General features: G+C 65.5%; 36 protein-coding genes, 1 tRNA gene and 1 riboswitch. Of the genes, 20 read left to right on the top strand and 17 right to left on the bottom strand.

Annotation, left to right across the window (positions count from 1 at the left end; genetic code table 11):
• The first annotated feature begins 108 nt into the window (after positions 1 to 108).
• The 4 genes from SCH01S_RS02640 to SCH01S_RS02625 all read left to right on the top strand — a co-directional run bounded on the left by SCH01S_RS02640 (position 109) and on the right by SCH01S_RS02625 (position 3,383).
• On the top strand, positions 109 to 606 hold the full coding sequence (locus tag SCH01S_RS02640) for a uracil-DNA glycosylase family protein (RefSeq protein ID WP_052733733.1): 498 nt from the start codon (positions 109 to 111) through the stop codon (positions 604 to 606).
• 2 nt (positions 607 to 608) lie between these two features.
• Positions 609 to 2,405, top strand: coding sequence for a lytic transglycosylase domain-containing protein (locus SCH01S_RS02635; RefSeq protein WP_046347224.1), 1,797 nt, complete (start codon positions 609 to 611; stop codon positions 2,403 to 2,405).
• A complete protein-coding gene (gene moaB / locus SCH01S_RS02630) occupies positions 2,395 to 2,922 on the top strand; it encodes a molybdenum cofactor biosynthesis protein B (RefSeq protein WP_046347223.1) in 528 nt (175 codons plus the stop codon). Before SCH01S_RS02635 ends, moaB begins: the two co-directional genes overlap by 11 nt.
• A 104-nt stretch (positions 2,923 to 3,026) precedes the next feature.
• Positions 3,027 to 3,383: a response regulator gene (locus tag SCH01S_RS02625; RefSeq protein WP_281174939.1), complete on the top strand. Its 357-nt coding sequence runs from the start codon at positions 3,027 to 3,029 to the stop codon at positions 3,381 to 3,383.
• Positions 3,384 to 3,393: 10 nt separating this feature from the next.
• On the opposite strand, the gene SCH01S_RS02620 is transcribed toward SCH01S_RS02625, so the two are convergent.
• The 3 genes from SCH01S_RS02620 to SCH01S_RS02610 are packed head-to-tail and all read right to left on the bottom strand — an operon-like array spanning position 3,394 to position 15,728.
• Positions 3,394 to 6,435 carry a CHAT domain-containing protein gene (locus SCH01S_RS02620; RefSeq protein ID WP_052733732.1) on the bottom strand — a complete coding sequence of 1,014 codons (3,042 nt, stop codon included), beginning with the start codon at positions 6,433 to 6,435 and terminating at the stop codon, positions 3,394 to 3,396.
• Positions 6,432 to 13,976, bottom strand: a complete 7,545-nt coding sequence (locus SCH01S_RS02615) for a hypothetical protein (RefSeq protein WP_046347221.1) — start codon at positions 13,974 to 13,976, stop codon at positions 6,432 to 6,434. Before SCH01S_RS02615 ends, SCH01S_RS02620 begins: the two co-directional genes overlap by 4 nt.
• Positions 13,977 to 13,988: 12 nt before the next feature.
• Positions 13,989 to 15,728 carry a ShlB/FhaC/HecB family hemolysin secretion/activation protein gene (locus SCH01S_RS02610; RefSeq protein ID WP_169746346.1) on the bottom strand — a complete coding sequence of 580 codons (1,740 nt, stop codon included), beginning with the start codon at positions 15,726 to 15,728 and terminating at the stop codon, positions 13,989 to 13,991.
• 343 nt (positions 15,729 to 16,071) lie between these two features.
• On the opposite strand from SCH01S_RS02610, the gene SCH01S_RS02605 reads away from it, so the two are divergent.
• From SCH01S_RS02605 to SCH01S_RS02575, 5 genes are all read left to right on the top strand, one after another.
• The gene (locus SCH01S_RS02605; protein WP_169746345.1) at positions 16,072 to 17,238 is read left to right on the top strand and encodes a tyrosine-type recombinase/integrase; all 1,167 of its coding nucleotides are present in this window, start codon (positions 16,072 to 16,074) and stop codon (positions 17,236 to 17,238) included.
• A 1,135-nt stretch (positions 17,239 to 18,373) separates the two neighbouring features.
• Complete coding sequence (locus SCH01S_RS16295) at positions 18,374 to 19,168, top strand: hypothetical protein (RefSeq protein WP_157032775.1); 795 nt, start codon at positions 18,374 to 18,376, stop codon at positions 19,166 to 19,168.
• 172 nt (positions 19,169 to 19,340) lie between these two features.
• Positions 19,341 to 19,571 carry a hypothetical protein gene (locus tag SCH01S_RS02585; RefSeq protein WP_046347216.1) on the top strand — a complete coding sequence of 77 codons (231 nt, stop codon included), beginning with the start codon at positions 19,341 to 19,343 and terminating at the stop codon, positions 19,569 to 19,571.
• A gap of 19 nt (positions 19,572 to 19,590) precedes the next feature.
• On the top strand, positions 19,591 to 19,803 hold the full coding sequence (locus SCH01S_RS02580) for a hypothetical protein (RefSeq protein WP_157032774.1): 213 nt from the start codon (positions 19,591 to 19,593) through the stop codon (positions 19,801 to 19,803).
• A gap of 102 nt (positions 19,804 to 19,905) precedes the next feature.
• Entirely contained in the window at positions 19,906 to 20,304 is a 399-nt protein-coding gene (locus tag SCH01S_RS02575; protein WP_046347214.1) for a helix-turn-helix domain-containing protein, read from the top strand.
• Between the two features lie 223 nt (positions 20,305 to 20,527).
• Here SCH01S_RS02575 and SCH01S_RS02570 read toward each other — a convergent pair whose 3' ends face one another.
• The 6 genes from SCH01S_RS02570 to SCH01S_RS02545 form a co-directional block, all read right to left on the bottom strand.
• Positions 20,528 to 21,037, bottom strand: a complete 510-nt coding sequence (locus SCH01S_RS02570; RefSeq protein ID WP_046347213.1) for a hypothetical protein — start codon at positions 21,035 to 21,037, stop codon at positions 20,528 to 20,530.
• Between the two features lie 54 nt (positions 21,038 to 21,091).
• On the bottom strand, positions 21,092 to 21,397 hold the full coding sequence (locus SCH01S_RS15665; RefSeq protein WP_157032773.1) for a hypothetical protein: 306 nt from the start codon (positions 21,395 to 21,397) through the stop codon (positions 21,092 to 21,094).
• Between the two features lie 39 nt (positions 21,398 to 21,436).
• Positions 21,437 to 22,201 carry a hypothetical protein gene (locus SCH01S_RS02560; protein ID WP_046347212.1) on the bottom strand — a complete coding sequence of 255 codons (765 nt, stop codon included), beginning with the start codon at positions 22,199 to 22,201 and terminating at the stop codon, positions 21,437 to 21,439.
• A gap of 55 nt (positions 22,202 to 22,256) precedes the next feature.
• Positions 22,257 to 22,565: a hypothetical protein gene (locus SCH01S_RS02555; RefSeq protein ID WP_046347211.1), complete on the bottom strand. Its 309-nt coding sequence runs from the start codon at positions 22,563 to 22,565 to the stop codon at positions 22,257 to 22,259.
• A gap of 188 nt (positions 22,566 to 22,753) precedes the next feature.
• The gene (locus SCH01S_RS02550; protein WP_046347210.1) at positions 22,754 to 22,948 is read right to left on the bottom strand and encodes a hypothetical protein; all 195 of its coding nucleotides are present in this window, start codon (positions 22,946 to 22,948) and stop codon (positions 22,754 to 22,756) included.
• A gap of 304 nt (positions 22,949 to 23,252) precedes the next feature.
• Positions 23,253 to 23,789, bottom strand: coding sequence for a hypothetical protein (locus SCH01S_RS02545; protein WP_046347209.1), 537 nt, complete (start codon positions 23,787 to 23,789; stop codon positions 23,253 to 23,255).
• A gap of 434 nt (positions 23,790 to 24,223) precedes the next feature.
• On the opposite strand from SCH01S_RS02545, the gene SCH01S_RS02540 reads away from it, so the two are divergent.
• Positions 24,224 to 24,505, top strand: coding sequence for a hypothetical protein (locus SCH01S_RS02540; protein WP_046347208.1), 282 nt, complete (start codon positions 24,224 to 24,226; stop codon positions 24,503 to 24,505).
• A 2-nt stretch (positions 24,506 to 24,507) separates the two neighbouring features.
• Entirely contained in the window at positions 24,508 to 25,077 is a 570-nt protein-coding gene (locus SCH01S_RS02535; protein WP_046347207.1) for a DUF6680 family protein, read from the top strand.
• 167 nt (positions 25,078 to 25,244) lie between these two features.
• Here the strand turns inward: SCH01S_RS02535 and SCH01S_RS16720 are convergent, their stop codons facing one another.
• Entirely contained in the window at positions 25,245 to 25,418 is a 174-nt protein-coding gene (locus SCH01S_RS16720) for a hypothetical protein (protein ID WP_169746344.1), read from the bottom strand.
• Positions 25,419 to 25,536: 118 nt separating this feature from the next.
• On the opposite strand from SCH01S_RS16720, the gene SCH01S_RS15660 reads away from it, so the two are divergent.
• Positions 25,537 to 25,881 (top strand): RusA family crossover junction endodeoxyribonuclease, encoded by a 345-nt coding sequence (locus SCH01S_RS15660; protein WP_052733729.1) that lies wholly within the window; start codon positions 25,537 to 25,539, stop codon positions 25,879 to 25,881.
• Here the strand turns inward: SCH01S_RS15660 and SCH01S_RS02525 are convergent.
• The 3 genes from SCH01S_RS02525 to SCH01S_RS02515 all read right to left on the bottom strand — a co-directional run bounded on the left by SCH01S_RS02525 (position 25,873) and on the right by SCH01S_RS02515 (position 28,078).
• The gene (locus tag SCH01S_RS02525; protein ID WP_046347206.1) at positions 25,873 to 26,190 is read right to left on the bottom strand and encodes a hypothetical protein; all 318 of its coding nucleotides are present in this window, start codon (positions 26,188 to 26,190) and stop codon (positions 25,873 to 25,875) included. The two genes, SCH01S_RS15660 and SCH01S_RS02525, sit on opposite strands and share 9 nt — an antisense overlap.
• Positions 26,191 to 26,198: 8 nt before the next feature.
• Complete coding sequence (locus SCH01S_RS02520; protein WP_046347205.1) at positions 26,199 to 27,869, bottom strand: DNA methyltransferase; 1,671 nt, start codon at positions 27,867 to 27,869, stop codon at positions 26,199 to 26,201.
• 133 nt (positions 27,870 to 28,002) lie between these two features.
• Positions 28,003 to 28,078: transfer RNA gene (locus SCH01S_RS02515), tRNA-Lys, on the bottom strand.
• A gap of 144 nt (positions 28,079 to 28,222) precedes the next feature.
• Between SCH01S_RS02515 and SCH01S_RS02510 the strand changes: the two genes are divergently transcribed.
• The 3 genes from SCH01S_RS02510 to SCH01S_RS02505 all read left to right on the top strand — a co-directional run bounded on the left by SCH01S_RS02510 (position 28,223) and on the right by SCH01S_RS02505 (position 31,172).
• A complete protein-coding gene (locus tag SCH01S_RS02510; RefSeq protein ID WP_046347204.1) occupies positions 28,223 to 29,806 on the top strand; it encodes a long-chain fatty acid--CoA ligase in 1,584 nt (527 codons plus the stop codon).
• 326 nt (positions 29,807 to 30,132) lie between these two features.
• Positions 30,133 to 30,597, top strand: coding sequence for a HEAT repeat domain-containing protein (locus tag SCH01S_RS17395; protein WP_369385518.1), 465 nt, complete (start codon positions 30,133 to 30,135; stop codon positions 30,595 to 30,597).
• Between the two features lie 293 nt (positions 30,598 to 30,890).
• Positions 30,891 to 31,172: a type II toxin-antitoxin system RelE/ParE family toxin gene (locus tag SCH01S_RS02505; protein WP_046347203.1), complete on the top strand. Its 282-nt coding sequence runs from the start codon at positions 30,891 to 30,893 to the stop codon at positions 31,170 to 31,172.
• On the opposite strand, the gene SCH01S_RS02500 is transcribed toward SCH01S_RS02505, so the two are convergent.
• Together SCH01S_RS02500 and SCH01S_RS02495 are read right to left on the bottom strand one after the other, a co-directional pair.
• Positions 31,169 to 32,242 (bottom strand): PA0069 family radical SAM protein, encoded by a 1,074-nt coding sequence (locus SCH01S_RS02500; protein WP_046347202.1) that lies wholly within the window; start codon positions 32,240 to 32,242, stop codon positions 31,169 to 31,171. The genes SCH01S_RS02505 and SCH01S_RS02500 overlap by 4 nt on opposite strands.
• Positions 32,243 to 32,417: 175 nt before the next feature.
• Entirely contained in the window at positions 32,418 to 33,488 is a 1,071-nt protein-coding gene (locus SCH01S_RS02495; protein WP_046347201.1) for a CaiB/BaiF CoA transferase family protein, read from the bottom strand.
• A gap of 79 nt (positions 33,489 to 33,567) precedes the next feature.
• A riboswitch (cobalamin riboswitch) is annotated at positions 33,568 to 33,755 on the top strand.
• Between the two features lie 80 nt (positions 33,756 to 33,835).
• Between SCH01S_RS02495 and SCH01S_RS02490 the strand changes: the two genes are divergently transcribed.
• From SCH01S_RS02490 to SCH01S_RS02475, 4 genes are all read left to right on the top strand, one after another.
• Positions 33,836 to 35,686, top strand: a complete 1,851-nt coding sequence (locus SCH01S_RS02490) for a TonB-dependent receptor plug domain-containing protein (RefSeq protein ID WP_046347200.1) — start codon at positions 33,836 to 33,838, stop codon at positions 35,684 to 35,686.
• A gap of 114 nt (positions 35,687 to 35,800) precedes the next feature.
• Positions 35,801 to 36,631: an ABC transporter substrate-binding protein gene (locus SCH01S_RS02485; protein WP_046347199.1), complete on the top strand. Its 831-nt coding sequence runs from the start codon at positions 35,801 to 35,803 to the stop codon at positions 36,629 to 36,631.
• Positions 36,628 to 37,602, top strand: a complete 975-nt coding sequence (locus tag SCH01S_RS02480) for a FecCD family ABC transporter permease (RefSeq protein WP_046347226.1) — start codon at positions 36,628 to 36,630, stop codon at positions 37,600 to 37,602. Before SCH01S_RS02485 ends, SCH01S_RS02480 begins: the two co-directional genes overlap by 4 nt.
• Positions 37,593 to 38,375 (top strand): ABC transporter ATP-binding protein, encoded by a 783-nt coding sequence (locus SCH01S_RS02475; RefSeq protein ID WP_046347198.1) that lies wholly within the window; start codon positions 37,593 to 37,595, stop codon positions 38,373 to 38,375. Before SCH01S_RS02480 ends, SCH01S_RS02475 begins: the two co-directional genes overlap by 10 nt.
• Positions 38,376 to 38,469: 94 nt before the next feature.
• Here SCH01S_RS02475 and SCH01S_RS02470 read toward each other — a convergent pair whose 3' ends face one another.
• The gene (locus SCH01S_RS02470) at positions 38,470 to 39,192 is read right to left on the bottom strand and encodes a 3'(2'),5'-bisphosphate nucleotidase CysQ (RefSeq protein WP_046347197.1); all 723 of its coding nucleotides are present in this window, start codon (positions 39,190 to 39,192) and stop codon (positions 38,470 to 38,472) included.
• Positions 39,189 to 39,791 (bottom strand): NADPH-dependent FMN reductase, encoded by a 603-nt coding sequence (locus SCH01S_RS02465; RefSeq protein WP_046347196.1) that lies wholly within the window; start codon positions 39,789 to 39,791, stop codon positions 39,189 to 39,191. The genes SCH01S_RS02470 and SCH01S_RS02465 overlap by 4 nt, the downstream gene beginning before the upstream one ends.
• 25 nt (positions 39,792 to 39,816) lie before the next feature.
• Between SCH01S_RS02465 and SCH01S_RS02460 the strand changes: the two genes are divergently transcribed.
• Positions 39,817 to 40,663: HpcH/HpaI aldolase/citrate lyase family protein (locus SCH01S_RS02460; RefSeq protein ID WP_046347225.1), on the top strand; the 847-nt coding region annotated here is incomplete at its 3' end.

Here is a 40,663-nt window from a genome sequence, read left to right as displayed (position 1 = left end):
TCTGTCCATAACTCTGCCCCTCTCCCTGGCCGCTCCGCGGCCGTCCCTCTCCCCGGCGGGGAGAGGGTTGAAGAACTTCCCCCTACTCTTCCCGCACTACTCGACTGGATGCGCGACAGTGCCGATGTGCCGGAAGCGCGATGGGGAAAGACCCGCGTGCTCCCGGCCGGCGATCCGCGATCGGACCTGATGATCCTGATCGACGCACCGGAGGCCGGCGAGCTGATGGCTGGAGAGATCGGCGCCTTGTTCGATCGGATGCTGGCGGCGATCGGCCGCGATCGGGCCTCCATCTGGCTGGCGCCGTTCGCAACCGTGCGGCCGGTCGGCCGCGTGCCCCAGGACGTGCTTCGCCGGCTCACGGCTGTCGCGCGCCACCAGATCGGCCTGGTCGCGCCGAAGCGGCTGCTGATCATGGGCGACGCGCCGAGCCGTGCCTTGCTTGGGATGGAGGCGATCCCGGCGCGCGGGAAATTCCATTCGCTTAACCTTGGCGCGGCCACGGTGGAGACCGTTGCGACCGTTCACCCGCGCCTGCTGCAGGAGCGGCCGGCCTTCAAGGCGCAGGCCTGGAAAGACCTGCAGCTCGTGATGAAGGGGCTTTGAGTATGCGCCTGGCGCATTGTGCCGTGTGCCTGTTGGCCGCCGTGTCCGTCCCCGCCCTTGCCGAGGGCAATCGCGCGCGTGCCGATTCGGCGGCGACGCAGGGCATTGGCCAGTTGCCGGCGGTTCTGAACGATTCGGAAAAGGCGGCTTTTCTCGGCATCTTCGCCGACATGAAGGCCGGGCTCTGGTCCGAAGCAGCGACGAAGATCGACGCGCTGCCGGACGGACCGCTGAAGTCCTACGCCCGGGCGGAGCTGTTTACCGAAAAGGGTTCGCCCAAGGTCACCAACCCCGACGATCTGACCACGCTGGCGGCCGCCGCGCCGTGGCTGCCGCAGGCGCCGCAGCTCGTCGCGCTCGCCCGGACGCGGGGCGCGAAGCAGACGCCGGACCTTCCCGTTCAGCAGCGGCTGGTGTGGCTCGGCTCCGCCCCGGCACGCGAGCGCGCGGACACGATCAAGGACGATCCGGTCTCGGCCCAGCTCGCGCCGAAGATCCTGCCGCTGATCAAGATCGACGATCCCGCCGGCTGTGAAGCCATCCTGAGCGAGCAGGAGCCCAATCTCTCCGGACCGGCGCTGACCGAATGGCGGCAACGTGTCGCCTGGTCCTATTATCTGAACGGCGACGACACGAATGCGCGCCGGCTGGCCGCGCTCGCCCGCACCGGCGAAGGCGAATGGCGCGTCCAGGCGGACTGGACCGCCGGTCTCGCGGCGTGGCGCCAGCACGATTATCCGGCCGCGGCCGAAGCCTTTTCCGCCGTGGCGACGCATGGTGGCGATCCGGACATCCTGGCAGCCGGCCATTATTGGGCCGCGCGCGCGTTCATGGCCGGCGGTCATCCCGAGCAGGTGCAGTCGCGCCTGCGCGCGGCCGCCCATTATGGCGAGACCTTCTACGGCATTCTCGCGGCCGAGGCGCTGGGCCTTCAGCAATTGCCGCCGAGCGAGCGTGACGGCCTGACGCGCGAATGGTCGCGGCTGTCGGCCGTGCCGAACATCCGCGTCGCCAAGGCGCTGGCCGAAATCGGCGAGCGCGAGCGCGCCGGCGAGGTGCTGAAGTTCGAGGCGAAGCTCGGTCGGCCCGAGGATCACGCGCTGCTCGCGTCACTGGCGGCGCGACTGAACCTGCCGGAGACGCAGCTCTACCTCGCGCACAACGGCCCGGCCGGCGCGCAGCCGAGCGCATCGGCTCGCTACCCGACGCCCGACTGGCGCCCCGTCGGCGGTTGGCGGATCGACAAGAGCCTCGTCTATGCCCACGCCCTCCAGGAAAGCCGCTTCCGTCCTGATGCGGTAAGTCCGGCCGGCGCCTATGGCGTGATGCAGGTGCTGCCGGGCACTGCTCAGCTGATCGCCAAGCGCCGCGGCGAGTCCGCGCCGGACCGACGCCAGCTGCTCGACCCCGCGGTCAATCTCGATTTCGGTCAGGCGCGGCTGGAGCAGGTCCGCGATTACGGCGCCACCGGCGGTCTTCTGCCCAAGGTGGTCATGGCCTATAATGCGGGGCCCGGCATGCTCGACGTCTGGAACGCGCGCGTGAAGGGCGGCGAGGACCCGCTGTTGTTCATGGAATCGATCCCGTTCTGGGAAACCCGCGGCTATGCCGTGACGGTGATGCGCAATTACTGGATGTACGAGCGCAATTCCGGACAGGATTCGCCGAGCCTCAAGGCGATGGCGCAGGATCTGTGGCCCCGCTTCCCCGGGCTGCCGGGCGCCAAGGCGGTGCGGCTCGAGCGGCATGCGCCGGTCGAGATGGCCGCGGCGGGGACGGCCCTGGCCGATGCCCATTGACGATAGCCTGCCGTTCAAGCCGGTCCGCATCGCGGTCCTGACGGTTTCCGACACCCGCGGCCCGGCCCAGGACACGTCGGGCGACCTGCTGGTCGAGCGCCTCACCCACGCAGGACATGCGCTCGCCGCGCGCGCGATCGTTCGCGACGAGCTGGAGGAACTGGTCGCCCGGCTGCACAATTGGGTCGACGATCCGAACGTCGATTGCGTGATCTCGACGGGCGGCACCGGCGTGACCGGCCGCGACGTCACCCCCGAGGCGCTGCAGGCGCTGGGTGGCAAGGACATCCCCGGCTTCGGCGAACTGTTCCGCTGGCTCAGCTATCAGTCGATCGGCACCTCGACCGTGCAGTCCCGCGCCTGCGCCGTGGTCGTGCGCGGCACCTATGTCTTCGCCCTGCCGGGTTCGACCGGCGCGGTGAAGGATGGCTGGGACGGCATCCTCGGCCCACAGCTCGACAACCGTCACAGGCCCTGCAATTTCGTCGAGCTGATGCCTCGCCTGCAGGAACGTTAGGATTCCAGATACCTGCATGGCATTAGGCGTGCGGTTTCTACGATGTTGCGGACGCGGTTCGAAGCCTTAGCTCACGGACATCACCTTGAAGGATAAGATTGACAGTGGCCGGCCGCGTACTCTGCGTTGACGACGAACCGTTTATTCGAATGGTGCTCGCCGAATGTGTCGCGGGATTGGGCCTCGAGGCGGTGGAGGCCGCGAGCGGCGAGGAAGCGCTCGATGCCTTTTCGCCCAGCGCGATCGACCTGCTGATCACCGATATCCGGCTGGGCGGCATCAGCGGCTGGGAAGTCGCGGAACTCGCGCGCGCGTTGAAGCCGAACCTGCCGATCATCTATATCTCCGGCTTCCCGAGCGGGGGCGAGAAGCTGCCGGACACGATCTACCTGCCCAAGCCCTTCCGCCCGCACGAGCTGGAAGACGCCGTCCGCAAGAGCCTGGACTCGCTCGCGGCCTGATCCCTCCTCCTTATTTCTGCAGCAGCGGCCGTTCCGCGTCGCCGACGATCGCGAATGCAGCCCAGTAATAGGGGTGCGACGTATTGGCGTCGTCCATCAGCTTCACCTGGGCCTCGCGCAGAGCCTGCCCCGCCGGCGTTCCGGGCGGGGCACTGAACATGCCGGTGATCAGCCGCTTGGTCGCGTCGTAATCGTCCGGCACCGGCCAGTGGCTGGCGATCACGCCGCGCGCGCCGGCGCCGACGAACGCGCGGACCAGTCCGTCGAGCGCGTAATTGCCGCCGGTGGCGACGCCCGCTTCGCGCGTTTCCTTGATGGTCGCCATCCCGGCCGTGTCGCAGGCCGACAGGATCACATAATCGGCATCGAGCTTCAGATCGAACACCTCCTTGAAGCTCAACAACCCGTCCGAACCCTGACCGCCGAATGAGGTCAGCAGCGCCGGCCGTGCCGGGCATTGCGGGCGCGGCGCGGTGACCAGGCCGTGCGTCGCGAAGTGGAGCACCCGATAATCGCGCAGATCCGGTAGGTGCTCGACCGCGGTGTCGGAGAAGTCCTGGCCGGTCATGATGGTCGACTGCGTGCCGCCGATTGCGGTGCGCGCGAACTGGAGCTCGGCAGCAGAAATCGGATGGCTCCAGGTCTCGAGTGGCCAGTCGCATTCGCCCCGCGCCGGTCCGCCGGTCGACAGGAACGTCGCGGCCGTGAATGGCGGCGCATTGTCGCCGAGCCCCAGATACGCGCGCTTGCCCGTCGACGGGGCAATCTGACGGACATCGGTGAAGGACCGAGCGGACACCGCCGTCGTCACTTCGCGGTCGCGGCCCAGCCAGGCGACGCCGCGCATGTCGAACTTGTCGGCGCCGGGCTTGGCGATCCGCGTCTCGTACGCGTCAACGCCCGCCTGATCCGTCACCAACAAGGTCGGCGGCAACTGCAGCAACGGTCCGTCGGGTTCGACGATCAGATGGGTCACGCCTTTCAGCGGCGTGGGTCCGAGCGGATCGAACATCGTCCGGTAGAGCTGCCGCGCCCGAACGACGTCGAACGGAAGGGTGACGAACTGGCCATTGTCGACGGTGACGATCGTATCACGCAGCTTTGCGACCGTGTCGCCGAGCTGGGCGGCGGTCAGGTCGAGCTTGACGGCCTGGGCGCGATCCGGCGTCGCGAACACCGCATAGGCATCCTCACCGACGAGCCTCAGCTGGTAATAGGCCTCGCCGGGCTTCAGAATCTTCTGGAGATCGGCAAGCGTCAACGTCTGCGGCGATAGCACCCGGTAACGCGGATATTTGCTGAGGCGCGATTGCAGCGCGGTCTGCTCGCGCTCCAGCGTCGCCAGCTTGTCGCGCGCGGCGGCCAGCGTCTTGGCGGCGTCGCTACCCTCGGCCGGGTTCGCGGCTGCGAGCTGGGCGACGTCGCCGCTCTGGCGAACCACTTCACGCGACTGGTTCACGGCTTCGCGGAACAGCATTGCCGCTTCATCGTCCCCTTCGGACAATTCGCGGGCAAGAACCGCCTGTGTCTGGGCGACGCCCGGACGGACGAACACCTGGTTCGCCGCGAACATCGCGCCCGCGGCCGCGGGATCGGACGCCGATCTGGAAGCGAGGAGCGCGAAATAGGGCGCGAGCGCCTGCCGCACTGCCGCCGCGGCGCCGGGCACACGTTCACTGTCTGCAACGACCTCTTGATAGAGCTTCATCGCCTCGTCGGCCCGGTTCTGGCGTGCGTAGAATGCGGCCAGGCGGCTCTTTGCCTGCAGCAGTGCCGCCGATTGCGGATAGTTGGTCTCCAACAAAGCGATCGCGTTCTTCAGCGCGCTTTCGGCGGCGCCGGGATTGCCGGTCATTTCCCGCACCAGCCCCGCTTCGGCCATCGCGTCCGCGCGCATGAACGCCGTCGATATCACCCGCCCCTGACGGACAGCGGCGAAATCCCGATCCGCGCGTTCGAGAAGCTGGAGCGCTTCGGGATAGCGGCGCTGCATCCGAAGCGCGATCCCGCGCAATTGCTCGGCCTGCGCATCCAGGATCTGCGCGCGCTCGAACGGCGTCAGCCGCGTGTCGAGCCCGCCTGTGCGGTTGAGCGCCGCGTTGGTGCGGTTGATCTCCTGCGCAAGCTGCGGCGTGATCTCCGCGCCGCTGATCGCTTCCTGCGAATAGCGATCGACCGCAGCGACCTTGCGGTCGAGCTCCTGCAGCGCCTCGGCGGGGCGGCGCTGGTTCATCTGATGGATCGCGCGGTAATTGCGCAGCAGCCGCCCAGCGATCGGATCGTCCGCCGCGCCCCGCTGCTCGGCTTCCGCGAACGCCGCGTCGGCGGCGGGCACGTTGCCGAGGTTCGATTGCTGCAGGCCCTGGTTGGCCAGATATTCGGTCGCCCGAGGGGCGTCGTCGCTGCCCGCCGTGCGCTCGTACAGCGTCTGGAAGAACTCCGCGGCTTCCGCATAGCTGCCGGAATTGTTGCGGGCATAGGCTTCCGAAAGCGCCCCCTCGGGGTCGAGCGCGCCGGCCTGGACGCGCGCGAACGCGGCCGGATCGCCGGCGGCCGTGACCGCGACCTGCACCTCGCCATCGGCCGGGCGATCGGTGACGATGCTGGCCAGCCCGAGCTTCAGCGCGGAATCATAACCGGTTAGTCCCTGCGACGCGTAGAGCGTGCCGCCCCGGGTGACGCTGTAGGTGCGGTAATTGAGCTTGTCGGCGCCCTCGCAGTCCTGAGCCGAGACTTCGGCCAGGCCCGGCACCTCTGCGGCTTTCGGCGCATCGCAGCGCCTGTCCGCATCGGCGAGCCGGGCCTGGTCGCCCCCTTTTAACGCGTAAAGACTGCCCACCGGGGCCGCCGCATCGCGGCAGACGATCGCGTAGCCCCGGTCGAACATGCCCTGGAGCTTTGGATCGAGCGGGCGGAGTTGCGCGGTGCAGCGCACGCCCGAGGTGCCGATCCGGAAGCTTTCCTGGATGCTGAGCGGATCGGTAGGTGCCGCCGAAACCGGCTGGGCAAGGGCGGCGCCGGCCGCCGCGGCGAGAAGACAGGATCGGATCATTTGTCGCCTCCCTGGTCGGGCTTGGGCTTCGCTTCACTCTCCCGCCGGTCGTTCTGCTGGTCGGGAGTTTCCCACAGGCTTGGATTACCGCCGCCCGAAACCGGGTCGGAAATCACCGGATCGGTGCGGAGCTGGCCCGTGTCGATCGTGGTGATGAGCGTGACCGTCGGCAGCGCAGCGACCTTTTCAGGATCGGCCGCGCTGTCGAGATTGCCCTGGATCGCGTCCACCACGCTGGTCGAGATCGGGGCGATCGCGGCCGGTGGCGGCGTCGGCGGCGGAGGCGGCGGCGGGGGTGGCGGTGGCGGAGGTGGTGGCGGGGGTGGCGGGGGTGGCGGAGGTGGTGGCGGAGGCGGGGGCGCGGCTGCACAACCCGATCCGCCGACCACGCAGCTGTTCACCGCGGATGCCGTGGTGAAGCCGCCATTCCCTTCCCCGCTGTTGAACGTGATCGCACCCAGCGTGTCCTGGTTCATCTTGAACGCACCGCTGGGATCGGCGACCCGTCCAAAGGCGAACACGTCCAGCGGCGCATTGCTCGGCGCAAGGCTGGTCACCCGCATGCCGCCCGCGCCCGCGCTGAACCCCGCGGCCTGGTCCGCCGATCCGCTGTTCTGGATCGCGATCAGGTTGACTGCGCTCAGCTCCAGCCGATTGGCCTGGATGCTGCCCGCCGGATTGGCCGAACCGGTCGGCGCGGCCAGCGCCTGGTTGCGGCCGGAGAAGTTCGGGTCGGCTGCGATCTGATCGAGCAGGTTGCCGGTCGCAACGACGATGCTTCTGCCGATCAGGTCGAGCGTGCCGCCCAGTGTGCCCGATCCGGAGCCGGTCATCATGATCGCGCCGCCGCTGTCGGTCGCAACCCCGATCGTCCCGCCGGAGAGCAGGCCCAGCCGGTCATTGGGCCCGGCATTCGCGATCGTGAACGCGCCCGCGACACGGATGCGGCCATCGGTGGAGATTGACAGCCGGCTGCCGTCCCCGACCAGATTGGCGGCGCTGCCCGCGCCCGAACCGTTCAATGTCACGCTGCCGATCGTGACCGGCGCGGAGGTTGCGATGTCGATCTGCTGCGCCCGCAGCTGCTGCGCCTCGGCGGCGCTGATCGCATAGCCCTCGCCTCCGGTGCCGCCGAAGCTGAATTGGCTGACACCGGGTGCGTTCAGGCTCAGCAGCGTCGTTTCGGACGTGCCGAGCTGCGCCGACGGCGCCAGCCTCAGATCGGCGGAGGTCACGCTGATCTGCGAGCCGCCGACAGGCCCCGTGAAGCTGGCCAAGCTGCCGGCGGTGACGTTCACCGGCCCGCTTGCCGCGATCGCTGCCGCGGTGATGCTGTCCGTTGCGCTCAGGTCGACCGTCGTGGCCTGGACGTTGCCGACGCTAAGCGCGCCGCCGCTGGTCAGGCTCAGCGCCTGGGCGGTCGAAAGATCGCCCAGCGAAAGCGACGCGCCGCTGTCCAGCAGCAGCCGGTTTGCCGCCGTGATCGCCTGCGTGTCGAACCCGTTGTTCGCCGCTGCGGCGAACCCGCCGGTTATGGCCGGGCCGGTCAGGGTGACGAGGCCGTCCAGCCGTACCGGCGTCGCCGTGCTCAGGACGTTCGGGTTGAAATCGCCACTGAAGTCGCTGCCCACGCCAAGCCCGGCAAAATCGGGATCGCTCTCGATGATGCTGACATTCGATATGAAGATGTCGTTGTTCGGCCCCGTTCCGCCGGTGATCGCTCCGGTGGAGACATCGGTCTTGGCGAGCAGCAGCGCGCTCTTGCCCATCGAGATCGAGCCGGTCGAGACGCTGCCAGTCACCGATTCCAGCCCGACATAATCGAGGCTGGCGATGTTGCCGGTCTGGACATTGCCGCCCGCACCGACGCCGACGAGGAAATCCTCGCCGGTCGAAATGCCGCTGTAGAAATCCCCGGTCTGCAGATCGCCGGTCGTGACATTGCCGCCCCCGGCAACCTCGATCCGTTCCGCCTTGATCGCACCGGTGTGGACGTCGCCTGACGGCCCCATCAGGCCCTCATCCGGGGATATATTGACGGAAACGGCCTTGATGTTCCCCAGCGTGGTCGTCCCCGACGCGCCGATCTCGACCGTGCCGGACACGAGCGACTGGTCGCCCAGCGCGGCGGTCACGTCCTGGGTGCTGATGTTGCCGCCGGCGAAAGCGAAGACGCTGTCGCCCGACCGGATGCTTCCGGCAGAGATATCGCCGTCGGCGGAACGCAGCGTGACGCTGCCATAACCGCTTTCGGTATCGAGATCGCCGACCGACAGGCCGGCCTGACCATCGACGTTGATGCCCTGGCCCGCCACGATGTTTCCGGCGGTCACCCTACCGCCGGTGCTGGACAGGCTTGCACTGCCGCCGGAGCTCACGTCGCCGACCTGCAACTGGCCGCCGGCCTGGATTTCGAAGAAGCCGGCGGTGCTGAAGTTCGACGCGGTGACGAAATCGCCGCCGAAGGTCGCCGAGAAGCTGTTGGTGATGTCGACCGTACCGGGCGTGCCGCTCGCCGGCGGGAGCAGCGACCCGCTCGCGCTCAGGAGCAGGCTGTTCGCCTTCAGCGCGCCGCCATTGACGGCGCCGAAGCGCAGATCGCCGACGGTGCTGACCGAGACCTGGTTGTTGACCGTCAGCGTGCCGGCGTCGACCAGCAGCGCGGATTCCGCCCCCGCTGCCGTGCCGTCGAGACCGAAAGTGAACAGGTCCAGGCTGTCGAGCGTCACGTCGGCCTGCGTGACCTGCGCAGAGACCTGTCCTGCAGTCGTCGAGCCGCCGACGCTGCCGCCGCCGCCTTGCGCGAAGGCTGAAACCGACAAGGCGGTGCCGGTCACCCCGCCGCGCTCGGTCCGCTGGAAGCGATTGGTCGCAAGCAGGCCGATGTCGCCGCCGCTCGCGTTGCCGCCGACACCAGCCGTCGCGCCGGCACCGCCATTGCCGCCGATCGCCACGCCGATCAGGTTGACGGCCTGCGTCGTCACGGGCGCGCCGCGCGAGAGCAGCGTGGCCGTGCCGCCGATGCCTTCGCCGCCGGCGCCGCCATTACCGCCGGCGATCCCCTCGCCTCCGGCGCCGCCGGCACCGAGCACCGCGACCTGAACATTGCCGAGCGTCGCGTTGCCGGTGTTGCTGGCGGTGTCCGGGCCGCTCGCCGTGCCGAAATTCGTGAAGCCGCCGGTGCCGTTGCCGCCGCGCCCGCCATTGCCGCCGATACCGCCGGACGGTGCCGCGTCGCCGCCCTGCCCGCCGCTGCCGCCTTCGCCGGTAATCCCCATCGTGATGTCGCCGGTGACGAGCGTGCCGCTGCCGGCCTCGGCGATGGGCCGGATATCCCCGCCCGTGCCGTTTCCGCCGGCGCCGCCGGCGGCTCCAATGGCGCCGATGCCGCCGTCGCCGCCTTCGCCATCGGCGTTGATTACGATGCTCCCCAGCGTGACGGAACTCGGCGTGCCGACCGCAACGCCGTATTGTCCAGCGGAGCTGGCGAACATGCTAACGGCGCCGCCAAAGCCGTTGCCGCCGACCGCTCCCTGGCTGCCCAGGCCGAAACCGCCCTCGCCCGACGCATCGATCGAGAATGCGCCCGGCACGCCGATATCGCCGCCTGCAGCATAGACGCTGATGAAGCCGCCCTTGCCGTCGCCCGCTGCCTTACCGCCGCCACCGCCCCTGCCGGTGGACTCGAGGGCGACGCCCCCATTCAGCTGCGTGGTCCCGCCAAGGGCAGTGACATAGCTTCCCTTGTCGAAAGGTCCGACATCCGTGTTCGCCGGGAAACCGCCGAGGCCCAGGCCGCCGATGCCGTTGGTCGCGTCTCCAAAGCCACCGATGCCTGACGAATCCAAAGACGCGAAACCCGCCACCTTGGTGAGGGCAGTCGGGCTCGCGGGAGAATCGATAACGCCCGTGCCGATCAGCGCGATGCCGCCGGTGCCGCTTCCTCCATCGCCAACGGACGCCGATCCGCCCTCGCCCCGGGCGTTCAGGGTCACTGCATCCCGGAATGTAAGTGTGCCATTTCTGGCATAAGCATTGGCGAATCCGCCGAAACCATCGCCGGGTGTCGACGCGGTCGTGCCTGTCTGGGCGCCGCCCGACCCGTTGGCGGAGAGGATGGACTGACCGCCAATGTCGACCGCGCCGTTGGCCAGCGCGCCTGCCGTACCCGCACGGCCGCTGCCGGCCAGGAAATTGCTTGATCCGCCCGTCGCGTCGGCGGTCATGTATAGAGCTCCCGCGATCGTCAGAGTGCTTCCAGCATCCGATGACAGGCTGGCAAACCCACCTTTGCCGGCGCCCCCGCCGGATCGGCCGCTTCCCCCGAAACCCTCTGCTGCAGCATTCACGGTGCCACCGACTGAGACGGTGCCGCTGTTGGCGAAGAGATAGACGCCCTTGTCGAACGGCCCATTGACGGCATCCACGGGTGCGCCGCCGATACCATCGCCACCCTTGCCGCCAGTCGAGGAACCACCGTTGCCGGACGCGTCGAGCCTGAGATCGCCAACGGCCGCCTTGTTCGCAGCCGACGTCCCGAACGTGCCGAACGTTGCCAGGCCGCCGATGCCGATGCCGCCGTCGCCGCTGCCCGAAGCCGAGCCGCCGTTGCCGGTCGCGCGTGCATCAAAGCCACTGGCGAGTGTAATCGTGCCGCCGTTTGATTGAGCAATGGCGGTGCCGCCCGAACCCATGCCGCCATTGCCCGATCCGGCCGTCCCGCCATTGCCGCTCGCGTCGAGGCTGACGAATGTCGCCGCGGAATCGACGGTGCTGCTGCCATCGGCGAGTATGAGCGCAGAACCGCCAAATCCCTGCGCCCCCGCTCCGGAGCCGTTCACCGATCCGCCGAAGCCTTGGGCCGAAATGTTGAGCGAACCGCCGAGAATGTTGACGACGCCGCCACCCGTGGCTTCAATCAACGCGAAGCCCGAAGACCCGTTTCCACCGTTGCTGCCGTCGGCCGAGCCAAATCCGCCGTTCGCATCGCTGCGGATGTCGACCGTTGCAAGCTTGATCGTACCGGCAGTGGCCACAACAGATGCGTTCGCGGCCTTGGCCATGCCTCCCGCACCGCCGGGCTGCGCAAGACCGGCGCCGCTGTACCCGCCCGTTGCATTCGCGAAAATCAGCGTCGAACCGAGCGCGATCGTGCCGGAGCCGCTGGTGCTGATCTGGGCGTTGGACGCCGCCGCCGAACCGCCGGACCCTGCCAGACCCGTGCCGCTGAAACCGTCGCCGCCGGTGCCGCCGAACGCTGACGAATCGAGGGAGACTGAAGCGGCAGTGATCGTGCCGCCGCCGCTCGCAGAGAGCGAGACGCCGCCGCCCGCCAAAACATTCCCACCGGCGCCGCCGGGCGTCGTTGCATTTGGCCCCGCACCGCCGTTGCCACCTGTCGCTGCCGTGCGGAAATTACCTGCGCCCATCATCAGCGTGCCGCCGTGCACGTCGATCTGCACGCTGCCTGCCGTGGCACTGCCGCCGGCACTTCCCGGAACAGAAGAGCCCGAGCCAGCGGCTGCAGTGGAGGTCAGGCCGACCTCGCCTGCGAAGCTGACCGTACCGGTAGCTTGGTCGATCCGGGTGAACCCCGCACGCGCGCCTCCTGCATTAGCCTGGTTGCCAGACGCTCCGATCGCGTCCGATGACATCGAAAGACTTGCGGCCTTGAAGCTGGTGGAGGCCGCGCCCGACGGAGCGACGATGCTCAGGAGGGCGTTGCCGCCGATCGCGCTTGGCCCGACATTCCCCGCGGATGACGGCTGACCGGTCGTTGCTGCGGCTGTGATCGTTGCCGAGCCGCCAATGTCAGCCGATCCTCCTCCTGGGCCGAACAGGGCCTGCGCTGTGCCCGCGTCAGCGCTCCCGGCAGCTTTCGAGCCGTCGCTGAACGCGCCCGCCCTGATCGCTAGGTCCGCGGTAGTGGTCAGCGATCCGTCGTCGATGTTCAGGGTCGCCGTGCCGCCCGTCGCCACGCCTCCCGAAAGCACCGCCGAAGCGTCGACGGACAGCTCGGTCGCCTGCAGCGATCCTCCGCCCGTCACGTTGACGAGCGAAGGGCCAGCCACCGTGGCGGCCTCGGGCGTGTTCGACGGAACGGTGGCGAGGCTGGCGACAATGACCGCCCCTGCCGTTAAGCTGCCGCCGCTGACGTCCAGGGTTGCACTTCCCGACTTGGTGAAGTCGGTCGCGAAAAAAGAGACGCCGCGCGGGCCATAGGGATCCGCACGCACGTTCAGGTCGCCGTTTATGGTTACTGTGGAGCCACTCAGGGCAGTGAACCCTGCTGTGTTGGTGGCCGAGCTGTAGGACTGGACCGTCACCGTGCCGCCCGCGGTCAGCGTGCCATTCTGCGCCACCTGCACCGTCGCGCTGTGTCCGGCGACAAAATAGGCGCTGTTGCTCAGTGCGACCGGCGCGAGAGCGTCATTGTTTGACACGAAGATGTCGGTCTTCGCCTGGGCGGCGATGGGCGAGGTCACGTTGGCCGGCCGCAGATCGATACTCGCGGGCTGGGCAGAGAAAGGCAGGCTCCTGATTCGGTTTGCGATGTCCGTCTGAGCCGGATTGACGCTGAGATCTCCGCCAGCCTGCAAGTAAACCGCGCCATTCTCGACCGTCGCACCGTTCGCGACATCGAACCCAAGCTGCCCGTTCGGCGCGATCAGCATCGTGATGGCGGTGTTCTTGGGCACCGCGACCATGAAGATGCCTTGCTGGTCGCTGCTTCCGGTGCTCGCCGGCCCGGTGGTGGTGCCGTTGTGTGTCAGCGGGGTGCCGTTGCCGTCGGAGCCGACCGCGACACTGATGTCGAACAGGCCCTGGTTGATCGACAGCGTCGCCTGCTCGGCCGCGACATAGGCGGCGGAACCGTTCACGCGGACTGCGCCGTTCTGGTTGATGACCGGCGCGACCAGCGCGATGTAGCTTCCCTCCGGCGTCGCGGTGATCTGCGCGCCCGGCTGGATCGTCACCGCCGCGTTGCTGTTCGCTGCGCTGTTCAGCGTGAAGCTGGTCGTCGACCCGATCGTGCCGGAGCCGCCGGTCGGGTCGCCGGTCGACAAGAGCAGGCTGCCGACGTCGAACACCGCACCGCTGCCCGCGATGATGCCGCCCGGGCTGTAAAACCAGACCGCGCCGCCGGGAGCCGAGTTGACCAGGCTGCGCACCGTGCCGTTGAACTGAATCGCGCGCGCCGGATTGGTCGGCACGATGCGGTTCAGCAGCGTGAAGTTCGACGATCCCTGGTAGGTGACCGTGGAGCCGGCATTCTGGAAATTGATGACGCCGGTGCCATTGGTGTCGCTGGGCGTGAAATCCAGCACCGCCGTCGGCGACTGGACATTGTAGGTCTCGACCCCCGGCGTCTGGTTGCGGGTGAACGTGACCGAACCCGAGACGACCGTCGGATCGGGCGCGTTATAGGATGGCGATGCCTGGGCATGGGCGGGGCTGGCCGCCAGGGCGGTGGCGAGCGCCAATGCGGACGTGCCGGTCGCTGCGCGGCGGAAGAAGCGGCTCTTGTCGGTCGTACGCATGACAAGGTTCCTTTATGGAAGCAGCTTGGTGGTGAGCGAGACAAGGAAGCGGACGTCGCCGCGCTGGGCCTGCAAGCCGGCCCGCTTGGTCGGCACAGCGAGGGTCAGGTCGAGCCGGGCGCGGTTAAACAGGCTGGAGCGGATGCCGCCGCCCAGCGAGACGAGATTGTTCCGTCCGTCCGGCGCGTCCTTGGTCCAGACCCAGGCGGAATCGACGAACACGAACGGCTGCAGCGCGATCTCGCGGCCCGGGAACGGCGCCCACTGATTGACCTTCAGCTCGGCCGAGAAGCCGAAGCCGCTGTCGCCGATGATCGTGCCCGGATCATAGCCGCGGCCAACCGTGTAATTGCCGCCCGAAATCTGCTCGAAGCTGAGCAATGGATCGAACGCGATCTGCGCGCGCGGAGACAGCGAGAAGCTGATGTTTGGTGCCACCTGCACCTCGCCGGTCGCCGCAGCGCGGATCAGCGTTCCCTCTGCATCGCCGTTCGCCCGGCTCTGCGGCGTGCGTCCCGCGACGATGCCGCGTTCCGATGCATCGAAGATATCCAGGCCGTGGCGGAGCTCGAGGCTGCCGGTCAGTCGCCAGCCGGGAACCGCGCCCAGCGTCGGATCGGTCGCATCCGCGTCCAGCCGCAGATAGAGCACACGCAGCCGGTCGCGATTGAGGGGCATGCCCGCGAAGCGGACATTCTGGTTGACGAAATCGAGCCCGACCGCGCCGCGCAGATTGGCCGCCTGGGTGCGGACGAAGGGGTAGCTCGCTTCGGCATTGGCGAACAGCGTGTGGGCGAGAATGTCGGGCCGGGCGCCGCCCGGCGTCAGCGGGGCGATATCCGGCCGTGTCCAGGCGTAGTTGAAGTGGGCGCCCAGCGTCAGCCCCTCGCCGCCCAGCCGGAAGTCGTGGCTTAGCTGCAGGATTTGCTGCTCGTCGAAATCGGACGTCGAATAGAAGGCGATGCTGGTGCGGTCGCCCAGGCCGGTGAGCCCGAAGAATTGCGCGCGCAGCTGCCCGCCCCAGGGGCCGGTATCATGCGCAGCCAGGTTCTGGATGTTCAGGTCGATCAGATAGGGCGTCCGCACCACCGTCACGTCGCCGACCAGCTCGCCGGGTCCGGTGCCGGCCGGCCGCAGCGTCAGCCGCACTTCATAGCCCGGCAGGTCGCGGACCAGCAGCAGATAGCGTTCCGCTTCGTTGCGGTTGAACACCTCCTGCTTCGTCAGCGGCTCCAGATAAGAGCCGATCAGTCCTTCGGCACGCCCCGCCTCGCCCCGCACGCGGACCGCGACCAGCCGCGCATACAGCACCTCGAACCGGACCTGGCCATTTTCGATCTTCTGCGTCGGCACCTGGACGGCGGCGAGATAGCCCTTGTTGCGCAGCACCGTCGCGGCGGCGTCGCGAATGTCGCAGACGACGCTGATCGGCCGCTCCTGGCCCAGATAGGCGCGATAGGCCGGCTCCAGCTCGTCCGGGGTGACGCCCTTCAGGTTATTGAACACCGCCGATGTGACGGTGACTTTCACATCCTTGTAGGCCGGATCATCGAGCGGACAGGGCGCGCGCTCGATGCCGCCTTCGATCTTCACGCGCGCGGCGGGCGGCGCGCTCGGCGCGGGCGGGGACACTTCCTCGCGGGTTGGCGGCGCGATCGGCGGCGGCGGTGCGGTCTGTGCAAAGACAGACGTCGCCGTGAATAGAAATAGTCCGATGCTTCCCGCACGCGCGGGTTTGAGCAAGGCGCCCACCGAGTTCCCCCTGATTCCGTTCTCGGTTCCGGGGCGCCCGTCCCGGAATCAGTGGCGCCTTTTGACGCTCGGGAGCCATTTCAACCCATCCGGGATGGTTACGCAATCCTAAACTTCTGTCAGGCTTGGATTTCGATCGCGGTGGGGAGTGGTGGACGCACTAGGGCTCGAACCTAGGACCCGCTGATTAAGAGTTCTCGGTTTCAGCAGGTCATAGTGAACATACTGACCAGAGGCACTCAAAAACCCTTAAAAATCCGAGGCTGGTGCTATCATGATGCAGGATGATAGCTCATTTTACCGCAGCATGAGGAGTGCCAAATCGGTGCCAAACAAACTTGCCTTGAGCGATGCCGCCGTCAAGCGGCTGCCGCTCCCGGCGAGCGGCACAACGACCTATTGGGACACCATAGAGAAGGGTCTTGGCGTACGGGTCTCCCCGAAGGGCACTCGCACGTTCATTGCCCTCGTGGGCAGTGGCGCACGCCAAAAGATCGGTCAGTACCCGCGCATTGGCCTTGCCACCGCACGGGACGAGGCGCGCAAGCTCCTCGCTAAGAAGACCCTCGGTACATACGAGAAGCCGAATACCATCACCTGGGATACGGCCGTCGAGAAGTACCTCAAAGCGTGCGAGGACAAGAACCGGCCGCGCACGATTAGCGACTACAAGAAGCACCTCGCGCGATTCCCATTCAAGGATCGCCGGCTCACCACAATCAAGAAGCGAGACGTATCCGGCGTGCTCGAAGGCATCACCGCCAAGAGCATGAAGGCCCACGTGCTCACGAGCGCTAAGGCCTTCTTTTCGTGGTGCGCGAACGAGGGGTATATCGACGCCTCGCCCATCTCGGCCTTAAAGCCGCCCCAGTCGCAGGGAACCGCTCACCTCAAACAGAAGGCAGCAAAGCCCAAGCGGGCACTGTCCGAAGCCGAGCTCAACGAGGTGCTCTCAAAGGCCCTCGCCTACCCCTACCCGTTCGGCCCGATCGTCGCGCTCCTCATTCTAGGAGGCCAGCGACGGCAGGAAACCGCTTCCTACGAATGGGAGTGGATTGCGCCCGGCACCATCACCCTTCCGGGTACTGTCACCAAGAACGGCCTAGAGCACCGCTACCCGTACGGATCGCTCACGAAGCAAGTGTTCGAGGCCATCCCGGACTGGGCTAAGCAGAACCAGTACCTCTTCCCCGCCAGGACGGAGAGCGTACGCGGAAAGCCCTCCACCGTGTTCAATGGGTGGAGCAAGGCAAAGAAGGCCTTCGACGCCACCTTGAAGGGCGTGAAGCCGTACAAGCTGCACGACCTTCGCCGTACCTTCACGACCGTGCTCCAGAGCCTCAAAGTGCCTTTAGAGGTCCGCGAGCGCCTCACGAACCATATTTCCGGCACGCAGGCCGGCGTGGCAGGCGTCTATAACGTCTACGGGTATGAAGCTGAAATGAAGGACGCGATTCGCAAATATGACGCGTTTTTGATAAAACTGCTCCGCTCGGGCAATCCCGCCTGAGTGCATCCGGATGCTCCAAGACATTGGAGACTTCGGATGGCGTTGTTGACGAAACGGGAGGTTTGCGAACGGCTCAAGATTTCCCTCGCTCACCTGGGCAGACTGGAGAACGACCCTGCATATGCGCATATGGGTTTCCCTAAACGCATTCAGATCGGCTTCCGCGTCTTATACCCGAGCGAGGATATGGATTCTTGGATTCAAGGGCTCATCGACCGTCGCTAACACACACCGGCTCCTCGCTGGAGCCGACTAGAGCCGGAGGGTAAAACCCTCCGGCTCTTTTCATTACCACCATTCCGGTGCGATCTCTTCTTCCGCCCCGATCGGGCACGCGATACGCAGACCTCCTTGGGACACCTTTCCCGAAACACCTTCGAGGAGGTGGGGGGTGCGCTGCTTGAGAACAGCCGCCCCCGTAACCTCTCGACAGTCCCGCTCCGCGTTCCGTATCTGTTCCCGCATGGGCAATGCGCGATTCGAGGTGATGGGCGACTTTGGCCGGTACGATACGGACGTTGCCGTTCGCTGCGATCACTGTCGCCACAAACGTTTCCTGACGACCGCGCAGGTGTACACCATCTTCGGAATGGAGACCCGTATTGCTAAGGCACAGCGCCGGCTACGGTGCAGCCAATGCGGCGGCAAGGGCGGCCGGTTTGCCCCGATTCCCCGCCTCGCGCCCTGACCAAAACCCAGGCATACATCGCCTTATCCTGTATGCCGTAGTTCCCTCAGTACGATTCCGCCGAAAACGGCGTATTTCCTACCTTTCCGCATCACATGTCCGTCGGGCTCACGCCACGACCCATGATGAATATACTCCCTTCATCCTCCCTCCGGTCGGACGAAGCGATACGCCCGCTATGCCTTAAAGGACACAGACGGCCTTATCTTCATCATGGGTCGTGGCCTTACGGCACAACGACGGACAGTGAGCGGCACAGTACCTGTCCTTTACCGATCACCGTTCCGGCGCGGCCAGCCAGTCCAACCCCGCGCCGGCAGTTCACACGCATCCCTCTCGGGGAAGGGAACACCGAGTACAATATGAAGGGAAACTGCTCTTTGGGCTTTTCCGGCCGGCGTGAGCGACCCGCGAGCCAAACGGGACAGCTTATACCGGCCATACCACATGAACATTCTCTCCGTCGGCCGCCGACCGACAACACTTCTTCAGCACCTTCCGAAACGATATTTGCTTATCGACTCCGGCGAACTCATCGCGCGGATCACAACGCCGCATGCAAAAATTTTTGATGTTCAAAGACATTCCTTCAATCCGCTGCGGAGCAAGACGCCTCGAAAAGCGCGCGAGCTAGCGGACATTTTTTACAGTGCCGATCCAGGCGGTGCTGGCACACTCACGGTACGAAACGGCCGCAGGGCCTTAGCCAAGCTCCTCATGTCCTTTAGCAGGCTTGATGACCTTGATGGCGACCGAAAGGACCTTGCTGTCCTTGATGCCCTTGGTGTGGTCGAAAACGCCCTCTTCTCGCCTCTGGTACGACGCGTGCTCACGGGACCAGAAAACTTCCATTTCTCGGGACGCAATGAAGGCAAACGCACGCCCTCGGTCATCCTCGCAAAAATCGACCCTGCCGAGCTGGGTACGTTCGACGCCTTTCTGCTGGGCAACCTTCTTATGTCACAGTTCCAGGGAGCGATTGTGGTGCCGCAGTTCGGCTTTTTCGCAACACTCGCGCACAAGGAGCTTCTCGCTCAGGAACGGCTCATTGCCGGAATAAACTTCTTTGACGAGGTGCCGCAGCTCAAAAACGAGCTGCTCTTGATCGAGAAGAAAATCGGCTTTCTCACGACGCCAGACGACGCACGCTTGCTAGCGGAGTTTGAGGGCGTAGTACCCGGAACCGTTGAGCATACGGACTGGGTTCATCGCACCATCAAAGGCCGGCCTCACCCTTCTTGACTCTTTTTCCCGCGTGCGCAGTCTCTTGAACGGGGGAGGACTACATGCGCCGCGACATTCCAGTCATGCCGTTCTTCTTCCATAGTTCGGCCGGGTCAGGGTCCGCAGATGGTGGCACGGATTACGCAAGGCTTCACGAAAGCCTCAAAGCTACCTCCCGATCTATGGCAAAGTGCTCTGCGTCGGCGGCTTTGCGCGCTTCGAAACGTACGACCTCGGCTGGATGTATCTCAAGAACTCAGTCCTTCACTGGGCGCACCTGCATCCGGACTGGACCATCCTCGACTTCTTCAAGCACTATGCGCCGCCGACGGATAACAACCCGACGATCGCCTATGCCGCAAATGTGGCCGGCAAGTGCGGCGTGCCGGTATCCACAACGCTGCGTCAGCTCTTCGCCTAGCCTGATACACTTTAGGCATATGACACTCACACCCGCACAAAATGGTTTTGTGAAGCAGCTCGTTTTGCTCGTCGTGCTGTCAGTAGGCTCGTACCTGGCAAACGCGGCCAACCTCACGCCCGTGATGAGCTTTAGCGTGGCAAGCGTCGTCTCAGCCCTCGCCTCTTCCCTTGAAAGCTACATCAAGGCGCAGACCGGCCAGGGCCTTTTCGGTGCCGTCCAGGTGAGCTAGCTTGCGCATCGGTTCACTATACCTTCGTGAACGGCTTGAACGTTCATGAGCTTTGCACTACATCGAGTCGCACGGGCGAATCACCGCCTGCGGAGGACGACGATGACTGATCCAGCAAGCTACCAAGTCCACCACAACGGGCCGCTAAAGCCCGAGATAATCAAATTCCTGAACGACCTGCGCGTTTCGAAGAACTGGACGTACAAAGCTCTGGGAGATCGCCTGGGTATCAGCCAAGCCTTTGCCCATAACTTGCTAAACAAAAAGGGTAATATCTCGACCTCTACGTACATGACGCGAGTTGCTAGAGGCATCGAGCGTCTCCAGGCGGGGGACACTGCGAAGCCGGAGGAAGCCCCGGTCGAGGGCGATACCATCGCAATGCGCGACCATGCGTACCATCTTCGGGACGACCTTCAGGTGGTACTGCGGTTGCCGGCCGATCTTACCGAGCGTGAGGCGCAGCGACTTTCACTGTTCATTCAATCTCTCGCTCAGTGAACAGCTAAGATGAGACCTTCTACCGCGGGGAGGGCCTCCATTCATAAAAAAGGCGCGCCCGCTGACGTTGTATGCAGCGGGCCCAGGCAGTTAAGGGTTGGAGCGGCTGATTCTAGCAAAGTATACCGTCTTGCATTGACATTCTTCGATGTGATCTGCCTGAGAGAGCGCGCCTGCCCTTACGGTAGCACCCAGCCCATCAGAGCCAGGGGGTTGTGCACAGCTACTTTGTCGGGAGCACCGGATGGCCAGCGATCTTGGCCATCCGCGCATTGCTGTCATCAATGAGCGCATCGTATTTCGTAATGTAATCGACCATCACGTTGTGCCGCGCGCGACAGCGTTCGTATTTCTCAAGCACAAAGAGCATCCACTCACGGGTCATCTCCTTTGGCGCGTTTTTGATAACGTCCGGGCATAACTCGCGCATGTTCTTAGTCAGTCCGACTTTGTTTTGCGGTACAGGGGGCATGAAAACGGGAACGATTGCACCAGTAAGGACTTCTTTTTGCTTCTGAGTAAAGGGGACTGGACTCATTTTATTTAGCACATCGACCGACCACTTGCGCAGCTCGGGGCTACTCTCTTTGTTCGTGAGCATTGTCGCTGCGAGCTGGACGTAATCTTTATTCACAGCGTTTGAGCCGCTTTGGTAGCCCAGCACGCCCGCTACGATGACCCCTATGAGGCCAAAGCCTCCGATCGCGACATTCGCCCAGATGCTCTCGCTCATGAACTTCTCCCCCCGGCCGGCTGTATGGAGTCTCTAGCGGGCTCCGTCCATTGGCTAGAGCGGCCGTGCTACTCTCGCATGCATAACGCCGTCGATTTCCACGTACTCAACCGTTGGCTCCAGCTTCTCTTTCACAACATGTTCGGCGGCAGCCCAGATGTATGCCTTCCGGCCCGTTACGCTGCACGCGCGCTTTCCAAAATCCTTGACGACGCCAGCCGTGCGGAGCTCCAGAACACGCGGAGTGACGCGGTTGATCGTCCACCCGAGTTTGAGCGCAATTTCAGCGTTAGTCATCGGCCGAGCGCCTTCGAGAGACGCGAAGACCTCTGCCTGACGATCGTTGAGCAGCGGGATCACGCCCTTGTACGCCTCTCGGCTAGTATCCCGAATCATAGGCTAGAAGGGGATGTCGTTCGGGTCCGGCTCATCCGACGGGTATTCGATGGCAGGCTCGTCTTGGCGCTGCTCTGCCTCCTTCACCGTCTCGATTTTCCCGGCGTCATACTTCATCGCATAATCATGCACGAACTGGAGCTTCTCCAGTACGAGGTCGGTCAGGCGCTCCGGCACGCGCTCGCCACGCTGGAACGTCATGGCGAAGTACGTCTTCATGCCGTTTTCCTCGACAACGCCGAGCTTCGTGATCCAGTCGCAGATCGCGTCGTCGCCAAATGAGCCGAGATACTGATAGAAGTCGAAGACGCCCTCAGGTTTGGCGTCCGAACCGAGCGAGGCACCCTTCACGGTGATGCGCACGAGCTCAGGCTCCGTGCTCGGCGTCGCCAGGAGCGCGTACACAATCTGGACGGTGCGAAGCTGCGGGTAGAGCTTGCGGGCCTCCTTGGCGGGGCCGGTGAAGACCTCTTCCCGGTTCTCGTAGATCGTGATGATGTCGTTCACGGTGTTGTGCTCGCCCGAGGCGCGCACGATCTCGCCCTTGCCGCCGCGCTCAACTAACTTGCGGCGTATCTTGAGGAAGATGACGTTCGCCGTCTTGCCGAGCTCAATCTCGGCCGGCTTCTCCATCTCGTCGGCCTTGGTGCGGCCCACCCACACGCGCTTGCGCAGGTAGCCCTTGTCGCCGTTGAGGAGCACTTCGTTGAGCACGAGGCGCTCTTTGGATTGGTAGTTGGTCTGTCCGGTAAGTTCCTTGGTGTTCATGGTTGGCGATTAGGTTGGTTATGTGTGCGTCTACTGGCCGCGCTCGTTGCCGTTCTCAAAAGCCGCAGCGCGCCACCACGTCTGGGTTCATTTTCTGCCCGGTCATGAGGCTGTCGGAGCGATAGCGGGCACAAAAGCTCACGAGGTCAACGCGCTCGCCATTGTAGAGCACGTACGGCTGCGCAGGCGCAGGGCCGGCAGCAATGGCCGGAGCCACTTCGCGCCAGGCCAGTATCGCGAGCAGGCCGAGGAGGATCACGAGGCCGACAAGTCGCACGGTGCCGTGGATGCGGCTCTCCCGGTTCATCCGGCGCTCGGCGCGGGCGATGTAGTCGCGGCGCTCGTGGGTGAAGATGCTATTCATGGCAAAGTGAGCAGTTACACTTCGGAGCCGGGAAGAGGCGCGTGAGAGCATCCTTGCCGTCCGGATCACCGAAGAGAACCCAGTTCATAATCCGGTCGACGTTACGTGCCGTTATGCGCTGAGGGCGGCTGAAATCGTCTATCTCCCGCGCTTTCATGTCGCGCAGCTCACGGCGGCGCTTGCGGCTCTTAGAAGACATAGGAAGAGAGTTCAGCTTCCTGGTAAATCGGGTTCTCGCTTTCCGCGTGGGTGTCGTCATTGAAAAATGGGCAGTCGTCTTCGTGCTGGCGGGGTGCGACCATGCCCATGATGAGGCCGGTCCAGCTAATCTCGCGGGGGCACAAGCACACTTCGTCGCGTTCAGGTAAGTTGTGTTTGGTCATGTAGATTGGTGATTTAGTGGGCGATGGGAAGGCGGTAACCAGCTCCTATCGCCTTCCCCAAGCATACCACACGTGCAGCGCGTGCAAGCGCGCGTTCCGGCGGGGTGTGGATAAGTGCGTGCGAGTACGCAGAAGTCGCGTGCTACAGTTTCAGTATGAAAACCACACCAAGGAACACCAAGGATCGGCGGGTGAACATCAGGATCGACGGACAGACCTACGAGATCGTCCGCAAGCTGGCCTTCAAAAAGCGCATGACCATCATCAAGTTGATGCGCGAGCAGTTCGGCCTTGCGAGAGGCAGCTAAGTTCGACGCCCACGTTCAGCGGTTCGGGTGATCTTCAGCTTCCCGTGCACCTTCTCGGTGACTTTCCACTCTAACGAAACGTTGGAGCCCGCGGCTATAGCCTGGCGCGCCAAGAGGTACATCAAGACGAGCGCCAGAACGATGATCGCCGGCCAGATATAAGGCGCAAGCGTTCCTGACACGTCACTGGCTCGATCTAGTCTTTTGTCGGGAAAGTTCGGCATGCGTTGCTCATGAGGCGTCGGAAGCGTGGTGGGCGACGGATGAGGCGCAGCATGCCGGGTGTTGATCGAACTATAGCCGCAGAACCCCAATACCAGAAGCACGGGAACCAGCATCCCGAGCAGAGAAGCGCGAAACCCGAGCAGCCCAGTCAGGCTGCTGATTCCCACAGGATAAGTGGCGGCTTGCACCACCCCTTCATTAGCTGCCTCGCGAATTGCCGACCGGGAAGCTCCCGCCACCCAGGAGTCTGCTAGCTCTAGGAGCTCATCATCCCCTTCAACAATGATCTCGTCGGCTTGGCTGTCCAACGCCTGCCTAAGCTCGCGCGCGTCATGAACAGTGACGCTCTTTGGTGGTCGACCTCTGGAGAACATCCTGTGCCCCCGTTATCCCCAACGTCTTAGCTGAGACCTACTCCCGACCTGATATGCTGTCCATCAGAGCATAGGTTTCGTGATGCAGGTCGAGCTGCATCGCGGGCAAAAGTCCCGCCGCCGCTCGACCGGTTGCGGGGCTTTTGCCTTTCACATCCAGGTACGAAACGGGCCGTCAGGGGGTTCCCGTCCAACAACACCCTCTCGAAGTCCGAGCTTCAGGTACTGATGCGAAACCCCGGAAAACAAGTTGGCCACTCTTGCCGGGGCGTCTGTTCAGGGTCGGAGGCCGGGTGAATAGCTAGTATCTGGCCACAGCCCGCCTCAGCTCCGCATACATACCGGAAAAGTGGCTCATTACTCCCTTTATGGAACTACCTGACAAGCTGATTGAGAAATATCGGCCGCATCCTCGAAAAATCGGTGCACCTCGAAATGAGCGGGAGGAGATCATTGAGCGCTTCCGTGAACGGCTGAACGCAGAGCAGAAGCGCGACGGCCGGCCCGCTTTTACATACGCCCTACTTGCCAAGCGGTTCGTAGGCATCAGTGACAGCGGGCTTTTCAGCTTATACACCGAATGCGACGATCCGAGCGTGAAGAGCTTTGGGGCAATGCTCACGTATAAGTTGCGACAGATACAGGGGTAGCGATGCAGACGACCGAAACGCTCTACTGGGGCATGAAGTTCGGTGAATGGGTCACGTTCTGGGGCCTGGTTCTAGGCCCCGTCATCGCGGTCGCGATCACGCTGTTGGTCGAGCGCCGAAGGCGACAGCACGAGCAGCGGACCCAAGTCTTGAGGATGCTCCTCGCCACTCGACACCTGCCTGGCGATGCGACCTACTCAGTCGCCATCAACCTCATTCCGGTCGAGTTTAACGACAGCAAAACGGTGATGAGCGCGTGGCAAAGCTACATCGAGCAGGTGCGATTCACGCCGACTGAAGATAACAAGCAGGAGCATCAGAAGCTCGTTTTCTCCAAGCAGACGAAACTCATATTTGAGGTAATGCGGGCGAACGGCTTCAAGTTGTCCGAGACTGACATCCAGACAAGCGCGTACGCGGCCGAGGGCTACATTCAGCGTGACAATATCCTAATCGCTTCTCAGCTCGCGATGCCCGAGATCGCCAACATCCTGCGCCTTCAGACCCAACTTATGACGGGGAGCGAACCGACACCGGCAGCGAGCGGCCCAGTGATCCGGCAGGCCGAATAGAAAAGGGCGACCCCGAAGGGCCGCCCAGTATGAGAGTAATGCGTCACCACGATCGTTATCGCTGATTGATTTGAACCATCCGGCCTGGTCTTTTTATGTCTGCCAATGGGCCGGAGAGGGTTAGGATCTAATCATCGGTGTGTCGTGCCTCAGCTCCCGCTCTCGGATTAGTGTTTGGTCTTGTCGTTCAGCGTAAACGACATGCCGGGCTTGGGGGTCGGCGGAAGGGGTTCACCTTTGGTGACCGTAACTTCCTTGCCGGTGTCGCCGCCGCGCGGGCCGAGCAGTCCGTATTGTCCAGATACTTTCGCGATCTGGCCGGACTTCAGTTTGGTTGCCATCTTATACCTCCTTTCTGCCCCAGGGATGGAGCGATCGGAGCTATAGCCGAAACGATCCTGTGTCGCAAGAACAGGACGGGAACGTAGACATGGTATTCTGGGGAAAACTCAGCACCATATGACGTTGACGTTTCTCACGCTGCCCATATCCACGAACCAACTCTACCGCGTATTTCAGAACCGCAGCATCCTTTCGGCGCGTGGGCGCTCGAACAAGGACGCCATCGCCTGGGAGGCTCGCGCCCAGCACCGTGGGAAGCCCCTGGCCGGCCCGCTGGCGGTCGAAATCAGCCTTTTCTGGCCCGACAGGCGCAAGCATGACATCGACAATCTAAAGGCCCTCTTGGACGCCTGTACGGGCATCCTATGGGATGATGACGGGCAGATCGCCGATCTCCACACCATGAAGGAATACGACAAGGCTAACCCGCGCGTGGAGATGCGCGTATGGGAGCTAAGCTGACTCGTCCTCCTCGCGCATTTTCGCGGCCTTCTCTTCAAGCTTCTTGATTTCGGCCTTCGCCCACTCCGCGTCAGCCAGTCCGGCCGGCACGGTGTATGTGTCGGTTAGCCCGAACACCAGTGCCGCTTCGCTCTTGGCGGAACGGCCTCCTGCATAGTGCCGAACATAATCGCCGTTTGCGTTGAGGGTTGAGAGCATGCGATCGCGCTGGACAGATACAGAGCGGACCTGTTTCGTAACTTGGTCGATGCCATACACAAATTCGACAATCTCTCGCTCGTAGGCCTTCGTGCCTTTCTTCGGACCCATAATGCCCCCTAGATGAGCTGACCTTGCATATGTGCGTCGCCTGAGGCCTCCGCCGTCTTCACCGCGTCTACGCGCGCCATCGGGAGATCGAGGCGTTTACCAGCCAATATCTCTTCAACTGTGACGACCTGTAGCCGATCGTCCTCACGATCGAGCAGCGGGTGTTTGTACTTTCCGGCTTCCGCGATCTCGTTCTTCATTGAGGGCGTGGCCGCGTCCATCGAGATGAGAATGCCGAACTCAGCTTTGACCCTTTGTCGGTCTGAGTTTAGCGCCGCGAGCGTGTTTCTAGTCGCTCCACCGGACTTAACCTGGAACGCTGCCTTTCCATTCGTATCCTTGTCGATCAGGAAATAGGCGATACCGTCGATACCGCCGTCCGCACCCTTCTTTTCGTTAATGCGCGCCTGATTCCGCGAATAGGTGAGCAGCGCCCACTTCTCGAACTCTTTTCGGGTTTTATCATCCTTCCGGTTCGCCAGCGCGACGGCGGAGGCCATATCCCTCGGCACCCCATCCAGCAGGATGGTCGCCTCAATCTGCGGCCATTCTGCCGGGTACGTATCTTCCAGCCGCTTCAATATCAGCGCAATTGACTGATAGGTGATGTCGATACCAATCCAGTTCCGATTGAGCCGCTGCGCTACTGCTACCGAAGTGCCGCAACCGCAGTATGCGTCGAGAACCACGTCGCCTTCGTTCGACGATGCCCTGATAATCCGCTCCAGAAGCGCTTCCGGCTTTTGCGTTGGATACCCGAGCCGTTCCGCAGCCTGCGAGTTGATGGGCGGGATGTCGTCCCATTGGTCCCCGAGCGGCACGCCGGGCATTTCGTCAAGGAAGTGGCGCAAACGCGGCATACCGGACTTCGCCGCGAACTGTAGCCGGCCCTCAGCGTCGAACTTCTCCATATTCGCGCGTGAGTAGGCCCAGAAACGGCCTTCTGGCGGCTTCACACCCTTGAACTCATAGCTCACATCGCCGCCCGGCTTCGCCGCCGTAAGGTCCGATGTCTTATACCGCCGACCGTCTGGCGCGATATTGGAGTAGTGCTGCTTTTTGTATGCCTCCGAATAATCGGCGAACTGCAAGTTCCACGTCGGGCTCTTCGACTTCGAGTAGAAGAAAATAATATCGTGCGCCCGGCCGTAGCGGCTCAGCCCTTGGCTTGCATCGTTGTGTGAGCTCGTCCGCTTCCAGGCGATTTCGTTCTTATAATCGCCGCCCTGTCCGCAGAACACGGCGTCGCAGATAAGCTTCAGGTAATGAGATGCCGTCGGATCGCAGTGCAGGTAGAAGCTGCCGTTGGGTTTCAAGACCCGGCGGATTTCCACAATCCGCAACGTCATATGCACGATGTAGGCGAAGAGACTGCCCCGCTTCAGAACCTTCTCTAACCCTTTTATGAGCTCAACGGTCTGCTCTGTGAGTTTGCCGCTGTTGAGCTGCGCAAGATCCGTGATCCACTCCAAGCCCTCTCGCGCCTCGTCGCCCCACTCCCAGGTATCGACGAACGCTTGCGCCAGTGCACGATCTTCACTCCCCTGATTGTTGTAAATCTGGAAGTAGTTGCGTTTCGAGTTGAACGGCGGGTCGATATAGCAGAGGTCAACGCTGTCGGTCGCGACCTTGGAGCGCAGCACCTCAAGATTATCGCCGTAAAAAAGCTTCCCCGACACTCACTTGCCCCCCGCCGGCACTGTTCCGGTAGCGTTCTATCGGCACAGCGGGCCGGTGCAAGCGGGGATTAGTGCCAAGAAGGTGCCAAATCCGCCCCCGAAGGGGAACCGCACTAACTAAGCTATTGGAAAGTGGTGGACGCACTAGGGCTCGAACCTAGGACCCGCTGATTAAGAGTCAGCTGCTCTACCAACTGAGCTATGCGTCCACGAGAGCGGGCCAGATGGTGGATCGCATCCGCCCCGTCAAGAGGCGCGCCCGCTAGCATCCGAATCGCAGGCATGCAAGCGCCTGTTGCGCCGCCGCGCCCGGTTGGACATCATGCCGCCCAAGAAAATGACGGAGAGGCACGATGCTCGGCGGGATGCAGGACCATAAGCTTCGGGTGACGCACCTGCTCGACCATGCCGAGCGGGAGCATGGCAGCCGGGAAATCGTCACCCACTGGGCGGACGGGACGGAGACCCGCACCAACTGGGCCGGGATCGCCCGCGATGCGCGGCGGCTGGCCCAGGCGCTCGAAGGCCTGGGCGTGAAGCCCGGCGAACGGGTCGCCACGCTCGCGATGAACCACGCCCGCCACCTCGCCGCCTGGTACGGCGTGATCGGCATGGGCGGCGTGATCCACACGATCAACCCGCGCCTGTTCGACGAGCAGATCGTCTATATTGCCAACCACGCCGAAGACCGGGTGCTGTTCTACGACGAGGCGTTCGCGCCGCTGGTCGAGCGACTGAAACCGCAGCTCACGATCGAGCATTTCGTCGCGTTCGACAGCCCGGAATGGGACGCGCTGCTCGCTCCTCACGACGGCGACTATCAATGGCATGACGGCGACGAGCGCGATCCGTGCATGCTCTGCTACACCAGCGGTACGACCGGGAATCCGAAGGGCGTGCTGTACGAGCATCGATCGACGATGCTGCACGCGATGGCGGAAGTGGCGCCGTCGGTGTTCAACCTGTCGCCCCAGGCCGTCGCGCTGCCGGTGGTGCCGATGTTCCACGCCGCCGCCTGGGGCCTGCCCTTCGCCGGACCGCTTGCGGGCGCGAAATTCGTCTTCTCGGCGGTCAACGATCCCAAGGTGCTGTGCCGGCTGATGAACGAAGAGAAGGTCACGCACTCGGCGGGCGTGCCGACTGTCTGGCTGGCGATGTTCCAGCACATCGACGAGACCGGGCAGAAGCCGGAGCATCTGAAGCTGGTCACGATCGGCGGCTCTGCGGCGCCGCGCGCGATGGTCGAGCGGCTGATGCGGATGGGCATTCGCGTCGGCCACGCCTGGGGCATGACCGAGACGTCGCCGATCGGCACGATGGGCGCGCCGCCGCACGATTGGGACGAGCTGTCGTTCGACGATCGGGTGGACGTGGTCTGCAAGCAGGGCCGCGTGCCGTTCGGGGTCGAGCTGCGCGTGGTCGACGACGAAGGCACGGTCCAGCCCCGCGACGGCCAGAGCTCCGGCCGGCTGCAGGTGCGCGGGCCCTGGGTGATCAAGCGCTATTTCAAGGCTGATCAGGACGCCGCCGCGGACGACCAATGGTTCGATACCGGCGACGTCGCCGTGCTGCATCCGGACGGCACGATGCAGATCACCGACCGGTCCAAGGACGTGATCAAGTCCGGCGGCGAATGGATCAGCTCGGTCGAGCTGGAAAACGCCGCGGTCGGCTGCCCGGGCGTCGCCGAAGCCGCCGCGATCGGCGTCTACCACCCCAAATGGGACGAACGCCCGCTGCTGCTGGTCGTGAAGAGGCCCGGCGCGGACGTCAGCGCGGCGGACGTGATCGCTCACCTGACCGACAAGGTCGCCAAATGGTGGCTGCCCGACGAGGTGCTGTTCGTCGAGAGCCTGCCCCACACCGCCACCGGCAAGCTGCTGAAAACGGCGCTCAGGGAGCAGTATCGCGACTATCGGCTCAAGACGGCGGCGTGAGGCCGAGCGACTTGGACGACGTGGACGACCTGGACGACATTCACATGGAATCCGGAAAATTCCCGGCCTCTCCCGAAACTCCGCTCCGCAAAGTCTGCACAGGGTCAAAGAGCCGCTGCCGAGCGCGTGACTCGGCAGGCGGGGAGCGTATCGCGGTGGCGGCGGTGTAGGACAGATTTATTGTCGCGCTCGTGGCGGCTAGGCCCGCAGCGATGACGCCTCGGTCTGACGAGAGTGGAAAGCAGACGTTCAGCCCCTCTCCCGTTGGACGTGGGACCGTCCGCAATGGGTGGTTAACGGACATTACTTCCGCTACGATATAGCCCATGATTGGGCTACTAAGACCCGCCTTCGCGCTTCCAAGCCTCGCCCTGTTTGCCGCTGTGACTGGAGCCTCGGCGCAGGAGGGAGGGAAGACCCTTTCCATCAGCTCTGCCGCCGAGCAAGTTCGCATTAGCGCCACGATGAACGAGCGAGTTGAAGCAGCGAGGGACTTAGCAATTCTGACTAGCAGGATGAATCGCGCTGACGTGTCTGAAGATGACGTCGCGCTCTTGATATCGATGTTAGATACAAAAGACGACGCCGTGCGCTTCTGGGTTGCAGCCGCCCTTGGCAATCTGGGGCCAAGCGCGACCGCAGCGGTACCGAAACTCCAAATGCTGCTTCCCGAAACTGATTGCCTCGACGGAGCGGTGACATCCGCAGCAGCAATTAGGGGCGCTCTCCGAAAGATAGGCGCCGAAGTCCCCTCAGAGGCACAATGCGAGCGTAAACCTGTGCGCCGGTGATAGATAGCTCGAATGACTGCAATGGGTCGTTTGCGGTCGCGCCGCCCTCGTGCGGGCCCCTCGGCGCAGCGCGGTCTGAGGTAGACGATCATCGGAGGCACGCCTATGTTCCGCGTATGGGAGCCGAACGTCACATTTTCGAGCAGCGGGACGAGCAGGCCGAGGCCGAAGCAGACGCTCGCGCCGAAGCTGACGTGCAAGCAGGGCGGGTGATCAGTCACGGCGCGGTGCGGCGCTGGCTGTCCTCGCTGGATCCCCGACGTCCATCGCGCCGCCCTCACGTCGGCGACTAGATGCGCGAAATCGTCTGGACGGACGAAGCTGTCGCCAACCTCGACGCGATCGTTACTTATGTCGGCGCGTTCAATCCCGCAGCCGCGAAGAACCTGGCCAAGCGAATGATCGAGCTCGCCGACAGTCTCGCCGAGTTTTCCGAGCGCGGCCGCGACGTGGGTAATGGCCGCCGCGAGATGACGATCGTGCGGCCTTACATTCTGCGGTACCGGCCAACTGCCGAGCGGGTCTACATTCTGCGCATCCGCCATTCGGCCCGAAGCGACGCGCACGGCGATTAGAACAACCGCATCTGCGCGCCTTCCGGCGGCCGGAACAGGTCCGTCCGCAACACGAACCGCTCGTTGTTCAGGCCCAGTTTCCGACAGGCCTTGTGGAAGCGGGTGCGGAGGAGGTCGGCCCAGGGGCCCTGGCCCTGCATGCGGGTGTAGAAATTGGGGTCGTTGTCGCGGCCGCCGCGGATCGATTGGATGATCGACATGACCTTGGCGGCGCGGTCGGGGAAATGCTCGTCCAGCCAGGCGCGGAACAGGGGTGCGACTTCGTAGGGCAGGCGAACCGGCAGGAAGAAGGCGGCGCGGGCGCCGGCTCCGGCGGCGCGTTCGAGGATGTGCTCCATCTCGTGGTCGGTGATCGCGGGCACCACGGGTGCGAGCGAGACGAAGGCAGGGATGCCGGCCTCAGCCAGCTTCCTGAGGGCGGCCAGCCGCTTCTCGGGATGCGGCGCGCGCGGTTCCAGCGTGCGGGCGATCTTCGGGTCGAGCGACGTGATCGAGAGCGCGACGCCGGTCAGGCCCTTCGCCGCCATCGGTGCCAACAGGTCGATATCGCGGACGACGCGATCCGATTTGGTAGTGATCGAGGCCGGGTGGTCGCAGTCGCTGAGCACTTCGAGCAGGGCTCGCGTAATCCGCCATTTTCCCTCGATCGGCTGATAGGGATCGGTGTTCGTCCCCATCGCGATCGGGCGCGGGCTGTAGCCGGGCTTCATCAGCTCGGCGCGGAGCAGCGACGCCGCGTCGGGCTTGGCGAACAGCCGGGTCTCGAAATCGAGACCGGGAGAGAGATCGTGAAAGGCATGGCTCGGCCGCGCGAAGCAGTAGATGCAGCCATGCTCGCACCCGCGATAGGCGTTGATCGAGCGATCGAAGGGCACGTCGGGCGAGGCGTTCTTCGTGATGATCGTCTTCGGATGCTCAACAGTGACGGTGGTGCGGAGCGACGCCACGCCGTCGTCCACCCATTCGCGCTCATCCAGCCAGTCGCCGTCGGCGACCCGTTCGGACAGGTTGAAGCGCGTGCTCTCCCGGTTGAGCGTCGCGCCGCGCGCGGGGCGGAGACTCGGGTTCATGGGGGGAGTCTAGCATTGGAACATAAAGAGAACAACACCTCTCCTGTGGGGAGAGGTCGAGTCGGGCGCCAGCCCGACCGGGTGAGGGGGTTCGGAGCTCGGGCGTTCTACCTTGCGCGCCCTCACCCCGCTCGCGCCGCAGGCGCGAGTCGCCCTCTCCCGCCGGGAGAGGGAGTTACTGCCAGCGCGCGATCGCCTCCTCCGGGCTTAGCGCCTCGACGCTGCCGACACTCGTCCGTGCCTCGGCAAACCGGGGTGCGGGGGCGGCCTGCGCCACGCCGTCCGCCTCGACGTAACTCCCCCTGCCGGCATTGTGCGGATGCGCTGGCGCTTCGGCGAAGCTGAGCACCGGGGTCACGCAGGCGTCGGTGCCGGCGAAGACTGCGGCCCATTCGTCGCGGGTCTTTTGCCGGAAGCGCGCGGCGAAGCCTTTGGCCAGTTCGGGCCAGCGGCTGGGCGGGTATTGGGGGTGGTCGGCGGGGTCGAGGTCGAGGCCGGCCAGGCACGCGGCGTAGAATTGCGGCTCCAGGCAGCCGACCGCGACGTGGCGCCCGTCCGCGCATTCGTAGCAGCGGTAGAAATGCGCGCCGCCGTCGAGCAGGTTGGCTTCCGGGCGATCCTGCCAGCGGCCGAGACCCAGGAAGGCGTGGAACATCGACAGCAGGTTGATCGTGCCTTCGGTCATCGCGACATCGACGGTATCGCCCTGCCCCGTTTCCCGCGCGCGGATGATGCCGGCGAGCAGCCCCGAGACCAGGAACATCGCGCCGCCGCCATAATCGCCGACCAGGTTCAGCGGCGGCACCGGCGGTTCGCCGGCGCGGCCGATCGCGTGGAGCGCGCCGGTCAGCGAGATGTAGTTGATGTCGTGGCCAGCCATCGGCGCGAACGGGCCGGTCTGGCCCCAGCCGGTCATGCGGCCGAAGACGAGCCGCGGGTTGCGCGCGTGCAGCGCCTCGGGGCCGAGGCCGAGCCGTTCCATCACGCCGGGGCGATAGCCCTCGATCAGCGCGTCGGCCTTGTCGATCAAAGCAAGGGCGATCTCTCGGCCGGCGTCCGTCTTCAGATCGGCCTCGACGGTTGCGCGGCTGCGGTTCAGGATCGGGATCGAGGCGGCGCCCGGCCGCACCAGCCGCACGATGTCCGCGCCCATGTCCGCCAGGATCATCGCGGCGAGCGGCACCGGCCCGATCGCCTCCATCTCGACGATCCGCACCCCCGCCAGCGGCCCCTGCCCGTTCGCCATTCCCTTCTCCTTTTGCCCCTTGTTCGCCCGAGCAGCGGCGGCTTGTCCAGCGGCCTTGCCTGCACGCCCGACCGCGCCTAAACGGCGCCACGTGACGGGTTCCCCGAGAGGGGAAGCAAAAGGGAACGCGGTTTAACGCCGCGGCTGCCCCCGCAACTGTGACCGGCGAGCCGGCGCGCCTTCATGCCACTGGGACCTGTCCCGGGAAGGCGGCGCGACCAGCATTGACCCGGGAGCCAGGAGACCTGCCCGCCGCCGCTGTTCATCTGACCGGGCGGGGTGCACCGGGCGGACGAAGGGCTTCCTTCGCAAGAACGGCAACGACCGTAACTTGCAGGAGCCAGTCAATGCCATTTCCCCTCTTCGCTTTCCTCGCCGCGGCGCCCGCGGACGAGATCGTCGTGACCGCATCCCGCGCGCCCCAATCCGCTGCCGAGACCGGCCAGGCGGTGACGGTGCTCGACCGAGACCTGATCGAACAGCGCCAGGCGGTTATCGTGTCCGACCTGCTCGCGCAGACGCCGGGCGTGGCGGTCAGCCGCAACGGCGGCGTCGGCGGCTTCACCGGCCTGCGCATCCGCGGCGCCGAAGCCGAGCAGACGCTGGTGCTGATCGACGGGGTGAAGGTGAACGATCCGTCGTCGCCGGGCGGCGGCTTCGATTTCGCGAACCTTCTTGCCGACAATATCGCGCGGATCGAAGTGCTGCGCGGGCCCAACTCCGTGCCCTGGGGCAGCCAGGCGATCGGCGGCGTCGTGAACATCATCACCGCCCGGCCGACCGCCGAGCCGACGCTGACGGCGCGCGCGGAAGGGGGATCGTTCGGCACGGCCCAGGCGGTCGCGAACGGCAGCTTCACCGCCGGCCCGGTCGCAGCGTCGCTGGGTGGCGGCTATTTCACGACCGACGGCATTTCCGCGGCGCGGGCCGGGACCGAACGCGACGGCTATGAGCGCTATGCCGCCAATGGCCGGATCGAAGTGGCGCTGAGCGATAGTATCGCGATCGACTTGCGCGGCTATTTTGATCACGGCCGCACCGAGCTGGACGGATTTCCGCCGCCGAGCTTCACCTTCGCCGACACGCCGGAATTCTCCACGATCCAGGAGCTGTTCGGCTATGCGGGCGTGCGGGCGACGTTCCTCGACGGACGCTTCGTCAACCGCGCCGCCTTCACAATCGGCGACGTCAATCGCGACAATTTCGCGGCGCCGGGCTCTGCGCCGAGCTTCATCGCGCGGGGGCGTGTGGAGCGCTTCGAATATCAGGGCGATTTGAAGGCGACCGATTGGGCCCGGATCGTGTTCGGCGCGGAAAGCGAGCGGTCGCGCTTTGGCGACGGCACCTCCGTCTTTCGCACCGGCATCGACAGCGGTTGGGGCGAGCTGATCGTGAAGCCGGTGGCGCCGCTGACGCTGACCGGCGGCGTCCGCCACGACGATCACCGAGACTTTGGCGGCCACACCAGCTTCGGCGGGAATGCCGCGCTGGGCCTTGGCCACACCGTCGTTCGTGCCAGCTATGCCGAAGGGTTCAAGGCGCCGACATTGTTCCAGCTCCGCTCCGATTTCGGCAACCCGGCGCTACGGCCGGAGACGGCGCGGAGCATCGATGTCGGCGTCGAGCAACGGCTGATCGGCGGTGCGCTGAGCGGCAGCCTGACCTGGTTCCACCGCCGCACGCGCAATCAGATCGACTTCACGCCGTGCCGCACCGACATTGCGATCTGCGCCGATGGTGCGCGGCCGTTCGGGACGTACGACAATATCGCGCGAGCGCGGGCGAGCGGAGTCGAGGCGGCGCTCGATCTCCGCCCGACCGACACGCTGCGGATCAACGCATCCTATACCTATGTCGATGCCGAGAACCGCACGCCGGGCAGCCCGGATTTCGGCACGACGCTGCTGCGCCGGCCAAAGAGCAGCGTGGCGCTGAATGCCGACTGGCGCGCGCCTGTCGGCCTGTCGCTGGGCGGGACGCTGCGCCAGGTTTCCGACAGCATCGACCGCGACGCGTTCGGCACGCGCGTGCGGCTGGACGGCTATGTGCTGGCGGACCTGCGCGTGTCGTATCCGGTTTCGGACCGGCTCGAAATCTATGGCCGCGTCGAGAACCTGTTCGATGCGCGCTATGAGACGGTGCTGGATTACAACACCGCCGGCCGCGCCGCCTATGCGGGCGTGCGGGTGAGGCTTTAATCTATGGGACCGGTTTGGCCTGAGCCTGTCGAAGGCCTCCCTTCTTCTTCTTCTTCTTCTTCGCGGAGGAGAAGGAGGAAGGGAGGGCTTCGACAAGCTCAGCCCAAACCCGTTATGGGGCTGGTCTTCTGCTTGTTCGTCGCAGCCTGCGCCGTCCCCGCTCCTCCCCCGAGCCACGACCGCATCGTGTCCACCAATCCGTGCCTGGACGCGATCCTGGTGGAGCTGGTGCCGCCCGAACGGATCGCGGCGATCAGTCGCTATTCGCACGACCCGCGGTCGAGCTCGATGGCGGTCTCCCGCGCTCGCCGGCTCCGCGCGACCGGCGGGACGGCGGAGGAAGTGATTGCGCTGAAGCCGGGGCTGGTGCTGGCGAGCAGTTTCACCGCGCCGGCGACGCTTGCCGCCTACCAACGGCTCGGGCTCAAGGTCGCGACGTTCGGCACCGCGGCGACGATCGAGGAGAATCGGACGCAGATCCGCGAGATCGCGCGGGCCGTGGGTGAACCCCAACGCGGCGAAGCGTTGATCGCGCGGATCGACCGCGCAGTGGCCGAAGCCGCGCCGCCCGATGCCGCGCGCCCGTCGGCGCTGCTGTGGCTCGGCGGCAGCAACCTGGTGAACGGGCACGGCACCCTGATCGACGACATGTTGGGGCGCGCCGGATTCCGGAACGCGAGCGCCGATTATGGCGTGACGCAGACCGGCGTGCTTCCGCTCGAATATGTTGTCTCCCATCCCCCGCGCGTGGTGCTGACGCCGGAGCGCCGGGCCGGCGCGGACGAGGAATCGCGCCGGATCGCGCTCAGGACAGAGGCGCTGTCCGCCTCGCATGCCCGCGTGACGATCGGGCATTTCCCCGAGCAGCTCTTCTATTGCGGCGGGCCGACGATCGTGCCGGCGATGCAGCGGCTCGCGGCGATCCGGCGGCAGGTGACGCCATGAGGCGGCCTGCCGTCCTCTTCGCGCTCGGGCTGGTCGTGCTGGCTGGTTTCGCCTTCTCGCTGACGGCCGGCAAGGTCTGGGTGCCGCTGTCCGCCTGGGGCAGCGGCGATCCGCGCTGGTGGATCATCGTCGAGCTGCGGCTGCCACGCGCGCTTCTGGGCCTCGCGATCGGCGCGGTGCTGGGTCTGTCGGGCGCAGTGCTGCAAGGCTATCTGCGCAATCCGCTCGCCGACCCGGCGCTGATCGGCGTGTCGTCGACGGCGGGCCTGGGCGCAGTGATCGCGATCCTGCTGGGCCTGGGCGCCCCGCCGCTGGTGCTGTTCGGCAGCGCGATGGCCGGCGCCGCGGCCGCGGTCGTGCTGCTCGCGCTGCTGGTCGGCCGATCGGGCAGCGCGCTGGCGTTTATCCTGGCCGGAACCGTGCTGCAGAGCCTCGCGGGCTCGATCACCGCCTTCCTGATCAGCATCGCGCCCAACCCGTTCGCGACCGCCGAGATTTTGGGCTGGATGATGGGGGCGCTGACCGACCGCAGCCTGGAGGACGTGATGCGCGCCCTGCCCTTCATGGCCGCCGGGTGCGCGGTGCTGGGCGTGACCGGCCGCAGCCTCGACCTGCTGAGCCTGGGCGAGGAGACGGCGCGGAGCCTTGGCGTCAGGACCGGACGGCTCCAGGCGCTGATCGCGCTTGGCACGGGCCTCGCCGTCGGGAGCGCCGTCGCGGTTTCGGGCGTGGTCGGGTTCGTCGGCCTGATCGTGCCGCATCTGGTGCGGCCGCTGGTCGGACAGCGGCCGTCCGACGTGCTGCTGCCTTCCGCGCTCGGCGGGGCGGCGCTGGTGCTGTTCGCCGACAGCCTGGTCCGCTTGGCACCCGGCGCGGAAGAAGTGCGGCTGGGCATCGCGATGGCATTGTTGGGGACGCCGTTCTTCTTTGCGCTGCTGCTGCGCTTTCGGCGGAGCCACGCATGGGCCTGAGCATCGAAGGCCTGACGGTCTGGCTCGGCAAACGAACGGTGCTGGACGGCATCACGGCCGAACTGCGGCCCGGCCGGGTGACCGCGCTGCTCGGGCCTAACGGCGCGGGCAAGTCGAGCCTATTGCGGGCGATGCTGGCGCTGATCGCGGTGGAAAGCGGCCGCGTGCTGCTCGACGGCTGCGATGTGACCGCGCTCGATCCCCGGACGCGGGCGCGATGGCTCGGCTATCTCCCGCAATCGGCGGAGCTGGCCTGGAACATCCCGGCGCGCTCGCTGGTGGAGCTTGGGCGGGCGCCGCACCGGTCGCCATTCGCGGGGCTGGACGAGACCGACCGCGCGGCGATCGAGCGGGCGATGGCGCTGACCGACACCGTCCGCTTCGCCGACCGGCTAACGCACGAGCTGTCGGGCGGCGAGCGGGCGCGGGTGCTGCTCGCGCGCGTGCTGGCGGGAGAACCGGACTGGCTGCTCGCCGACGAACCGCTCGCCAGCCTCGACCCCGCGCATCAGCTCGACATGCTTGGCCGCCTGCACGGCTTCGCGGCCGAGGGGCGCGGCGTCGTGGTGGTGCTCCACGACCTGAGCCATGCCGCGCGGATTGCGGACGACGTGCTGCTGCTGAGCGAAGGCCGGCTGGTTGCGTTCGGCCCCGCCGCGGACGTGCTGGAGCCGGAGCGGCTGGAGCAGGTCTATGGCGTGGGGTTTGAGCGGGTTGGGGATGTGCTGGTCCCAACTCCTCCCCGGAACGGGGAGGGGGACCGCGCGCGCTAGCGCGTGGTGGAGGGGCCCCGAGGCTCAGCACGCTGCAACCGGGCCCCCTCCACCACCGCTTCGCGGCGGTCCCTCTCCCCGTTCCAGGGAGGATTTAGGCGAGCGCCTCGCGCACCCGCGCCTCATACTCCGGCGGGCAGATGAGGAGGTCGGGGAGAAGGGTGTCGCGGGCATTGTAGGTGCAGGGCGAGCCGTCGACGCGGGTCGCGACCATGCCGGCGCCGAGCGCGACCGCGACCGGGGCGGCATTGTCCCATTGGTGCTGGCCGCCGGTGTGGAGGTAGATGTCGCCCTGCCCCAGCAGCACCGCCATCGCCTTGGCGCCGGCCGAGCCCATCGGCACCAGTTCCCCGCCGAGGCGGTCGGCGAGTTGCGTGCATTCGGCGGGCGGTCGGGTGCGGCTGACCAGGAGGCGCGGGCGATCCGGCCGGGCGACCGGCGGCGGCGGCTGGTCGGAGCGAAGCAGCTTGCCCTGCGCAGGCAGCGCGACCGCGCCGACCGCGGCATGGCCGTCGATCGACAGGGCGACATGCACGGCCCAGTCGTCGCGGCCTTCCGAATATTCGCGGGTGCCGTCCAGCGGATCGACGATCCAGACGCGGCTGCTGTCCAGGCGGGAAAGGTCATCGACGCGCTCCTCTGACAGGATCGCGTCGGCCGGCCGCAATGCCGACAGGGCGGACATGAGGTACGCATTCGCCGTCACGTCGCCGGCATCGCCGAGCGCCTTGCCGTCGACAGTGCCGCTGTCGCGCAGCGCCATCAGCAGCTTGCCGGCGGTCTCGGCCAGCCTTGCCGCGAGGTCTTCGTCGGTCATTCCTCGACCGGGCCCGTGCTGAGGATCGCCGGCGCCGCACGGCGGAGGCGGGCGAACTCGGCGACTTGCCGGCCGACCAGATCCAGCTGCATCGCCGCGCCGGGATCGGAGCATTGCCCGTCGCGAAACATGCCGGAGACGCTGCGGATGGCAGCGCCCAGCGGCGTCGGCCAGCCGCGCAGCGCATGGACGATCGAGCGCATCGTCGCCAGCGTCGAGCCGGTCGCCTGCCAGCCATAGGCGGTGACGATCAGCCCCACCGGCAGCCCGTCCAGATAGACGCGCGAATCCTTCGCCGTCTCCTCGATATAATCGATCGCATTCTTGACCAGGCCGGAGATCGAACCGTGATAGCCGGGGCTCGCGACCACCAGGCCGTGCGCGTGGCGTACCGCCTCGACCAGCCGCGCGGCCTCCGTCGAATGCGCGGCGGCACCATGGGCGTAATGCGGAAGCGCCGCCAGCGTGGCGCCGTCGAACAACGTCACCTGCGCGCCTTCGGCCTCCGCGGCCCGCAGCGCGATCTTCAGCGCCTGTTCGGTCGAGGAGCCAGGCGAGGTGGTGCCGCCGATTCCGACGATGGACAGCTTTTCAGGCATGCATTCTCCCCGCTACGGTGCGGTCATGCCAAAGCATATCCGCCCGCGCCGGTCGATGCTCTATGTGCCCGGCGACAAGCCGCGCGCGCTGGAGAAGGCGCGCACCCTGCCCTGCGACGCGATCCTGCTGGACCTGGAAGACGCGGTCGCGCCCGAGGCCAAGGAGACGGCGCGGCGCACCGTTGCCGAGGCCGTGCGCGCGGGCGGCTATGGGGCGCGCGAGCTGATCCTGCGGGTGAACGGCGTCGCGTCGGACTGGGCGGAGGCGGACCTGGCGCTTGCGGCCGAGCTGCCGGTCGACGGGGTGCTGATCCCGAAGGTCGAGGACGAAGGCGCGGTGCGGCATGTCGAGGCGCTGGTGCCGGGCAAGGCGCTGTGGTGCATGATCGAGACGCCGCGCGGCGTGCTCTGCGCGCTCGATATCGGCGGCGCCAGCGAGCGGCTGGCGGGGTTCGTCGCGGGGACGAATGACCTGACCAAGGACCTGCGCGCGCGGCACGTGCCGGACCGGGCGCCGCTGCTGACCAGCCTGTCGCTGATCCTGCTGGCGGCGCGGGCGCATGGGCTGGCCGCGATCGACGGCGTGCATCTGGGCCTGGACGATCCGGAAGGGTTCGAAGCCGCGTGCCGGCAGGGCGTGGAGCTCGGCTTCGACGGCAAGACCGTCGTGCACCCGAGCACGATCGAGGCGGCGAACCGCATTTTCGGCCCCGATCCGGCGGAGGTGGCGCGGGCGCGGGAGATCGTGGCGGCCTGGGCGGAGGCGCGCGCCGAGGGCAAGGGCGTCGCGCGGATCGGCGGGGCGATGGTCGAGCAATTGCATGTGGACGAGGCCGAGCGGCTGATCGCGCTGGCGGAGCTTCTTGATCCTC

The organism is Sphingomonas changbaiensis NBRC 104936 (genome assembly GCF_000974765.1).
Classification (GTDB): Bacteria; Pseudomonadota; Alphaproteobacteria; order Sphingomonadales; family Sphingomonadaceae; genus Sphingomonas_B; species Sphingomonas_B changbaiensis.
Note: the sequence above shows the minus strand (reverse complement) of the source record. Positions and strands in the feature narration are given on the sequence as shown.

Bases quoted from the DNA above. Each gene is read 5' to 3' on its own strand.
- SCH01S_RS02540 (WP_046347208.1), top strand. From the start codon at position 24,224: ATGGAACTACCTGACAAGCTGATTGAGAAATATCGGCCGCATCCTCGA.
- SCH01S_RS02560 (WP_046347212.1), bottom strand. From the start codon at position 22,201: ATGAACACCAAGGAACTTACCGGACAGACCAACTACCAATCCAAAGAG.
- SCH01S_RS02635 (WP_046347224.1), top strand. From the start codon at position 609: ATGCGCCTGGCGCATTGTGCCGTGTGCCTGTTGGCCGCCGTGTCCGTC.
- SCH01S_RS16720 (WP_169746344.1), bottom strand. From the start codon at position 25,418: ATGGCAACCAAACTGAAGTCCGGCCAGATCGCGAAAGTATCTGGACAA.
- SCH01S_RS16295 (WP_157032775.1), top strand. From the start codon at position 18,374: ATGAACATTCTCTCCGTCGGCCGCCGACCGACAACACTTCTTCAGCAC.
- SCH01S_RS02575 (WP_046347214.1), top strand. From the start codon at position 19,906: ATGACTGATCCAGCAAGCTACCAAGTCCACCACAACGGGCCGCTAAAG.
- SCH01S_RS17395 (WP_369385518.1), top strand. From the start codon at position 30,133: ATGATTGGGCTACTAAGACCCGCCTTCGCGCTTCCAAGCCTCGCCCTG.
- SCH01S_RS02470 (WP_046347197.1), bottom strand. From the start codon at position 39,192: ATGACCGACGAAGACCTCGCGGCAAGGCTGGCCGAGACCGCCGGCAAG.
- SCH01S_RS02525 (WP_046347206.1), bottom strand. From the start codon at position 26,190: ATGGGTCCGAAGAAAGGCACGAAGGCCTACGAGCGAGAGATTGTCGAA.
- SCH01S_RS02490 (WP_046347200.1), top strand. From the start codon at position 33,836: ATGCCATTTCCCCTCTTCGCTTTCCTCGCCGCGGCGCCCGCGGACGAG.
- SCH01S_RS02615 (WP_046347221.1), bottom strand. From the start codon at position 13,976: ATGCGTACGACCGACAAGAGCCGCTTCTTCCGCCGCGCAGCGACCGGC.
- SCH01S_RS02495 (WP_046347201.1), bottom strand. From the start codon at position 33,488: ATGGCGAACGGGCAGGGGCCGCTGGCGGGGGTGCGGATCGTCGAGATG.
- SCH01S_RS02480 (WP_046347226.1), top strand. From the start codon at position 36,628: ATGAGGCGGCCTGCCGTCCTCTTCGCGCTCGGGCTGGTCGTGCTGGCT.
- SCH01S_RS02500 (WP_046347202.1), bottom strand. From the start codon at position 32,242: ATGAACCCGAGTCTCCGCCCCGCGCGCGGCGCGACGCTCAACCGGGAG.
- SCH01S_RS02535 (WP_046347207.1), top strand. From the start codon at position 24,508: ATGCAGACGACCGAAACGCTCTACTGGGGCATGAAGTTCGGTGAATGG.
- SCH01S_RS02640 (WP_052733733.1), top strand. From the start codon at position 109: ATGCGCGACAGTGCCGATGTGCCGGAAGCGCGATGGGGAAAGACCCGC.
- SCH01S_RS02550 (WP_046347210.1), bottom strand. From the start codon at position 22,948: ATGACCAAACACAACTTACCTGAACGCGACGAAGTGTGCTTGTGCCCC.
- SCH01S_RS02510 (WP_046347204.1), top strand. From the start codon at position 28,223: ATGCTCGGCGGGATGCAGGACCATAAGCTTCGGGTGACGCACCTGCTC.
- moaB (WP_046347223.1), top strand. From the start codon at position 2,395: ATGCCCATTGACGATAGCCTGCCGTTCAAGCCGGTCCGCATCGCGGTC.
- SCH01S_RS02570 (WP_046347213.1), bottom strand. From the start codon at position 21,037: ATGAGCGAGAGCATCTGGGCGAATGTCGCGATCGGAGGCTTTGGCCTC.
- SCH01S_RS15660 (WP_052733729.1), top strand. From the start codon at position 25,537: ATGACGTTGACGTTTCTCACGCTGCCCATATCCACGAACCAACTCTAC.
- SCH01S_RS02555 (WP_046347211.1), bottom strand. From the start codon at position 22,565: ATGAATAGCATCTTCACCCACGAGCGCCGCGACTACATCGCCCGCGCC.
- SCH01S_RS02465 (WP_046347196.1), bottom strand. From the start codon at position 39,791: ATGCCTGAAAAGCTGTCCATCGTCGGAATCGGCGGCACCACCTCGCCT.
- SCH01S_RS02505 (WP_046347203.1), top strand. From the start codon at position 30,891: ATGCGCGAAATCGTCTGGACGGACGAAGCTGTCGCCAACCTCGACGCG.
- SCH01S_RS02620 (WP_052733732.1), bottom strand. From the start codon at position 6,435: ATGATCCGATCCTGTCTTCTCGCCGCGGCGGCCGGCGCCGCCCTTGCC.
- SCH01S_RS02580 (WP_157032774.1), top strand. From the start codon at position 19,591: ATGACACTCACACCCGCACAAAATGGTTTTGTGAAGCAGCTCGTTTTG.
- SCH01S_RS02475 (WP_046347198.1), top strand. From the start codon at position 37,593: ATGGGCCTGAGCATCGAAGGCCTGACGGTCTGGCTCGGCAAACGAACG.
- SCH01S_RS02485 (WP_046347199.1), top strand. From the start codon at position 35,801: ATGGGGCTGGTCTTCTGCTTGTTCGTCGCAGCCTGCGCCGTCCCCGCT.